This is a genomic window from Rhizobium azibense (assembly GCF_004342325.1).
Taxonomy (GTDB): domain Bacteria; phylum Pseudomonadota; class Alphaproteobacteria; order Rhizobiales; family Rhizobiaceae; genus Rhizobium; species Rhizobium etli_B.
The window spans coordinates 1-56,929 of the sequence record NZ_SMBJ01000003.1; the positions used below are offsets into that span (position 1 = coordinate 1).

At 61.3% G+C, this 56,929-nt stretch carries 53 protein-coding genes (1 of these 53 cut by a window edge); 22 read left to right on the top strand and 31 right to left on the bottom strand.

Annotated features, from left to right (window positions below; genetic code table 11):
• On the bottom strand, window positions 1-131 hold a 131-nt coding region (locus EV130_RS07570), incomplete at its 3' end, for an FAD-dependent oxidoreductase (RefSeq protein WP_132552709.1).
• A 252-nt stretch (window positions 132-383) separates the two neighbouring features.
• On the opposite strand from EV130_RS07570, the gene EV130_RS07575 reads away from it, so the two are divergent.
• The 7 genes from EV130_RS07575 (at window position 384) to EV130_RS32490 (ending at window position 8,753) form a co-directional block, all read left to right on the top strand.
• The gene (locus EV130_RS07575; protein ID WP_074060648.1) at window positions 384-1,172 is read left to right on the top strand and encodes an SDR family oxidoreductase; all 789 of its coding nucleotides are present in this window, start codon (window positions 384-386) and stop codon (window positions 1,170-1,172) included.
• Window positions 1,173-1,334: 162 nt separating this feature from the next.
• Window positions 1,335-2,597, top strand: a complete 1,263-nt coding sequence (locus EV130_RS07580) for an efflux RND transporter periplasmic adaptor subunit (protein WP_132552710.1) — start codon at window positions 1,335-1,337, stop codon at window positions 2,595-2,597.
• A complete protein-coding gene (locus EV130_RS07585; RefSeq protein WP_132659867.1) occupies window positions 2,594-5,707 on the top strand; it encodes an efflux RND transporter permease subunit in 3,114 nt (1,037 codons plus the stop codon). Before EV130_RS07580 ends, EV130_RS07585 begins: the two co-directional genes overlap by 4 nt.
• Before the next feature lie 301 nt (window positions 5,708-6,008).
• Window positions 6,009-7,301 (top strand): Hsp70 family protein, encoded by a 1,293-nt coding sequence (locus tag EV130_RS07590; protein ID WP_132659869.1) that lies wholly within the window; start codon window positions 6,009-6,011, stop codon window positions 7,299-7,301.
• Between the two features lie 57 nt (window positions 7,302-7,358).
• Entirely contained in the window at window positions 7,359-8,234 is an 876-nt protein-coding gene (locus EV130_RS07595) for a uracil-DNA glycosylase (RefSeq protein ID WP_132552713.1), read from the top strand.
• 134 nt (window positions 8,235-8,368) lie between these two features.
• Window positions 8,369-8,560 carry a hypothetical protein gene (locus EV130_RS07600; RefSeq protein ID WP_074060644.1) on the top strand — a complete coding sequence of 64 codons (192 nt, stop codon included), beginning with the start codon at window positions 8,369-8,371 and terminating at the stop codon, window positions 8,558-8,560.
• Between the two features lie 43 nt (window positions 8,561-8,603).
• Entirely contained in the window at window positions 8,604-8,753 is a 150-nt protein-coding gene (locus EV130_RS32490; RefSeq protein WP_165918507.1) for a hypothetical protein, read from the top strand.
• Here EV130_RS32490 and EV130_RS07605 read toward each other — a convergent pair.
• Both EV130_RS07605 and EV130_RS07610 read right to left on the bottom strand, forming a co-directional pair.
• Window positions 8,750-9,640: a hypothetical protein gene (locus tag EV130_RS07605; RefSeq protein ID WP_132659871.1), complete on the bottom strand. Its 891-nt coding sequence runs from the start codon at window positions 9,638-9,640 to the stop codon at window positions 8,750-8,752. The genes EV130_RS32490 and EV130_RS07605 overlap by 4 nt on opposite strands.
• Before the next feature lie 212 nt (window positions 9,641-9,852).
• Complete coding sequence (locus EV130_RS07610; RefSeq protein WP_074060643.1) at window positions 9,853-10,791, bottom strand: DMT family transporter; 939 nt, start codon at window positions 10,789-10,791, stop codon at window positions 9,853-9,855.
• Between the two features lie 306 nt (window positions 10,792-11,097).
• Here EV130_RS07610 and EV130_RS07615 point away from each other — a divergent pair, with 306 nt between their 5' ends.
• The 3 genes from EV130_RS07615 to EV130_RS07625 all read left to right on the top strand — a co-directional run bounded on the left by EV130_RS07615 (window position 11,098) and on the right by EV130_RS07625 (window position 17,528).
• On the top strand, window positions 11,098-12,201 hold the full coding sequence (locus tag EV130_RS07615; protein WP_132659873.1) for a methyl-accepting chemotaxis protein: 1,104 nt from the start codon (window positions 11,098-11,100) through the stop codon (window positions 12,199-12,201).
• Window positions 12,202-12,377: 176 nt separating this feature from the next.
• Window positions 12,378-15,026, top strand: coding sequence for an aminopeptidase N (gene pepN / locus EV130_RS07620; protein WP_132659875.1), 2,649 nt, complete (start codon window positions 12,378-12,380; stop codon window positions 15,024-15,026).
• A gap of 183 nt (window positions 15,027-15,209) precedes the next feature.
• Window positions 15,210-17,528 carry a PAS domain-containing sensor histidine kinase gene (locus EV130_RS07625; RefSeq protein ID WP_132552796.1) on the top strand — a complete coding sequence of 773 codons (2,319 nt, stop codon included), beginning with the start codon at window positions 15,210-15,212 and terminating at the stop codon, window positions 17,526-17,528.
• On the opposite strand, the gene EV130_RS07630 is transcribed toward EV130_RS07625, so the two are convergent.
• The 4 genes from EV130_RS07630 to EV130_RS07645 all read right to left on the bottom strand — a co-directional run bounded on the left by EV130_RS07630 (window position 17,525) and on the right by EV130_RS07645 (window position 24,350).
• Entirely contained in the window at window positions 17,525-20,479 is a 2,955-nt protein-coding gene (locus tag EV130_RS07630) for a bifunctional [glutamine synthetase] adenylyltransferase/[glutamine synthetase]-adenylyl-L-tyrosine phosphorylase (protein WP_132660200.1), read from the bottom strand. The genes EV130_RS07625 and EV130_RS07630 overlap by 4 nt on opposite strands.
• Before the next feature lie 83 nt (window positions 20,480-20,562).
• Window positions 20,563-21,969, bottom strand: coding sequence for a sensor histidine kinase (locus EV130_RS07635; RefSeq protein WP_132552717.1), 1,407 nt, complete (start codon window positions 21,967-21,969; stop codon window positions 20,563-20,565).
• Complete coding sequence (locus EV130_RS07640) at window positions 21,966-22,643, bottom strand: response regulator transcription factor (protein WP_196776326.1); 678 nt, start codon at window positions 22,641-22,643, stop codon at window positions 21,966-21,968. The genes EV130_RS07635 and EV130_RS07640 overlap by 4 nt, the downstream gene beginning before the upstream one ends.
• Before the next feature lie 150 nt (window positions 22,644-22,793).
• Window positions 22,794-24,350: a Do family serine endopeptidase gene (locus EV130_RS07645; protein ID WP_132659877.1), complete on the bottom strand. Its 1,557-nt coding sequence runs from the start codon at window positions 24,348-24,350 to the stop codon at window positions 22,794-22,796.
• 259 nt (window positions 24,351-24,609) lie between these two features.
• Between EV130_RS07645 and EV130_RS07650 the strand changes: the two genes are divergently transcribed.
• Together EV130_RS07650 and EV130_RS07655 are read left to right on the top strand one after the other, a co-directional pair.
• Window positions 24,610-25,200 (top strand): ankyrin repeat domain-containing protein, encoded by a 591-nt coding sequence (locus tag EV130_RS07650; RefSeq protein ID WP_132659879.1) that lies wholly within the window; start codon window positions 24,610-24,612, stop codon window positions 25,198-25,200.
• Between the two features lie 41 nt (window positions 25,201-25,241).
• Window positions 25,242-25,763: a YHS domain-containing (seleno)protein gene (locus EV130_RS07655; RefSeq protein ID WP_132659881.1), complete on the top strand. Its 522-nt coding sequence runs from the start codon at window positions 25,242-25,244 to the stop codon at window positions 25,761-25,763.
• 1 nt (window position 25,764) lies between these two features.
• Here the strand turns inward: EV130_RS07655 and EV130_RS07660 are convergent, their stop codons facing one another.
• The 9 genes from EV130_RS07660 to EV130_RS07700 all read right to left on the bottom strand — a co-directional run bounded on the left by EV130_RS07660 (window position 25,765) and on the right by EV130_RS07700 (window position 35,116).
• Entirely contained in the window at window positions 25,765-27,981 is a 2,217-nt protein-coding gene (locus EV130_RS07660; RefSeq protein ID WP_132659883.1) for an adenylate/guanylate cyclase domain-containing protein, read from the bottom strand.
• 93 nt (window positions 27,982-28,074) lie between these two features.
• Window positions 28,075-28,530 (bottom strand): cytochrome c-type biogenesis protein, encoded by a 456-nt coding sequence (locus tag EV130_RS07665; protein WP_074060632.1) that lies wholly within the window; start codon window positions 28,528-28,530, stop codon window positions 28,075-28,077.
• A complete protein-coding gene (locus tag EV130_RS07670; protein WP_132659885.1) occupies window positions 28,527-30,515 on the bottom strand; it encodes a heme lyase CcmF/NrfE family subunit in 1,989 nt (662 codons plus the stop codon). The genes EV130_RS07665 and EV130_RS07670 overlap by 4 nt, the downstream gene beginning before the upstream one ends.
• Window positions 30,512-30,964, bottom strand: coding sequence for a cytochrome c maturation protein CcmE (gene ccmE / locus EV130_RS07675; protein ID WP_074060630.1), 453 nt, complete (start codon window positions 30,962-30,964; stop codon window positions 30,512-30,514). Before ccmE ends, EV130_RS07670 begins: the two co-directional genes overlap by 4 nt.
• On the bottom strand, window positions 30,961-32,091 hold the full coding sequence (gene ccmI / locus EV130_RS07680) for a c-type cytochrome biogenesis protein CcmI (protein ID WP_132659887.1): 1,131 nt from the start codon (window positions 32,089-32,091) through the stop codon (window positions 30,961-30,963). The genes ccmE and ccmI overlap by 4 nt, the downstream gene beginning before the upstream one ends.
• A 115-nt stretch (window positions 32,092-32,206) precedes the next feature.
• On the bottom strand, window positions 32,207-32,632 hold the full coding sequence (locus EV130_RS07685) for a hypothetical protein (RefSeq protein WP_132552722.1): 426 nt from the start codon (window positions 32,630-32,632) through the stop codon (window positions 32,207-32,209).
• 118 nt (window positions 32,633-32,750) lie between these two features.
• The gene (locus EV130_RS07690) at window positions 32,751-34,154 is read right to left on the bottom strand and encodes a sensor histidine kinase (RefSeq protein WP_074060627.1); all 1,404 of its coding nucleotides are present in this window, start codon (window positions 34,152-34,154) and stop codon (window positions 32,751-32,753) included.
• Entirely contained in the window at window positions 34,144-34,815 is a 672-nt protein-coding gene (locus EV130_RS07695; RefSeq protein ID WP_074060626.1) for a response regulator transcription factor, read from the bottom strand. Before EV130_RS07695 ends, EV130_RS07690 begins: the two co-directional genes overlap by 11 nt.
• Before the next feature lie 52 nt (window positions 34,816-34,867).
• On the bottom strand, window positions 34,868-35,116 hold the full coding sequence (locus EV130_RS07700) for a hypothetical protein (RefSeq protein ID WP_022714559.1): 249 nt from the start codon (window positions 35,114-35,116) through the stop codon (window positions 34,868-34,870).
• 585 nt (window positions 35,117-35,701) lie between these two features.
• Here EV130_RS07700 and EV130_RS07705 point away from each other — a divergent pair.
• A complete protein-coding gene (locus tag EV130_RS07705; RefSeq protein ID WP_207900867.1) occupies window positions 35,702-36,916 on the top strand; it encodes an MFS transporter in 1,215 nt (404 codons plus the stop codon).
• Window positions 36,917-37,129: 213 nt separating this feature from the next.
• Here the strand turns inward: EV130_RS07705 and EV130_RS07710 are convergent, their stop codons facing one another.
• The 4 genes from EV130_RS07710 to EV130_RS07720 form a co-directional block, all read right to left on the bottom strand.
• Entirely contained in the window at window positions 37,130-37,438 is a 309-nt protein-coding gene (locus tag EV130_RS07710) for a Dabb family protein (RefSeq protein WP_132552724.1), read from the bottom strand.
• Window positions 37,439-37,510: 72 nt separating this feature from the next.
• Window positions 37,511-38,152 (bottom strand): hypothetical protein, encoded by a 642-nt coding sequence (locus tag EV130_RS07715; protein ID WP_132552725.1) that lies wholly within the window; start codon window positions 38,150-38,152, stop codon window positions 37,511-37,513.
• 81 nt (window positions 38,153-38,233) lie between these two features.
• Window positions 38,234-38,728 carry a hypothetical protein gene (locus EV130_RS32495; RefSeq protein ID WP_165918506.1) on the bottom strand — a complete coding sequence of 165 codons (495 nt, stop codon included), beginning with the start codon at window positions 38,726-38,728 and terminating at the stop codon, window positions 38,234-38,236.
• A 49-nt stretch (window positions 38,729-38,777) separates the two neighbouring features.
• On the bottom strand, window positions 38,778-39,254 hold the full coding sequence (locus EV130_RS07720) for a YcgN family cysteine cluster protein (RefSeq protein WP_074060623.1): 477 nt from the start codon (window positions 39,252-39,254) through the stop codon (window positions 38,778-38,780).
• A 183-nt stretch (window positions 39,255-39,437) separates the two neighbouring features.
• Between EV130_RS07720 and EV130_RS07725 the strand changes: the two genes are divergently transcribed.
• The gene (locus EV130_RS07725) at window positions 39,438-41,576 is read left to right on the top strand and encodes a transglycosylase domain-containing protein (protein ID WP_132552726.1); all 2,139 of its coding nucleotides are present in this window, start codon (window positions 39,438-39,440) and stop codon (window positions 41,574-41,576) included.
• A 98-nt stretch (window positions 41,577-41,674) separates the two neighbouring features.
• Here the strand turns inward: EV130_RS07725 and EV130_RS32500 are convergent, their stop codons facing one another.
• The gene (locus tag EV130_RS32500) at window positions 41,675-41,815 is read right to left on the bottom strand and encodes a hypothetical protein (protein ID WP_155774413.1); all 141 of its coding nucleotides are present in this window, start codon (window positions 41,813-41,815) and stop codon (window positions 41,675-41,677) included.
• Window positions 41,816-41,818: 3 nt separating this feature from the next.
• Here EV130_RS32500 and EV130_RS07730 point away from each other — a divergent pair, with 3 nt between their 5' ends.
• On the top strand, window positions 41,819-42,406 hold the full coding sequence (locus EV130_RS07730) for a DUF1214 domain-containing protein (protein WP_074060621.1): 588 nt from the start codon (window positions 41,819-41,821) through the stop codon (window positions 42,404-42,406).
• Window positions 42,399-42,950, top strand: a complete 552-nt coding sequence (locus EV130_RS07735) for a DUF1254 domain-containing protein (RefSeq protein ID WP_132659891.1) — start codon at window positions 42,399-42,401, stop codon at window positions 42,948-42,950. The genes EV130_RS07730 and EV130_RS07735 overlap by 8 nt, the downstream gene beginning before the upstream one ends.
• Before the next feature lie 9 nt (window positions 42,951-42,959).
• Here the strand turns inward: EV130_RS07735 and EV130_RS07740 are convergent, their stop codons facing one another.
• The gene (locus EV130_RS07740; protein WP_074060619.1) at window positions 42,960-43,139 is read right to left on the bottom strand and encodes a hypothetical protein; all 180 of its coding nucleotides are present in this window, start codon (window positions 43,137-43,139) and stop codon (window positions 42,960-42,962) included.
• A 521-nt stretch (window positions 43,140-43,660) separates the two neighbouring features.
• Here EV130_RS07740 and EV130_RS07745 point away from each other — a divergent pair.
• Both EV130_RS07745 and EV130_RS07750 read left to right on the top strand, forming a co-directional pair.
• The gene (locus tag EV130_RS07745; RefSeq protein WP_074063092.1) at window positions 43,661-43,867 is read left to right on the top strand and encodes a hypothetical protein; all 207 of its coding nucleotides are present in this window, start codon (window positions 43,661-43,663) and stop codon (window positions 43,865-43,867) included.
• 230 nt (window positions 43,868-44,097) lie between these two features.
• Complete coding sequence (locus tag EV130_RS07750; protein ID WP_132659893.1) at window positions 44,098-45,138, top strand: DUF2336 domain-containing protein; 1,041 nt, start codon at window positions 44,098-44,100, stop codon at window positions 45,136-45,138.
• A gap of 4 nt (window positions 45,139-45,142) precedes the next feature.
• Here EV130_RS07750 and EV130_RS07755 read toward each other — a convergent pair whose 3' ends face one another.
• The 3 genes from EV130_RS07755 to EV130_RS07765 all read right to left on the bottom strand — a co-directional run bounded on the left by EV130_RS07755 (window position 45,143) and on the right by EV130_RS07765 (window position 47,665).
• Window positions 45,143-45,499, bottom strand: a complete 357-nt coding sequence (locus tag EV130_RS07755) for a DUF1491 family protein (protein WP_074060617.1) — start codon at window positions 45,497-45,499, stop codon at window positions 45,143-45,145.
• Between the two features lie 37 nt (window positions 45,500-45,536).
• Complete coding sequence (locus EV130_RS07760; protein WP_132552729.1) at window positions 45,537-46,973, bottom strand: methyl-accepting chemotaxis protein; 1,437 nt, start codon at window positions 46,971-46,973, stop codon at window positions 45,537-45,539.
• A gap of 74 nt (window positions 46,974-47,047) precedes the next feature.
• On the bottom strand, window positions 47,048-47,665 hold the full coding sequence (locus tag EV130_RS07765) for a TetR/AcrR family transcriptional regulator (protein ID WP_132659895.1): 618 nt from the start codon (window positions 47,663-47,665) through the stop codon (window positions 47,048-47,050).
• A 320-nt stretch (window positions 47,666-47,985) separates the two neighbouring features.
• On the opposite strand from EV130_RS07765, the gene EV130_RS07770 reads away from it, so the two are divergent.
• Window positions 47,986-48,564 (top strand): TetR/AcrR family transcriptional regulator, encoded by a 579-nt coding sequence (locus EV130_RS07770; protein ID WP_165918509.1) that lies wholly within the window; start codon window positions 47,986-47,988, stop codon window positions 48,562-48,564.
• Between the two features lie 85 nt (window positions 48,565-48,649).
• Here the strand turns inward: EV130_RS07770 and EV130_RS07775 are convergent, their stop codons facing one another.
• Complete coding sequence (locus tag EV130_RS07775; RefSeq protein WP_132659899.1) at window positions 48,650-49,747, bottom strand: porin; 1,098 nt, start codon at window positions 49,745-49,747, stop codon at window positions 48,650-48,652.
• Between EV130_RS07775 and EV130_RS07780 the strand changes: the two genes are divergently transcribed.
• A complete protein-coding gene (locus tag EV130_RS07780; protein ID WP_132552731.1) occupies window positions 49,740-50,021 on the top strand; it encodes a hypothetical protein in 282 nt (93 codons plus the stop codon). The two genes, EV130_RS07775 and EV130_RS07780, sit on opposite strands and share 8 nt — an antisense overlap.
• A 59-nt stretch (window positions 50,022-50,080) precedes the next feature.
• Here EV130_RS07780 and EV130_RS07785 read toward each other — a convergent pair whose 3' ends face one another.
• Both EV130_RS07785 and EV130_RS07790 read right to left on the bottom strand, forming a co-directional pair.
• Entirely contained in the window at window positions 50,081-50,848 is a 768-nt protein-coding gene (locus EV130_RS07785; protein WP_132659901.1) for a hypothetical protein, read from the bottom strand.
• A 395-nt stretch (window positions 50,849-51,243) separates the two neighbouring features.
• On the bottom strand, window positions 51,244-51,882 hold the full coding sequence (locus EV130_RS07790) for a class I SAM-dependent methyltransferase (protein WP_132659903.1): 639 nt from the start codon (window positions 51,880-51,882) through the stop codon (window positions 51,244-51,246).
• Between the two features lie 163 nt (window positions 51,883-52,045).
• Here EV130_RS07790 and EV130_RS07795 point away from each other — a divergent pair, with 163 nt between their 5' ends.
• Both EV130_RS07795 and EV130_RS07800 read left to right on the top strand, forming a co-directional pair.
• Window positions 52,046-53,386, top strand: a complete 1,341-nt coding sequence (locus EV130_RS07795) for a calcium-binding protein (RefSeq protein ID WP_132659905.1) — start codon at window positions 52,046-52,048, stop codon at window positions 53,384-53,386.
• A 212-nt stretch (window positions 53,387-53,598) separates the two neighbouring features.
• Window positions 53,599-54,564 carry a phytanoyl-CoA dioxygenase family protein gene (locus tag EV130_RS07800; protein ID WP_074060609.1) on the top strand — a complete coding sequence of 322 codons (966 nt, stop codon included), beginning with the start codon at window positions 53,599-53,601 and terminating at the stop codon, window positions 54,562-54,564.
• Window positions 54,565-54,647: 83 nt separating this feature from the next.
• Here EV130_RS07800 and EV130_RS33245 read toward each other — a convergent pair whose 3' ends face one another.
• From EV130_RS33245 to EV130_RS07815, 3 genes are all read right to left on the bottom strand, one after another.
• Window positions 54,648-54,884 carry a hypothetical protein gene (locus tag EV130_RS33245; RefSeq protein WP_074060608.1) on the bottom strand — a complete coding sequence of 79 codons (237 nt, stop codon included), beginning with the start codon at window positions 54,882-54,884 and terminating at the stop codon, window positions 54,648-54,650.
• A 178-nt stretch (window positions 54,885-55,062) separates the two neighbouring features.
• The gene (locus EV130_RS07810) at window positions 55,063-55,992 is read right to left on the bottom strand and encodes a peptidoglycan-binding protein (protein ID WP_074060607.1); all 930 of its coding nucleotides are present in this window, start codon (window positions 55,990-55,992) and stop codon (window positions 55,063-55,065) included.
• Window positions 55,964-56,929 carry the 3' portion of a sensor histidine kinase gene (locus tag EV130_RS07815; RefSeq protein WP_074060606.1) on the bottom strand. Its footprint extends 576 nt past the window's final position, so only the last 966 of its 1,542 coding nucleotides appear in the window; its start codon lies off the right edge, out of view; its stop codon occupies window positions 55,964-55,966. The genes EV130_RS07810 and EV130_RS07815 overlap by 29 nt, the downstream gene beginning before the upstream one ends.

Consider the following 56,929-nt stretch of genomic DNA (forward strand, 5'->3'; position numbering starts at 1 on the left):
ACGACGACCGAAAGCTCCGGATTGACCTGCTTCAGACGGATGGCCGCCGAAAGACCGGCCGGACCCGCGCCGACGATCACAACGTCGAATTCCATCGACTCACGTTCCGGCAGCTCAGTCGTCTCGGTCATTCATCCGTCTCCACTTGCCGCCCGCGCGGCCATTATCCCCGTGTCGGGACATTGTCTTGTCAAAACCGGAAAGCATTGTCGAGCCGGGAAGCGACAGCCGATCCTCCAATTCGCACAATGATTATCTCCTCCACCGCAAGAGTATATAACGCTTACGTTAACGTCAATTGTTCCTCGATAATGAAAGCAATGCACCCTTCCCTTTTCCGTCGGCTGGGCCTTATACAGAAGCCGAAGCAGCTGGAGGACATCATGGATCTCGGAATCAACGGCAAACGCGCACTCGTTCTGGCTTCGTCGCGCGGGCTTGGCCATGGCATTGCGGTCGCACTCGCCCGTGAAGGCGCAAACGTGCTTCTTTGCGGCCGAAGCGGTGAGCAGCTGGAGGCGAACTGCAAGGCGATCAACGCCGAGGGCAACGGCAAGGCCGACTGGATCTGGGCTGATCTGTCTGACGAGAAATTCGTCGAGACGGTGACTGCCGCCGTCAAGGAAAAGTTCGGTGGCCTGGATATCCTGGTGAACAATACCGGCGGCCCGCCGCCCGGAACGACCGAGGACATGACGCCTGAGAAGCTGGAGACCTATTTCCTCTCGATGGTGCTGCGCGTCATTTCACTGACCAATGCGCTGCTACCTTGCATGAAGGCGCAAGGTTGGGGCCGCATCCTCACCATCGCATCGTCGGGCGTCATAGAGCCCATTGCCAATTTGGCGCTTTCCAACACGCTGCGCCCTGCCCTTGCCGGCTGGTCGAAAACGCTCGCCTCGGAAGTCGCAAGCCACGGCGTGACGGCCAATTTGCTCCTGCCGGGCAGTATCCTCACCGGGCGCCTCGACGAGCTTGATGGCGCGGCCGCCAAGCGCACCGGCAAAAGTATGCAAGACGTCCGCAGCGACAAGGAAGCACGCATTCCCGTTGGACGCTACGGCAAGGTGGAGGAATTCGCAGCAACCGCCGCTTTCCTCTGCAGCCAGCCGGCAAGCTACATCACCGGCTCGCTGTTGCGTTGCGACGGCGGTGCAGCGCGTTCGGTTTAACCGAAATCGCGAGATCGGCGCAACGCCGATCATTACAAAAATTTAAGCAGTTATAACCACTTAGTGATTGTGGTCGGTGAATTATGTCTTTTTTGCGCCGCAATGCGGGCGGCTCAATCGGGACCGGAAAACTTCGCGCAACACGTCAAGACCGGTCTCACAATGAAGAAATTTTGGATTACCTTCAGCATTATTGCCGTGACTGCCGTCAGCATTTGGCAATTCCGAAGAATTCCCCTCCTCGACCCGCTCGCATATGCCTTTCAGCTGGTCGGGGCGCCGGCGCAACAAGGCGGCAAGGCGCAAGCGGACCAGCCAGGCGGGGGGCAGCATAACCGGCGGGGAGGCAGCGGCCCGACGCTCGTGAAAACGGTCGCCGCCATAAAGACGGTGCTGCCGCGAGACGTCACGGCCTCGGGTTGGGCCGAAGCCGAAAACACCACCACGATCGCCGCACAGGAACAGGGTCTTGTCACCGCGATCGTCGCGACCGACGGCGCAACGGTCAAGCAAGGCGAACTGATCGCCAGGCTCGACGACCGGCCGGCCCAAGCGGCGGTCGACAAGGACAAAGCGACGATCACGCGGGACGCAGCGACGCTCTGGGAAGCCGAAACCGCTCTCACACGCGCAGCCGATCTCCTGGCGCAAAAGGCCGGCACGCAGCAGAGCTACGACCAGGCCAAGGCCGCTCGCGACACGGCTGCCGCCACCGTCGAGGCCGACAGGGCCGCGCTCGCCTCCGATCAGATTCTGCTCGAACACACGCAGATCCGCGCGCCGTTCGACGGCCGCCTTGGCGACATCGCGATCAGCCCGGGGGCTTTCGTCGGCGCCGGAACGGCGATCGTGACGATTGCCCAATATGATCCGATCTATGTGAAATTCCATCTGCAGGAACGCGATCTGCGCCAGTTGAAGCAGTCCCTTGCCACGGGACCCGTCGAGGTGACGACCACACCGGATTCGACGAAGGGCAGCGTGCGCCACGGCGCGATCAGCTTCTACGACAATACCGTCGACACTGCTTCCGGCACGATCCTCGCAAAGGCGCGCTTCGCAAACGCAACCGGGGCGCTCTGGCCCGGGCAATCCGTCAATCTCGCCGTTCACTTCAACAATAAAGAACAGCAGGTCGTCGTACCGACCGTCGCCGTCAGTCCCGGCGCCGACGGGTTCTTTTCCTATGTCGTGAAGGATGGAAAGGCGCAGATGACGCCCGTCACCGTCGCTCGCGCAAGCGGCGGTTTCACGGCCGTTTCCGCCGGGCTCTCGCAAGGCGATCACGTGGTCATCGAGGGACAGGCGCAGCTTTTAGACCAGCAGCATGTCGAGGAGCAATTCGATGAAAAGGCGCTGAACGTCGTCTCCGCCGACCAGCCAGCTCACCAGACAAAGACCCTGGCGGCGGAGGCAGAACAATGATCGCGAGTTTCTGCATCCGCCGGCCGGTTGCGACAACCCTTCTCGCCATCGGCGTAATCCTTGCAGGTCTTGCAGGTTACCGCCTCGTGCCGGTCGCGGCCTTGCCGCAGGTCGATTTCCCGACCATCAACGTCTCGGCCGCACTCACCGGCGCCTCGCCTCAGACCATGGCGACTTCGGTCGCAACGCCGCTGATCAAGCAGTTCCAGACCATCCCCGGCATCAGCGAAATCAGCGCGACCAATTCACTCGGCAATACCAGCATCATTTTGCAGTTCGACCTCAACCGCAACATCGATGCGGCCGCCGCAGACGTGCAGGCCGCCATCTCGCATGCGACACGGCAGTTGCCGGACAACATGACCACGCCGCCGAGCTATCGTAAGACGAACCCGGCCGACGCACCGGTGATGCTGCTTGCGGTGCAGAGCGACACGATGCCGCGCAGCAAGCTTGATGCCATTGCCGAAGACATCATCTCGCCGTCGCTGTCCACCCTGCCCGGCGTGGCCGAAGTGACCGTGTTCGGCGCACAGACATATGCCGTCCGCGTCGAGGTCGATCCCGACAAGCTGCTTGCCCGCAACATCGGCATCGATAAGGTCAACCAGGCAATCAGTGCGGCCAATAGCCAGGTGCCGGTCGGCACGCTGCAGAACGACGCGCAAGCCATGACGATCAACGCCGACACGCAGCGCACCAACGCCGCCGAATTCCGCTCGCTGGTGATCGCAAATCCGAACGGGGCGCCGATTCATCTCGGCGACATCGCCAAGGTGGAAGACAGTGTCGAGAATCTGAATACCGGCAGCTGGTACGACGGCAATCGCTCCATCATCCTCGCCGTCCAGCGCCAGCCGGATGCGAACACGGTCGAGGTCGTCGATGCGATCAACGCCAGACTGCCCACGCTGCATGCCGAGATCCCTTCGTCGGTCACCACCAAGGTCATGAACGATTCCGCCAAGCCGATCCGCGACGCGATTTCCGATGTCAAGTTCACCTTGCTCTTGACGATCGGCCTCGTTGTGCTCGTGATCTACCTCTTCACCGGCCACCTGACCGCAACGATCATACCGGGCCTTGCCGTTCCGCTCTCGCTGATCTCGACCTTCGGCATGATGTACGTGCTCGGCTACAGCGTCGACAACATCTCGCTTCTCGGACTGACGCTTGCGGTCGGTCTGGTGGTGGACGATGCAATCGTGATGCTGGAGAATATTCTCAGGCATGTCGAAGAGGGGATGCCGGTTTTCGATGCGGCGATCAGGGGCGCCGGCGAAGTCAGCTACACGATCATCTCGATGTCGGTGTCGCTGATTGCCGTCTTCATCCCGATCCTGTTGATGGGTGGGGTCGTCGGTCGCATCTTCAACGAATTCGGCATGGTCGTCGCAATGGCGATCGTCGCATCCGCCATCGTTTCGCTGACGGTAACGCCAATGCTCGGTTCGCGGCTTTCCAGCGGCAAGGGCACCCCGCCCCTCTTCGTCCGCTGGTTCGATGCGGGCTTTGAACGCACGCTCAGAGGTTACGATCGGGCGGTCGGCTGGTGCCTCGGCCACCGGCCCGCGATCCTTTGCCTGTTCCTCGCTTCGGTCGGCTTGAACGCCTACCTGTTCATGACGTTGCCCTCGAGCTTCTTCCCGACCGAGGACATCGGCCGGCTGAACATCTCCACAAGGGCACGCCAGGACATCTCCTATCCGGCGATGGTCGCCTTGCAGAACCAGGCCGCAGCGATCGTGAAACAGAACCCGGCGGTCAATCACGTCATGTCGATCGTCGGCGGCAACGCCCGCAGCCCGCTCAACAATGGCACGATGTATGTCGAGCTGAAGGACAAGGAGCAGCGTCCGCCGCTTGACCAGACCCTGCGCGAATTACGGGCCAACATCGCCAAGGTGCCCGGCCTGCAAGCCTTCATCACGCCGCAGCAGAGCCTGCGCTTCGGCGGCCGTCAGACCGCAAGCCAGTATCAGCTGGTCGTTCAGGCACTCAGCGCCGACCAGACCAATCTCTGGGCCAACAATATACAGCAGGCCATGCGCGGCGATCGGCGCTTCACCGACGTGACAACCGATGCGCAGAACAACGCGCTGCAGGCCAATATCGTCGTCGATTCCGAAAAGGCAGCCGCCTTCGGCATCGACAACGACCAGCTGCGCACGACGCTGCAGGAGTCCTTCAGCGGTTATACGGCTGCCCAAATCCAATCCACCGGCGACAGCTACGACGTCATCGTCGAAGAAGATACCAGCAAGCCCTGGGACGATCAGAAGCTTCAGGATATCCGGGTCGCCTCAACCAACGGCACGCTGGTCCCGTTGTCGAATTTCGCAAGGGTCGAACGAAACACCGGGCCGGTGACGATCAACCAGACGGGTCAGCTCGTCTCGACGACCGTTTCGTTCAACCTGCCTGCCGGTGAGGCATTGGGTGATGCAACAGCCGCCATCGATCAGATCAAGAAGGACATCAACGTGCCGGCGGACGTCTTCACGTCATATGGCGGTACGGCGCAGATCTTCGAGCAGTCGCAAGGCAACACGCCGCTTTTGATCCTCGCCGCGGTGGCGACAATCTATGTGGTCCTTGGCGTTCTCTACGAGAGCTTCATCCACCCGCTCACCATTTTATCCGGCCTGCCGGCCGCCGCTCTGGGCGCATTGCTGGCTCTGAAGGTAATGGGCTTCGACCTCTCGATCATCGCGCTCATCGGCCTCCTGATGCTGATCGGCATCGTGAAGAAGAACGCGATCATGATGATCGACGTGGCACTGGAGAACCTACGCTCCACATCGATGTCGCCTACGCAGGCCATTCACGAGGCCTGCGTGCGGCGCTTCCGGCCAATCATGATGACGACCTTCTGTGCGCTTCTCGGCGCCCTTCCGATCGCGCTCGGCACCGGTGCCAGCTCCGAGCTGCGTCAGCCTTTGGGGATAGCCGTCGTCGGCGGCCTCATTGTGTCCCAGGCTCTGACGCTCTTCATCACGCCCGTCATCTTCGTCGAGATGGGCCGGCTGAACAGCTGGCTCCAAAGGCTGTTGCGGCGAAAGGAAGCGGTGCGGGACGAAGTGGAACCGACGGCGATCGCGGCGGAGTAATCTAGCCAACTCCGACATTGAAACATTGCCCTCACTTTCTCTTCGCGCTTGCAGGGAGAGACGACGCGTTCACTCGACGTCGGAAGATGGACAAGCGGCACACCCTTTTTTCGCGTTACCGGGCGGCGGCGGCAGCCAGACAAGGAGCCTTTACTGGTGACACGGGGGCCCCCCTCACATTCCTCTTGAATGTGTCGCCCCTCTATGGCATCACGCGCCTCCTAAATTCCGGGCGCGCGTGCGTCCTTCATGCGGAGCAAGGCTCCGGTCTCAATCACAATCGGCATGAAGAGGTGCGGGCATGGCTCAGGCGCTGGGTTTCGACTTCGGCACGACGAATACGGTTCTGGCCACGGCCCATGGCGGGAAGACCCGTTCCATGGCGTTCACCAGCGCCGAAGGGGCATCCGACAGCATGCGCACTGCGCTTTCCTTCATGAAGGATCCGCAGCTTGGCACATCGGCCCTGAAGGTCGAGGCCGGGCATGCGGCGATCCGCCAGTTCATCGACAATCCCGGCGATTGCCGCTTCCTCCAGTCGATCAAGACCTTTGCTGCAAGCACGCTCTTCCAGGGCACGCTGATCTTTGCCAAACGCCACAGCTTCGAAGACCTGATGGAGGTCTTCATTCGGCGGCTGCGCGCCTATGCGGGCGAAAACTGGTCGACGGATGTGGCGCGTATCGTCACGGGGCGGCCGGTGCACTTCGCCGGCGCCAATCCCGATCCGGCGCTCGCAACGGAACGCTACAACAAAGCGCTCTTGCGCTTCGGCTTTCCGGAAATCCACTACGTCTACGAACCGGTTGCCGCCGCCTTCTACTTCGCGCAAAACCTGACGTCGGACGCCACCGTGCTCGTTGCCGATTTCGGCGGCGGCACGACGGACTATTCGCTGATCCGCTTCGAAACGGTTGCCGGCAATCTCATGGCAACGCCGGTCGGCCATTCAGGCGTCGGCGTCGCGGGCGATCATTTCGACTACCGGATGATCGATAACATCGTCGCGCCGCAGATCGGCAAGGGGAGTCATTTCAAGAGCTTCGACAAGGTTCTTGAGGTGCCGTCGAACTACTATTCGAGCTTCGGCCGCTGGAACCAGCTTTCGATCTTCAAGACCTCGCGCGAATTCGAGGATCTGAAGAAATTGGTCCGCACGGCACTCGAACCGGAGAAGCTCGAGACGTTCATCGATCTCGTCGATCACGACGAGGGATATCCCCTCTATCAGGCGATCTCAGCCACCAAGATGGCACTGTCTTCGGCAGACGAAGCACCATTCGATTTCGGCCCGCTCGGCGGCGGCGGCCATCGCATCGTTCGCCGGAAGGACTTCGAAAGCTGGATCGCCGAGGATCTGGCCCGTATCGAATGCACGCTGGACGAAGTGCTGGAAAAGACAAAAACCAAGCCCGGCGAAATCGACAAGGTCTTCCTGACCGGCGGCACATCCTTCGTACCTGCCGTCCGCCGCATCTTCACCGAACGCTTTGACGTTGGCAGGATCGAGACCGGGGGCGAGCTTCTCTCCATTGCCCACGGACTTGCCCTGATCGGCGAACGCGACGACATCGGCCAATGGACTGTGCAATAGTCCCAGAGCGCGGCGCCCGCCCTATCTTTGCTGCTGCCACTTCGCTAAGGTCGCCCTATGGTCTGCGTCGACGAACTCTCCCCGGCCGAGCTTGCCGCGCTTCTGCACTTCCATGCAGAAGCCGGCGTCGAATGGCTGCTGGAGGAAGATGCAGTTGACCGCTTCGCCGAGTTCGAGGCGATGAAGGCGGCGCGGCGAAGCGCCGCCGCTCCAGCGCAAAGCCCGATCCGGTCCGAGCGGCCAGCGGCGAGGCAACGTCAAGGCGAAGCGCCGGCTGAGCGCGCAGCCCCTCGGCCGCAGCCTGCCATTCCTGATGGCGAAGCCGTGCAGCACGCCCGCTTTGCGGCCGAGAGTGCGCGATCGCTCGCCGAGCTCAAGACCGCGATCGAAGCCTTCAACGGCTGCAATCTCAAGCACAGTGCGCGTTCGACGATCTTTGCGACGGGCAACGCCGCAAGCGGCATTATGGTGATCGGCTCGGCACCTGGCGCCGACGACGACCGCGAAGGTACGCCTTTTGCCGGGCGCGGTGGAGAGCTTCTCAACAGGATGCTGTCGGCCATCGGGCTCGATCGCGACAGCATTCTTCTGACGCAGGTCATTCCCTGGCGCCCGCCGGGCAACCGTGTCGCCTCTGTCGCCGAGATGGAAATCTGCCGTCCCTTCATCGAACGCCAGATCGCGCTTGCCGAACCGAAGGTCATCCTGCTGTTCGGCAATTTCGCCGCCCGCTTCTTCTTCGGAGAGAACGACACCATCCACGGCCTGCGTGGGCAGTGGAAGGAGATCGGTGCCGGGCCGCTGACGATACCGGCAATCGCGACGCTTCACCCGCAGGATCTCCTGACCGCGCCGATCAACAAGCGACTGGCTTGGAGTGATCTCCTGGCGTTTCAGGCACGGCTTAAGTCGCTCGGCCTGATTAGAAAATAGCCAATCATTAAGTTTTCATGAAACAACCCATGCATTTACCGCATGGCTGTATCCTATTATGACGCATTGCAGAATCGATGCTGCACTGCAATATATGATCTTGTCTTGGGAGGAATCTGACAGGAACCAAGGCAATGAACGCAAGTTTTCGTCCTATTCATAGCGGGTTTGAAACCCTCCGCCTTGCAAGCGATCCGGCTCGCATCACGCAGGGCTACAGCCGCTTCGGCTTTGCGACCAACGAGCAAATGATCGCCCGCGGGACCGGTATCGGCGGCCGCACCACCCGGCCCTCGGCAATCTTCGTGGATTTCCAGGAATACTGATGAGCGCGCGGCCCTGCTTCGGGCGCGCGATCGGAGTTTTGTGATGTCTGCAGTTCTCGTTTCGCTTCTGCGCAATATCGACACGATCGAGCATATCCGCGCTGCCGTCTGCGCCGCCAAGGAATATCAGCGCGAACTTTCGACCGCCAGGCAGGATTCGCCGGTCGAAGAAATCTCGGCGATCGCGCTTTAGGCTTGCGCCAGCACTTTGACCGGCACGCCCTCCAGTTTTGCCCGGGCAATGTGAAATGCGTGCTCGACATAGGCAAACTTGATCGCCTGCCAGCCGCAATATTGCCAGACGAAATTGCGCGACACCCATAACCGCGTCTTCCTGGGCTCGTCATACCAGCCAAGGCAGCCTTGTTGCACCGCCTTGGCAAAGAGGCGCTGAAGGTGCGTTCGCGACATCATGAAATCGCCTGCCAGATTGCGCGTTTCGACGCGGCCGACGTCGAACCTTTCCGTGTCGGCACCGTCAAGGTCAATTCGAGCCATGAGATGGTCGACGACCAGACCGCCCGCTTCCGTCCAAAGAAAGAGCGCAATTGGCTCCGGCGGCTCCCGCCAGGCCGCATCTTCGAGGCAGGCGCGGGCAACCAGCGGCTGGGCAATCCGAAGGAGTTGCGGATGCGCCTGCAGGCAGGCGGCGCGGTCGCCGTCGTCTAACATGTCGAGCGCGACGAGATTGGCGAGAAGCCAGCCGTACATTGCCTGGTTGCTGACTTCGGCCGGTTCGAAATGGCGCGGGCGGCGGCGCTCTTCTCCGGGCGCATGGGTGATGAAGCGATAGGTGAGGAGCTCTTCGATGATGTTCAAAACCGTGTTGCGGCTCGCGACCTTGTGTTTCGTTATCAGCGTCGTCAGCGAAACTGCGGAGAAACCCGAAGAGGGGTCGCCAGGATCGTAGTGCATGGCGAGCGCATAGGCCGTCTGGGTGAGGAGCCAGCGCTGGTGCGATGTGAGCAGACGGGCAAGGCGCGGACCGGCTTGGAACATGCCGCGCAAAGTCCCGGCCAGGTGACGGATGCTGAGCAGAAAATCAGGGTGCCGCGCCAGCTCTTCTGCCGTAAATTTCATGGGCGTCCCGCTCGCAAGCCAGCGTTCAAAGCAGCCAAGCAGGGGGACCAGCGTCCGGCATCAGCGGCCAATCAGACATGCAAGGCTTTGAATAAATGAAGTTTCGTCATATTCAGAAACCACATTTGAAAGCCGATTGGTATCCTTAAATTTCGCCAGTGCATTCCGGCCGGGGTTGGACAATCGTCAGGCGGATTTCCACCTGGATCCGATCAGGGCTGCGGCGTGCCGGCCTTGCGGGCTTTGCGGCGCTCCAACCCGAGTTGATGCTCGCGGTAGATGATGAATATGCCGGCGGCGATGACGATCGCCGTTCCCACCATCATATGGACACCAGGAACATCGCCAAACAAGAAATAGGCGACAATGCCGCCAAGCAGGATCGACGTGTATTCGAACGGCGCCACTGTCGATACATCAGCGTGACGATAGCTCTCCGTCAGAAGGATTTGTCCCACGCCGCCGCAAAAGCCCGCGCAGACCAGCAGGAGCATCGTTTTGAGGTCGAGCGAGGCCCAGCCGAACGGCAGCGTCGCGAGAGAAAAGAGCGATGCGATCATCGAGAAATAGAGAACGATCGTCGCTGTCCTCTCCTCCTCGACGAGCTTGCGGACCTGGATCATCGCCATGCCGGCAAGCACGGCGGCAATCAGGACACATAACGCTCCGACCCCCTGCTCTGCCGCCATGCCGCCCTGCCTGAAAAGCGTAAGCTTGGGCCATGAGACGATGGCAACGCCTATGATACCGAAGAAAACCGCGCTCCAACGGTATATTCTGACCGTCTCCCCGAGAAAGACTGCCGCGAAAATGACCGCGACCAAGGGTGTCGCATAGCCAAGGGCAATCGCCTCCGGCAACGGCAGGTGCAGCAGGCCGTAAAAGCCGAAGCCCATGGAAAGGATGCCAATCGTGCCCCGCTTCAGATGGCCAATCGGATTTGCCGTGTGGAAGGCTACCCGCAACTGTCGGCGATAGGCAAGATAACCCATTATCGGGAAGAGCGCGAAGAAAGAGCGATAGAAGGTCACCTGCCCCGGCGCGACATCGGCACCGGCAAGCTTGATGAAGGTCTGCATACCGAGAAAGACCACCACCGATGAGACCTTCATCAGGATTCCTCTCATCGGATTTTCGAAAGCCGACTGCATGTCAGAAACTCGCGCGTCAGTAGCTTGGAGCGGGGAAACACGTCAGACTCGACGCGCCCTAACTGTGGCAGGCCCTGCGCACGAAGAACAGGCCAAAAGTCAGAAAAAAGCACCAGCGGATCCAACACCCCCGGATTTTCGGCGCAAAACTGCATAAAAAATCGGCACAAGAGAGACCTGCCCAAAAATGTTTGATTGGACATTTCAAGTCTTAATCTTTTGAGAACCATAAACTCGCATTGATTTCACCAAGACGCAGCGATCATTTTCATAACTGCCACTTCAACAGTTGCCAGGATCACCTCCATGATGCCGCTGAAGACAAGCGATCAGACACAGCAGACCGCAACACCGCGATCCATGCGCATCGTGACCGAGGGCATCGGTACCGATCTCGAGCACTTCAGTGCAGCCAACACGCATGTGGTCAAGCAGATCAAGCTGCTGGCGATCAACGCACTGATCGAGGCCGCCCGCGCAGGCGAGGCCGGCAAGGGCTTTGCCGTCGTTGCCAACGAAGTACAGCGCCTGGCGCAGGTCGCAAGCGATATCGCTGGAAAATTCGAGAACAACGTCCTTGGCCGCATCGGGCTGTCGCGCTCGATGGCCGAATCGCTGGTGAAGGAGATGGAAGGCGTCAGGTTGACCGACCTTGCGCAAACACTCGTCCAGCTTATCGTGCGCAACCTGTTCGAACGGACGGCTGACGTGAGATGGTGGGCAACCGATACCGCATTGTGGCAGGCCCTGCAGGAGCCGGGCAAGGACAAGGCGAGCTTTGCGGCCGAGCGGCTCGGCGTGATAAAGCGGTTCTACACGGTCTATCTTGACCTCGTGCTGACCGATCTTTCGGGGCGTATCGTCGCCTCGGCAAATCCCGAGTTCCAGCGCAAGGCCGCCAATCGTTCGCTTGCCGGCGACGCCTGGTTCCAAGCGGCGGCGCATTGCAGGTGCGGCGACGACTACATCGTCGGCGAGGTGGGCCCCAGCCCGCTGCACGACGGCCGGACTGCGCTCGTCTATGCCACCGGCGTCCGCGAAGGCGGCAAAGTCGACGGGCCTATCGTCGGGACGCTCGGCGTCTATTTCGATTGGCAGAACCAGGGGCAGGCGATCGTCGACAAGGAGGCCAACCTGCCGCCGCAGGTCGCGGACAAGACGACCGTCATGCTGCTCGACGGCGCAAGCAGGATCATCGCCGCAAGCAAACCGGAGCTCCTGTTTACCCACTTCGCACTGCAAAATCACACAGGCCGATCCCGCGGCAGCTACTATGACAACAACGGATCGATCGTCGCCTTTGCGAAGACCCTGGGATACGAGGATTATGACGGTCTCGGGTGGCACGGCGTCGTCGTCCAGCAGACGGAAGACGATGCTGCCATAAAGGCCGCGCTCAATCTCAAATAGTGCACGCTCGGCCGCTTGTATCCAGGAGCCTCGGCCAATTGCGGCCATCAAAACTTGTACTGCCTCCATTTCGCTTTAAGTTTGGTTCAGACTTTGATGTGATGATGCTGCAAAACCTACGGCAGAGCATTCGCGTCTGTCCCAGCCCATATCGATGAAGGTCTTCAGGGAACACCATGCGTACAGACACGGGCCAGGTCATCAATCTGGCAGACTACCGCCCCACCGATTTCGTCCTGGAACGCGTGGACCTGACCTTCGAGCTCGATCCCACAGAAACAAAAGTCGAAGCGCGATTGATCTTCCATCGCCGCGAAGGTGCCGATCCGAAGGCGCCGCTTGTTCTGGACGGCGACGAGCTTTCCCTTTCCGGCCTGCTCTTCGACCAGATGGAAATGCCGGCAAAACAGTATACGGCGACAGCCGATAGCCTGACCGTCTACAACCTTCCCGCAGCCGATCCCTTCGAACTGACGATCACGACGATCATCAATCCGCAAGCCAATACCCAGCTTATGGGCCTCTACCGCACGGGCGGCATCTACTGCACCCAATGCGAGGCCGAAGGCTTCCGCCGCATCACCTATTTCCCGGACCGTCCGGATGTTCTGGCGCCCTTTACTGTCAACATCATCGCCGATAAGGCCGCCAACCCGCTTCTGCTTTCCAACGGCAACTTCCTCGGCGGCGCCGGCTATGGCGACGGCAAGCATTTTGCCGCCTGGTTCGATCCGCATCCGAAGCCGAGCTATCTCTTCGCGCTCGTCGCCGGCGATCTCGGCGTCGTCGAAGACACGTTCACGACAATGTCCGGCCGCGAGGTCGCGCTGAAGATCTACGTCGAGCACGGCAAGGAGCCGCGTGCAGCCTATGCCATGGATGCCCTGAAGCGCTCCATGAAGTGGGACGAGGAGGTCTTCGCACGCGAATACGATCTCGACATCTTCATGATCGTCGCCGTTTCCGATTTCAACATGGGGGCAATGGAGAACAAGGGCCTCAATATCTTCAACGACAAATACGTTCTCGCCGATCCGGAAACCGCAACCGATGCCGACTATGCCAATATCGAAGCGATCATCGCGCATGAATATTTCCACAACTGGACCGGCAACCGCATTACCTGCCGCGACTGGTTCCAGCTCTGCCTCAAGGAAGGCCTGACCGTCTATCGCGACCATGAGTTCTCCTCCGATCAGCGCTCGCGTCCGGTCAAGCGCATTGCCGAGGTCCGGCATCTGAAGTCGGAGCAGTTTCCGGAAGACGCCGGCCCTCTTGCCCACCCGGTTCGTCCGACGAAGTATCGTGAAATCAATAACTTCTATACGACAACGGTCTACGAGAAGGGCAGCGAGGTCACCCGCATGATCGCTACCCTGCTCGGCAGGGAGACCTTCAAGAAGGGCATGGACATCTATTTCGATCGCCATGACGGCCAGGCGGTCACGATCGAGGATTTCGTCAAGTGCTTCGAGGATGCAAGCGGCCGCGACCTTGCGCAGTTCTCCCTTTGGTACCACCAGGCCGGCACGCCGCTCGTCACCGCCTCCGGCAGCTACGATGCGACCGCCAGGACCTTCAGCCTGTCGCTGGAGCAGATGGTTCCTGCGACGCCGGGCCAAACCGACAAGAAGCCGATGCATATCCCGCTCAGCCTCGCCCTCTTCGGCGAGAACGGCGGCAAGATCGAACCGGCCATTGTCGAGGGAGCCGAATATACCGGCGAGGTGCTGCATCTCACCGGCAGAACGCAAACCGCTGTCTTCCACGGCATCGGCTCGCGGCCGGTCGTCTCGATCAACCGCAGCTTTTCGGCGCCGATCAACCTGCACCTCGACCAAAGCCCCGCCGACCTTGCGCTGCTCGCCCGTCACGAGACGGACCATTTCGCTCGATGGCAGGCGCTGACCGATCTGGCATTGCCGAACCTGCTGAGGGCTGCGCGCGATGCGCGTGAAGGCAAGGCGATTGACTGCGAGCAGACCTCCGTCGATGCACTGCTGCATGCAGCCGCCGACGAGGGCCTTGAACCCGCCTTCCGCGCCCAGGCACTCGCCCTGCCGAGTGAATCCGATATCTCCCGCGAACTCGGCAGCAACAACGACCCGGACGCGATCCATGCCGGTCGCCAGGCCGTCATGAAGCAGATTGCAGATCGTGGCGTGGCAATCTTTACCGGTCTCTTCGAGAAAATGACAACGCCGGGAGACTTCAGCCCTGACGCAAAAAATGCCGGGCGCCGGGCGCTACGCAATACTGCGTTGACCTATCTTTCCTATGCAGAGAACAGCCCGGCACGCGCCAAGGCCGCGTTCGACGCCGCCAACAACATGACCGAAAAGCTGCACGCGCTGACGGTCCTTGCCCACCGCTTCCCTGAAAGCGGTGAAGCGATCACCGCTCTTTCAACATTCCGGGACCACTTCGCGCAGAACGCCCTCGTCATTGACAAGTGGTTCTCAGTGCAGGCGACCATCCCTGGCGCCAGCGCGCTCGACCGGGTCCGCAAGCTGATGAAGAATCCGCTCTTCAATCGCACCAATCCGAACCGGGTTCGTGCCCTCGTCGGCACGTTTGCCTTCACCAATCCCACCGGCTTCGGCCGGGCTGATGGCGAAGGCTATCGCTTCCTGGCGCGCGAGATTCTCGATATCGACCAGCGCAATCCGCAGCTTGCCGCCCGCATTCTGACATCCATGCGTTCATGGCGGTCGCTTGAGCCGGTACGCGCCGGTTTGGCCCGCGCCGCCCTGATGCAGATCGAACAGGCACCCGCCCTTTCGACGGACGTGCGCGACATCGTCGAACGCACGCTCAAGGGGTGATTTGCTTGCCCAAGGCATCACGCGATCCAGCCAGCCCTCGAAACGGGTCGACAAAAAAACCAGCACGTGTAGATAGTTAACAGATTTTTACCTTTCCCTCTGGACACGGCGAATCAGGAATGATTCAGTGAGTGAGGTTCGAGCGAGCGGCGCTGCGAATCGCACGAGGGATCAAGGCTAGTGATGATGAACGTGCGGCGGGCAACTGCGGCCGGAGGGCGGCTGCGTGTTGATTTTGAGGGGCTTCGTGCCTGGCACGGCAATGCCTCCAATCGTAGCGCGGCGATTTCCAAGCCGATAGCGAGCCGCCTTCCGCAAACCGAAGTCGTTTTAAAGCGCGCCATCCCGGCACTGATCGTGGCCTTCCTGGCCGTCGTCGCAGCCTCGCATCTTTTCGGTATGATGTCGGAATATGCCCGCATGGGCGCAGCCGCCCGGCATGCAACCGCACTTTCGGCGGCGACCGCCGCAGCCGTATTTGCCGATTCCAGCGATCTCTTCGACAACGGCAAAGCCGCCGAAGCCCAAGCAAAACTTGCAAGATTCCTGCCGCAGGACCGTCTCGGCAGCGGCTCCTTCATTCTGCTGGTGCAGACGAGTGGCAAAGTCTTCGCCGCATCTACTGCAGGCCTTGCCTATGTTGGATCGAATGCTGGCGATTTCTTTCCCGAGGTTTCCGCCATCCGCCGTTTCGGGGATCGGGCCGGCGTCATCGAAACGACGATCAGCGGCAATCCGCATTACGCCGAAATCACCCTTGTCGGAAGCACCGGCGGCTATATCATCGCTGCAACCTCGCTTGACGAGATCGGCAGGCTCTGGCGCGAGGAGCTGACGCTCAACGTGACGCTGTTTGCCGGCATTTCCTCGATCCTGCTGGTGATCCTTTATGCCTACTACATGCAGGTCAAGCGTGCCCGGGACGCCGACGAGATCTTCGTCGAATCGAACCAGCGCGTCGAGACGGCACTTTCGCGCGGCCGCTGCGGGCTTTGGGATTTCGATTTCGACAGCCGCGAATTCTTCTGGTCGCGTTCGATGTATGGCATGCTCGGCCTGCCGGCTTCCGACAAGACGATTTCCTTCGGCGACGCGGCACGGCTAATGCATCCGGAAGACGGCGGGCTGCACGAGATCGCACGCTCGTTTGCCAAGGGCAGTTCTGGCCAGGTCGACCAGATCTTCCGCATGCGCCATGCCGGCGGCCACTATGTGTGGATGCGCGCCCGCGCCCAGATGATCCGCAGCAATTCGGGCCGCGTGCACATGATCGGCATCGCGATGGACGTGACCGAACAGCATCGCCTCGCGCAGCGCTACGCCGAGGCCGACCAGCGCCTTGCGGACGCGATCGAATGCACCTCGGAAGCCTTCGTTCTCTGGGACAAGAACGACCGCCTGGTGATGTGCAATGCCCACTTTCAGCAGGCCTACGGGCTTCCCGACAGCGTCCTCGTTCCAGGCACCGAGCGCAGCGTCGTTAACGCCGCAGCCGCCCGGCCAGTCATCGAGCGACGCATGGCGGATGCCGATGGCGCCGGCCATTCGCGCACGACGGAGGTCCAGCTTGCCGACGAGCGCTGGCTGCAGACCAATGAACGCCGCACCCGCGACGGCGGCATGGTTTCGGTCGGTACCGACATCACGCTTCTGAAGCGCAACCAGGAGCGCCTGCGCGAGTCCGAGCGGCGTCTCATCGCGACCATCGGCGACCTCAAGGCATCGCGTCAGACGCTGGAAAGTCAAAAAGCTGCTCTTTCGGTGGCAAACGCCAACTACCAGGCCGAGAAGGAACGCGCGGAAGCGGCGAACAAGGCGAAGTCGGAATTCCTTGCCAACATGTCGCATGAGCTGCGCACGCCGCTCAACGCCATCCTGGGCTTCTCCGAAATTCTGCAGAACCAGATGTTCGGTCCGCTCGGTTCACTGAAATACGACGAATATGCCCGCGACATCCATGACAGCGGCAAGCACCTGCTCAACGTCATCAACGATATCCTGGATATGTCGAAGATCGAGGCAGGACACATGAAACTGCACCGCGAGAAGATCGATCTTGCACCGCTGATCGAGGAGAGCCTGCGCTTCACCGCCATTCCCGCAGCCCAGAAGAACATCGTCATCGAGCAGCGCGTCTGTGATGGCATGACGCTGACGGCAGACCGCCGCGCCATGAAGCAGATCCTCCTCAACCTTCTCTCCAATGCGGTGAAGTTCACCAACGACGGCGGCCGTATCGCGTTGCGCACCCGACGTGACGCAGCAGGCGTCATCGTCACGATCGCCGATACCGGGATCGGCATCCCGCAGCGAGCGCTCACGAAGATCGGCCAGCCTTTCGAGCAGGTTCAGAGTCAATATGCCAAGAGCAAGGGCGGTTCAGGTCTTGGCCTTGCCATTTCCCGCTCGCTGACGGCGCTTCACGACGGCAAGATGCGCATCCGTTCACGTGAGGCGGTCGGCACCGTCGTCTCGTTCCGAATTCCGGATAAAGCGCGCTAGGAATTCACCGTCGTCTGGAATATCTTCCGGACAGCCTTCGAAAGCCGTCTGACCTCACCTTCAAGCGTCTTGACGTCCGGGCAATCCCCTGCCCTGCACACCAGCTCGGTCAGACCCGACGGCGCCTCGGCGGGATCGAAGGGCCCGTCGATGCAAAGCCGAATCAGCTGCGACAGTTCGGTATAGAGCGTGAACGCCTCCAGGCAGAGGTCGAGGTCTGCCGCCGGCATGAGCTTGCCGCCGAGCGTCTTCAGCGCCTCGCCGGTATTCATCCCGCCGATCGTCGCAGGGACGTTTCTGGCCGGCGCGATCAGCGCCAGATATTGCGCGATGAATTCGATATCGATCACGCCGCCCGGAACAAGTTTCAGATCCCAGATCCCGTCCGGCGCTTTCTCCTTGTCGATCAGTTCACGCATCTCCGCGACGTCGCGGCTCACCTTTGCCGCATCGCGCTTCTTTGAGAGCACATCCAAGATGATCCGTTCCGCCTCGCTCATCAGGCTCTGATCACCACAGATCAAACGAGCGCGGCTGAGCGCCATATGCTCCCATGTCCAAGCCTCGTCGCGTTGGTATTTCTCGAAAGACCTGATGCGCGTGGCGACCGGGCCCTTGTTGCCCGACGGGCGAAGCCGCATGTCGACTTCGTAGAGAACGCCCTCGGCGGTCGGCGCCGAGAACGCCGCGATCAGCCGCTGCGTCAAGCGGGTAAAGTAACGCACGGCATCCAATGGCTTCACGCCGTCGGATTCTGAAGCGGCATCATCATAGTCGTAGAGTAGGATGAGATCGATGTCTGAGCCCGCCGTCAATTCGAAGCTGCCAAGCTTGCCCATGCCGGCAATGACGACCTTGCCGCCGGGAAAATCGCCGTGCACCGCCCGCATCTCCTGCCTGACCGCATCGAGGGCTGCTTCGATCGCAAGGTCGGCGAGATGGGTGAAGGCGCGGGCTGCCATCAGCCCGTTGATCGCGCCGGTCAACAGCCGGATGCCGATCAGGAAGCGCTGCTCGGCCGCAAAGATGCGCAGCCGGTCCAGCACTTCCTCGTAATGGCCCGCCTGCGCCAGCGATGCCCTTAAACGTTCGCCCAGATACTCACGCGTCGGCAGCTCCGCCATCAGTCCCGGATCGAGCATGCCGTCGAAGACATGAGGCTTGGCGGCGATCACCTCGGCAAGCTTCGGCGCCGAGGACATGATGTTGACGATCAGCGAAAGGAGCGCCGGATTGCTGCCGAGCAAGGAGAAAAGCTGAATGCCGGCAGGCAGGCCGGAAATGAAGCTGTCGAAGCGCAGCAGCGCCTCGTCGGCCCGCTTGCTTTCGCCGAAGACGCGAAGCAGTTCCGGCGCGAGCTCCGTCAGCCTCTCGCGCGCTTCGACCGATTGCGTCGCACGATAGCGGCCGTAATGCCAGGTGCGGATAATGCGGGAAATATCGGACGTACGCTTGAAGCCGAGCTTCTTCAGCGTCTCAAGCGTATCCGGATCGTCGGCCTGACCCGTGAACACCAGATTTCCGGTATCGGTCGACAGTTTGGTCTCCTGCTCGAAGAGCCGCGCATAGCGCCGCTCCACGGTCCGCAGCACCTCCACCAACCGCTCAGCAAAACTTTGCGTATCGGTAAATCCCATCATGAAGGCGATGCGCTTCAGATCGGCCTCTGTCTCCGGCAGCAAATGCGTCTGCTCGTCGCGCACCATCTGGATGCGGTGTTCCACATCACGGAGAAACCAGTAGGCCTCCGTCAGTTCGTCGCGCGTTTCCGCATCGATCCATTTCGCCTTGGTGAGTTCGGCAAGCGTCTCTTCCGTGCCACGGCTGCGCAGCGCCGGCATGCGACCGCCGGCGATCAGTTGTTGTGTCTGCACGAAGAACTCGATCTCGCGAATGCCGCCGCGGCCGAGCTTGACATTGTGCCCCTTGACCGCAATTGCCCCGTGACCCCTGTGGGCGTGGATCTGCCGCTTGATCGAATGTATGTCGGCGATCGCCGCATAATCCAGGTATTTGCGGAAGACAAAGGGCGCAAGCCCGCTCGCGAACCCCTCTCCCGCCTTCATATCCCCGGCAACGGGCCGCGCCTTGATGAAGGCTGCCCTCTCCCAGTTCTGGCCGCGCCCCTCATAATAAATCATCGCCGCATCGACCGGGATCGCAAGCGGCGTCGAACCGGGGTCTGGGCGCAGGCGCAGGTCGGTGCGAAAGACATATCCGTCGGCCGTCCGCTCCTGAAGGATTCGCACCAGCCGGCGCATCAGCCGCGGAAAGACGTCGATCGCATCATCCGGATCAGGCACGATGCCGGCATGCTCGTCGAAGAAAACCACAAGATCGATATCGGACGAATAGTTCAGTTCCGATGCGCCGAGCTTTCCCATCCCCAGCACGACCAGACCGGAACCCTCGCTCGGATTGTGGGCGTCCTTCAATTGCAGTTTGCCGGCATCATCGGCAGACAAAAGCAGATGGTCGATCGCGGCTTTGACCGAGGCTTCGGCCAGGGCACTCAGCCAGGCCGTCGTCTGCCTGCCGTCGAAGAGCCCGGCGAGATCGGCGAGAGCGACCAGAAACGCCACTTTCCGCTTGATGATCCGCAACCGGCTCATGACGGCAGATTCTGCGGGCGAAATCCCCTCTTCGGGCTTCCAGCAGTCGCGCGCCTTTGCAATCAGCTCTTCGATCTGCGGCTCGATAGGCGATGAAATCGCAGCAGCGACAACCGCATTGTCGATATTGGCAATCTCTCGAAGATAGGGCGAAAGCGTCAGTACCGCTGCGATGAAGTCCGATAGCGGACCACCCGCCTTCAGCATCGCGGCGACCGACGGTTCGTGTCTGCCGATATCCTGAAGGTCGGCGAGCGCCAGCTTGAGCTCGGAATGGTTCAACGGGCGCAACAGACCGCCAGCCACATCCTTCAGGCTATGTGTCGATTTCGTCAGCATTTCACCTCCCGGTGCGGCCGCGTCCGCAATCAGCGCTGCCATACGACCCCCTAACCTAGGGTCACAACGCGGGGCGGCCAACCCTAAGCAGGCTTGAAGGGGAAAATCACGCTGACGGTAAGGCCACGACCGTCTCGTCTTCCTGGATCTGTGTCGGAAAGCTCCAGCGTGCCGCCATGCAGTTCCATCACTGCCTCGACCAGCGAAAGGCCAAGGCCTGTGCCGGGCTTCGACCGACTCTCGTCAAGCCGCACGAAGCGCTTGACGACATCCTCGCGCTTGTCGGCGGGGATGCCTGGGCCGTGGTCGGCCACCGAAAGGCAAATGCCGTCGGGCCGGCGCAGCAGCTTCAGGCTGATTTCACCGCCCTTGGCATCCCCGGAATATTTGATCGCGTTGTCGATCAGATTGAAGATCGCCTGGCCGATCAGTTCGCGGTTGCCCTGGATGGATATGCCGGGTTCGATGCTGGATGTCAGCACCAGTCCGGCCTCTTCGGCAACCGGCTCGTAAAGTTCTGCGCTGTCGGCAACGATCGTCGAAAGCTCGATTGGCGACATCTCCGCTGCGACAGAACCCGCTTCCACGCGCGAGATCATAAGTAGCGCATCGAAAGTTCGGATCAATTGATCGGATTCCGAGATGATGCCGTCCAGGGCCAGGCGGCGCTGATCCTCATTGACCGTGTCAATCGCATCCGCGGCCTTGTTGCGAAGGCGAGTCAACGGCGTCTTGAGGTCGTGAGCAATATTGTCGGAAACCTGCCGCAGACCTTCATTCAGCTTTTCGATGCGCTCCAGCATCGTGTTCAGAGAAACCGACAGGCGGTCGAACTCGTCGCCCGAACCGCCGACCGGCAGGCGCTGCGAGAGATCGCCCGCCATGATCTTCTTGCTTGCGGCGGACATGCGATCGATCCGCCTCAGCGCGTTGCGTCCGATACCGAACCAGATGATGATGGCGCCGAGGCCCATGATCGCAAGCGCGATCATCAGCGCCTGGCGCACCAGCACGCGGAAGCGCTCTGGCTCGCCGAGATCGCGGCCCACGAGAATGCGCAGGCCGTTGTCGAGCACGAAGATATTGGCGATTGCCATGTGGCGGCGATCGACCCCGCTGTCGGCGTAGCGTTGATAGAAGAAGGGAACGGAGGTCCAGCCGGTTTCCTCAAAGACGCCCGGCTGCACCGAGGCGACGTTGCCGGCAAGGATATCGCCCGACGGGCCGGCAATGACATAGAGATTGGCGCCTGGCTGGCGCGTGCGCCGCTCCATGGCGCGCAGCAGCGCGTTCATGCCCCCAAGATCATACGCACGCCTGACGACATCGACTTCCTGCTGGACGGCCTCGCGGATCTGTCCGCTGAGCAGTCGCTGCGACATCGCCGTCACGTAGAAGACGAGCGTTGCGGCACAGATTGCGAAAAGCAGGATATAAAGGGCCGAAAGGCGGACTGCGGTGGACTTGAAGAGAACCCAGAAACGGCTCATCCCTCGTCCTTGATCATGTATCCAGCACCGCGGATCGTCTTCAGCAGCGGCCGGCTGAAGTCCTTCTCGATCTTCGAACGCAGGCGCGAGACATGCACGTCGATAACGTTCGTCTGCGGATCGAAGTGGTAATCCCAGACATGCTCGAGCAGCATCGTGCGCGTGACGACCTGACCGGCATTCTTCATCAGATATTCGAGAAGGCGGAATTCTCGCGGCTGCAGCGGGATTTCCTTGCCGCCGCGCCGGACTTCATGGGAAAGTCGGTCGAGTTCAAGGTCCCCCACGCGGTAGACCACGTCCTGCTCCGGCGTCCCCTTGCGGCGGCCGAGCACTTCGACACGGGCGAGAAGCTCGCTGAACGCATAGGGCTTCGGCAGATAGTCGTCGCCGCCGGCGCGAAGTCCGGTCACGCGGTCATCGACCTGGCCCAGGGCGGAAAGAATGAGAAGCGGCGTATGAATGCCCTTGCGCCGCAACTCGCTGATGACGGATAACCCGTCGCGGCGCGGCAGCATGCGGTCGATGACGATCACGTCGTAGCTGTTTTCGGACCCCATGAAGAGCCCGCTTTCGCCGTCGCTTGCGTGATCGGCGACGATGCCCGCCTCGCGAAAGGCCTTGGTGAGGTAGGCCGCGGCTTCAAGATCGTCTTCGATGATGAGAATCTTCATGCGGCCGACATTACCTGCCGGTTGCGTTTGGGCAAAGCTCAAAGCGTCATCCTGTTGCAGTGGGGTCATCGCCGTTGTCCTTGAAAAGGATGGAGAAAGGGAGCCGCGCGCAGGTCGGATCGCGGCTCCCTTTTAGGCCAAGGGGGAGGATCAGCCTTGGCCGTTGATCGGCAGCGCAACGAAGCGGCTGCCTTCCTGGGACTGGATCTGGAAGAGAGCCCGGGTTCGGCCGTCCTTCTTCGCCTGGTTCAGAACCCTGACGACATCATCGGCGCTCGAGACCTGCTGGTTGTTCACCGACGTGATCTTTTCGCCTTGCTTGATGCCCTTGTCGGCAGCATCCGAATCCGCGTCGATGCCGGTGATCGTCAGACCCTTGCCGTCATCGGAGGGACCGACTGTCAGGCCAAGGTCGGCGAGCGCCTTTTCGGATGCCGGCGCCTCGGGCTGCGGTGCCGGATTGTCGTCGTTGGAAGCGTCCTTCTGGTCAACCGGCAAGGTGCCGAGCTCAACGGTAAGTGACTGAGCCTTGCCGTCGCGCCAGACCGACACTTCGACCTTGCTGCCAGGCTGCATGGCGCCGATTCGGCGGCTGAGATCGCGGGCATCCTTGACCGTTTCGCCGTTGACGGCAGTGACGACGTCGCCTGCCTTCATGCCCGCCTTCTGGCCCGGCGTTCCATCCTGAGCCGAGACGACCAGCGCGCCGTTGGCTTCCGACAGCCCGAGGGAATCGGCGATGTCCTTGGTAACCGGCTGGATCTGCACGCCGAGATAGCCGCGCGAAACCGTACCGTCCTTCATCAGGTCGGCAACGACGTCCCTGGCAGTCGAAGCCGGGATCGCAAAGGCGATGCCGACGCTGCCGCCCGACGGTGAGAAGATGGCGGTGTTGATGCCAACCACCTGGCCACTGAGGTTGAAGGTCGGACCACCCGAATTGCCGCGGTTCACGGCTGCGTCCACCTGAAGGTAGTCGTCATAAGGACCGGAACCGATATCGCGGCCACGGGCCGAGATGATGCCTGCCGTTACCGTGCCGCCGAGACCGAACGGATTGCCGACCGCCACGACCCAGTCACCGACGCGCACGTTGTCGTCGTCGGCCCAGTTGACATAGGTGAACTTGCGGCCCTTGCCGTCAACCTTGAGCACTGCGAGGTCCGTGCGCGGATCCCTGCCGATCAGCTTGGCGTCAAACTCGGTACCGTCGGTCATGACGGCAACGAAGGCCGAGCCGTCGGAAACGACGTGATTGTTGGTGACGACATAGCCGTCCTCGGAAATGAAGAAGCCGGAGCCCTGTGCGACTGGGCGCAGGCGACCCTTGCCATCGGGCGGGCCAAACCTTCTGTTCGGGCCGCCCTGCGGACCGTTCGGGCCTTGTTCGCCGAACTGCCTGAAGAAGCGCTTCAGCGGATGGTCGTCCGGAAGATCGTCGAAACCGCGGCCGTTGAAATCGAACGCGAAGCCATCGGTGCTGTCGGAGGCCGGATTGATCCGCGATTCGACGCGAACGGAAACGACGGCAGGGGAAACGGCGTCGACGACATTCGCAAAGCTCGGGACCGACGGAGCTTGAACATTGACGGCTTCGGCGTAGGAACGCGTGATCTCAAGCGGCACACCGGTTGCAAACACGGCGGCAGCGAGACCTGCGACTGTGGACGCCTTCAGCATCGTTTTGAGGGAGGGAGTCTTGAACATCTTAGGCACCTTCTCTTCTTCTTGTCTTCGTCCCGGCCAATGCCGGATAGGTCTATGGATGGACATATAGGATGCCGCACCTTACTGCGAACTGTCCGCTCAATGAAAAATTCGTAATGTAGGAACAAAGGCCGTAAGATCCCGGTGTCCGGGGCGCCTCGACGGGTTGCGCGCCGTACTCCTTGCTCCCTCAGATATATTCATGATACCTTAAATATTCTCCGCTTCTACGAGGTCGCCTTCGGGCAAGGGTCATGCGATGAGGGTCGTCGGCACATCTGCGTTGGGCATCCTGCTTGGAATATCGCTCGCTTGGGCTGGTCCTCTGCACGAAGCGGCAAGGGACGGCAATCTTGAACATGCCGGCAAGCTTGTCGGTCAGGGCGCGAACATCGCCGAGCCGGATGCGGCAGGAGAGCCGCCGCTACTGATCGCGGCACTTGCCGGCAACAAGGATATCGTCGCGCTTCTGCTCGAAAAAGGCGCCGATATCCAGATCAGAAACAAAGGCGGACTGACGGCGTTGCACGCGGCCGCCTATGGCGGACATCTTGATGTCGTCGAACTGCTCGTATCGAAGGGTGCGTCGATCAATGATGAAAAGAACTTCTACCAAATGTCGCCGCTTCATGCGGCGGCCGAAGAAGGGCATGCCGATGTCGTCGCCTTTCTCGTCTCGCACAAGGCAGACATAGAGGCGAAGGAACGCAACGGCTACACGCCGTTGACGCAGGCCGGATGGCGATCCCATTGGGATGCCGCAGACTTGCTTTTGAAAGCGGGCGCTGTTTGCCAGCAGGCCGACCTGGTCGGCGACTGGCTATACGGCGAGTGCACGAAGCGGAAATAACGCTTGCTGCATCTCATTGCCCGAACTGGGAGAATGGACACATGTCATATCGCAAGCAGACAGGCGGCACCGTCGCCTATATTATCGCTGGCGCCGCGATGCTCTTGGCATTTGCGCAGCCGGCATTTGCGCAAGAGCCGGTGAACACCGGCTATTTCGGGGACGTGGCGATCAAGGGCTACGATCCGGTGGCCTATTTTACCGAGAACAGGGCCGTGGAAGGATCTCCGGCCCATTCGTATCGGTGGCTGGGTGCCGAATGGCATTTCACCAGTTCGGAAAACCGCGACCGCTTCATTGCCGAACCCGGCAGATATGCGCCTCAGTACGGCGGCTATTGCGCTGACGGCGTTTCCTTCGGAACCGTCACGACCAATATCGATCCGAAGGCATGGCGGATCATCGATGGCAAGCTCTATCTGAGTTACGATCCCGGTGCCGCGGAAGGCTTCGAGAAAAAGCCGACCAAGGTGGTCGATTCCCAAAAGCACTGGTCGCAGGTACAAAGCACCCTGATTTCCGACAAAGCGCGCAAGGACTGGCAGCATATGTCGGCCAAGTGATTCACGGGTTCAGCGAGAAGAACTTCAGCGCCTGCGGGGTTACGTGAACATACTGGGCGCCGCCTTGGGCGGCGTCCTTGTTTCTGTAGACCTGCCCGCACACGATTCGATCGAGAAAATAGCCGCCGAAGCGCTCGCAGAGCCGGTTTCCCTGCACCTCCACCGTGCCGGTGATGTTGGTATTGGCGCTGCGGTAGGCGGTATTGCCCGCCTTGTCGAAATACTGGACGAACACCGTCCCGTTCTTGTGTTTTCCGTTCCATGTCTTGTCGCCGATCAGGTTGCGCAGGGCTTCTGCATCCAGCTGATCGGCTTGCGAACCGGCAAAACCGAACGGCCATTCCGGAATCCCGGCCGAGCGCAATCCCGCCAGATGATGCTCCAGGTCGTCTTCGCGCCAATAGTCGTAGAGATAGTTGTAGTAGGTAAGGTTGGCGTCCGGAAACAGTTCCAGAAGCTTGGCCTTTTCCTGGCCGCCGCGAGCTAGGTCCCCTTCATGGGCATAGGCTGCCGTCAGGTACTCGCGTGCAGGCTCCGCGTTGGGCAGCGCATCCCGCGCCGCCTCGATGAGCGGAATTGCGCGCCTGTTTTCCCGCGCGGTGTAAAAGACGATTCCGGCCAGCAGCTGGAAGCTCGGCGGGGGAGCGGGATCGAGCCGCAAAGCCTTTTCCAGCTCAGCTACCGCTTCTTCGTGACTTCCCGTATGGACGAGGATCAAAGCCAGGTTGCCGAAGGCTTCCGCACTGTTGGGCTGCGCCTCCACCGCCCGCTTTGCCGAGTCGCGCGCCTCCGCGGCCCGACCGTCAACCAGCTGCAGCAGGGCAAGAACGGTGTGGGCGCGCGCGTTGTCGGGGTCGAGCTTGAGCGCTTGTCCGGCCGCATCATAGGCGATCTTGCGCGCCACCGCCGCCGACCATAAGAAGTTGTAGTCATTGCGCCAGACGTCGACGGCAACGCGCGCAATGCCGGCATGCGCATCGGCAAAGTCCGGATCGAGATCGATCGCCTTCTGATAATAGGATAGCGTGCGGCGATAGGTTTCCACGTCGCTATAGGCAAGGCCCTCCTGCTCGGCCCGCATGTAGTAATCATAGGCTTCAAGATTGTCGCTCGGTATCCGCTCCAGCTGCGTGCGCTCGCCATCGCTCAGTTCTACCGCGAGCGCGGAGATGATCTTGCCGGTGACGTCGTCCTGAATTGCGAACAGATCGGCATATTGGCGGTCGTAGCGCTCGGCCCAAACCGAAAGCCCGCTCAGCGCGTCTATCAACTTGACGTTGATGCGCAGACGCGGCCCCGCGCGCTGCAACGTGCCTTCGAGCACGTAGTGGACGCCGAGCTCCGCTGCAACATCCTGGATCTTGCCTGCACCGACTTGAACGGCAAATACCGAATGCCTGGCGATGACGAAGAGCCCCGAGACCTTGGACAGCTCCGTGATCAGGTCGTCGGTCAGTCCCTGCGCCAGATGATCCTGCTCGGTATCACCGCTGACATTGATGAACGGCAACACCGCCACGGAAGGTTTGTCCGGCAGGGGATAGGCGAAGCGCTCGACCGCCGTTGGCGTCGGGCCAAGGTCCCAAGGTTGCCACCAGAAGGCTGTGGGAGCGGCCGAAAGCAGGACGGCAATGGCAGCCGCAAAGCCGGAAGGCATCCTCAACAGACGCCTGAAGCTCGTCTGGAATATCCGCGCTTTGTTCGGATCCAGCACGATGCGGTAGGCGCGGATAGGCTCGGCGATGCTTTTGACTTTCTGCCTTCCAAGCGAGGTAAAGCCCACGTCGAGCTTGGTTTTTACCTGATCGAAAGTCGTGCCGGAGATGGCGATCCCGCCCGGCTCGGCGAGCGCCTGTATGCGGTCGGCGATATTGACGCCATCGCCGTGAATGTCGTCGCCCTCGACAATGATGTCTCCAAGGTTGACGCCGATGCGGAAATCGAGCCGCATCGTTCCATCGCTTGCTGCTTCTTGCAGAGCCTTTTCGCGCTGGACGTCGATTGCGCAATGCAAGGCATCGACAACGCTGTGAAATTCAACAAGCAGGCCGTCGCCCATGGTCTTCACCAGCCGGCCGTGATGTTCGGCAATCTTGGGCAGGATGATGTCGTCCATATCCGCCTGGAAACAGCGACGCGTGCCCTCTTCGTCGATCTGGCTCAAACGGCTGTAACCCGCGACGTCAGCGATCAGAATTGCTGCAAGACGGCGCTCCATGTCTTCCCCGCATGCTGCGATGGCTTCCGGGCGCGCATCTTACCGCAGGTTGATCGGCGAAGCCATTATGCTGTCAAAAGGATACGGGCGTAATCACTTGCCGAGCAGTTCGTCGAGCCTTGCCTTTTCCTCCGCCGTCAGCGGGCTACCGGTCGGCCTTCCGGCGCGCCGCCTGGCAAAGACCAGCAGCGAGATGCCGCCTACGACGATCAGGAGCACTGGCGCACCCCAAAGCAGGAGGGTGCGGATGCCAAGCCTTGGCTTCAGCAGCACGAATTCGCCGTAGCGCGAGACGATGTAGTTCAGCACCTGCTCGTCACTGTCACCATCGGTGATGCGCTCGCGCACCAGCAGCCTGAGGTCCTTGGCGAGATCGGCATTGGAATCGTCGATCGACTGGTTCTGGCAGACCATGCAGCGCAGTTCAGCCGACAGCGCCCGGGCGCGCGCCTCAAGCGCCGGATCGGCCAGCACCTCGTCGGGATTGACGGCAAAGGCTGGTGCTGCAGTAAGAAACAGCGCGATGGCAAGCAGGAGCGGCCGGATCATTCAGCCGCCTCCATGGCCGGTTTTGCCGGTTTTGCCTTTCGGCGCGGGGCGCCGACGCGCAGCCGCCGGTCGGAGAGCGACACGAAGCCGGCCACCGCCATCAGCAGCGTCCCGCCCCAGATCAGCAGGATGAACGGCTTCCACCAGATGCGCACGACGATGCCGCCGTCGCTGGTCGGATCACCGAGCGACACGTAGAGCTGGCTTGCCCCGAAGGTCAGGATGCCGGCTTCCGTCGTCGGCATCTGACGGGCGGCATAAAGGCGCTTTGCCGACCAGGTCTCGGCGACCTCGGCGCCGCCCCGCCGCACGGTGAAATGCCCGCGCTCCTCGGTATAATTCGGCCCTTTCGCCGGCTTCAGGCCGTCGAAGGAAAGCGTGTAGCCGCCCGCCTCGGTGGTCTCGCCCGGCTTCATCTCGAGCACATGCTCGGTTGCAAAGGCCGACACCGCAACGATGCCGATGACGCTGACGCCAAGCCCGGCATGCGCAAGTGCGGTGCCGAAGGCCGAGCGCGGCAGGCCCGAAAGCCGCTTCCAGGCGACATGCGCCTTCACCTTGCCGATGCCGGCGCGGTACCAGAGATCGGCGAGCGCGCCTGCGACCAGGAAGAGCCCGGCCGCCAGCCCGAGCACCGACAGCACCGGCCCGCCGTGCTCGATGTAGAAGACGACGAGCGCCGCGGCCAAGGCAATCCCTGCCACGGCATAAAGGCGCTGCAGCACGCCCAGAAGGTCGCCGCGCTTCCAGGCAAGCAGCGGCCCGAACGGCACGGCGACGAGCAACGGTGCCATCAATAGCCCGAAGGTCATGTTGAAGAACGGCGCGCCGACGGAGATCTTGTCGCCGGTAAGCGTCTCCAGAAGCAGCGGATAGAGCGTCCCGGTCAAGACCGTGCCGCAGGCAACCGTCAGGATCAGATTGTTCAGCACCAATGCACCTTCGCGCGAGACCGGCGCAAACAGGCCGCCCGCACTCAAACGCGGTGCGCGAAACGCAAACAGCGACAGCGCCCCGCCGATGAAGAGCATGAGAATGCAAAGAATGAAGACGCCGCGGCTCGGATCGCTGGCAAAGGCATGCACCGAGGTCAAGACGCCGGAGCGCACCAGGAAGGTGCCGAGCAGCGACAGCGAGAAGGTGAGGATCGCCAGCAGCAAGGTCCAGATCTTCAGCGCCTCGCGCTTTTCCATCACCAGCGCCGAATGCAGCAGCGCGGTACCGGCAAGCCACGGCATGAAGGAGGCGTTTTCGACCGGATCCCAGAACCACCAGCCGCCCCAGCCGAGTTCGTAATAGGCCCAGTAGGAGCCCATGGCGATGCCCAGGGTCAGGAAGGTCCAGGCCGCCAGCGTCCAGGGCCTGACCCAACGCGCCCAGGCTGCATCGATCCTGCCTTCCATCAAGGCGGCGACGGCAAAGGAGAAGCATACCGAAAAGCCGACATAACCGAGATAAAGCAGCGGCGGATGGATGGCGAGCCCGATATCCTGCAGCACCGGATTGAGGTCGCGGCCTTCGGCCGGTGCCGGGTCGAGACGGACGAACGGGTTGGAGGTCAACAGGATGAAGAGGATGAAGGCGGAGGAGATCCAGGCCTGAACCGAAAGCACATTGGCCATCAGCCTGTCCGGCAGATTGCGGCCGAAGAGCGCTACCAGGGCGCTGAACAGCGTAAGGATCAGCAGCCACAGCATCATCGAGCCTTCGTGATTGCCCCAGACGCCGGAATACTTGTAGATCAGCGGCACCAGCGAATGCGAGTTCTCCCAGACGTTCCGGACGGTAAAGTCGGAGACCACATGGGCATAGGTCAAAACGCCGAAGGAGAAGCTCACCAGTCCAAAGAGCATGACGGAGCCGAGCGGGGCGACATCCATCATCGCCTGGTCGAGCCTGCGCGCGCCGATTGCCGGAACCAGCGAAACAACGATCGCTGCCGCCAGCGCCAGGACAAGTGCGTAGTGGCCGATCTCGATGATCATTGCGTATCCTCGCCTTCCTGCCACAGACCCTGCGCCTTCAGCCGGTCGGCAACGTCCTTCGGCATGTATTTCTCGTCGTGCTTGGCAAGCACCGTGTCGGCGATGAACTCCCGGCTGCCGGCTGCAAACGTGCCTTCCGTCACAACCCCCTGCCCCTCGCGGAACAGGTCGGGAAGGATGCCGGTATATTTGACCTTCACCGCGTCGCCGCTGCCGTCGGTGACGGCAAATTCCACCGTCGAGCCTGCGCCGCGCACGACGCTGCCCTCGCCGACCAGCCCGCCGAGGCGGATGCGCGTCTGCGGCGCCACCGGTGTTTTGGCAAGGTCGGCCGGCATGTAGAAATAAGCGACCGACTGGCTGAAGGCGAACATGACGAGCAGCACCGCGGCGAGGATGAAGCCCATGCCGCCGCCAATCACCGCCAGGCGCTTCTGCTTGCGCGTCATTGCGTGCCTCCTTCCGCCGCAATGGCGAGTTCGCGGGCCAGCGCCATCAGCTGTCTGCCCTCTTGGCCGTCGGCCGGAAAGGTCGCCAGCGCGCGCTTCAGCGCGCTTGCGGCACGATCCTTGTCGTTCAAGACGGCATAGGAGCGGACAAGCCGCATCCAGCCCTCGAAATTGTTCGGGTCTGCGGCAAGCTTTGCATCGAGGCTCTCCACCATGGCGCGGATCATCTGCTGCTGTTGACTGCTGCTCATATCCTGCGCCGCTGCGACATCTTCCTCTGTCGGATCGCCCTTGCCATCCGCCACCACCGGAGCGCCGCCGTTCTTGGCGATATGCTCGTTGACGAGCGGTAGCCATGGCGCATCGGCAGGCGATCCTTTCGCCAGCGCCTCGAAGGCCGCCTTCGCCTGCCCTGTTTGCCCCGCCTGCTCCAGGCCGAGCGCCACGTAGAACCGCGCGCGCGGATTGTCAGGCTCGAGCGAAAGCGACTGCTCCAGCACCTTGCGGGCCTCCTCGGTCACCACGCCATTGGCACCAGCTATCAGCGTTTCGGCCAGCCCGTCGAGGCGGATCGGGCTCGCCCCGAGCAGCCGGATCGCATTTCGGTAGGCCTTCTCCGCTTCGGCAAGCCGCGCCGCATTGTAATAGATCGGCGCCAGCACGTCCCAGCCCCTGCCGTCTTCCGGATCCTCCGCCAGATGCCGCTCCGCCTTCACGATCAGCATCGCCATGTCGTTGCCGGGATCGGCCAGCCGATCCGCCAACGGCCGCGACGGAAGATCAGGGCGGCCGAGGGTGATGTAAAGACAGAGCCCGAGAACCGGCAGCATCAGGAGAACGAAAGCCTCGCTGAAACGGTGGGGGCGAACGGGCTTGCGTTCCGCCTTCGGCTCGGCAGCCGACACGGCAATCAGCCTGCGGCCGATTTCGGCCCGCGCATAATCCGCCTCGTCGGAGGAAATCAATCCGAAAGCCAAATCGCGATCGAGTTCTCGCAGCTGATCGTGGTAGACCGCCGCCTCGCCGGCACGGTCGTCGTCAGCCGCCTTTGCGCCGCGCAAGAGCGGATAAAGCAGACAGGCGGCAACAGCCGCGGTCATCACGGCCACCAGAATCCAGAACATCATACCGGCTCAAATACTTGAAGCGCGGGACCATTCCAACTGGCAAAGTCGGAATGACGAAGATTTGAGGCGTTTCGCCGCAATTTCAGCAGCACGTCACTGGCAGCACCGGCCGAAATCACCCGAGCGGCGACCAGCTTCCGTCACTGTTGCGGCAGGCCGCGCCACGCGTGACGGTGTCCCTGCCCTGCGCATTCAGCGTATGCGTGTATTGACGGCAGTTTTGCGAACCCACCTGATAGGGGGCGGCGGCCACAACCTTGCCGCTTACATTGCGCCCGCTCCAGACGACCGGCTGGCCGACACCGGCGCCTTCAAGCGCCCGGTATTCGGCTTCCAGAGCCCGCTGCTTGTCGCTGTCGCTCAGCTGCACGCCGCTGCGGCCGGCAATTCCGCCCTGCAGCGCCGTGATGAAAGCCGCCGATGCCGAAGGCTTGCGGGAAAACAGTCCGCCCGAGCCGCCGCTCTTGGAGGTCGTGCACGAAGACAGCGCAACGGCAACGAGAAGCGAAGAAACGATCAAAACACTCGGTCGTAACATCATTCGGTCAAACCAGCATCGGGGTGTGAATCAGTGCCGCCAGATGCGCATCGCCCCATGTCAGCATTAAGGCAAAGCATGCTATGCAATTGCCTATGTCTTTGTGGCATCAAGCAATTGCTCATGCAACATCCTTTGTGACGCCGGGCAGGATTAGCCGCGCCTTCAGGCCTCCCCACTCCCCCCGGGAGAGTTCGAGGCGGCCCTGATACTCGTGGGAAATCTCCGTGACGATCGAAAGCCCGAGGCCAGTTCCCGGCTTGCTCTCGTCCAGTCGCCGCCCGCGCTTCAGCGCCTCGCGGATCTGGTCGGGTTCCAGTCCAGGTCCGTCGTCCTCGACGACGAGCTCCACCCAGTGCCGCCGCGCGCTTGCCTCAGCACCCTTCACGTCCTCGGCTGCTTCGACTGCGCTGAGCCGCACCTTTGTCGTGGCAAAACGCGACGCATTCTCCAAAAGGTTGCCGACAGTCTCTTCCAGATCCTGCTGCTCCATGGCGACCGCGAGGTTCTGGGGCGTCACGTTGAGCTCGAACTCCTTGTCGCCATTGAGCCGCCGCATCACGCGCACCAGCCGCTCGAGTGCAGGTTCGGCATCGGTACGCGCCAGTACCGATTCGCGCTGTGCAGCGATACGTGCCCGGTTGAGGTAGGATTGCACCTGGCCCTGCATCGCTTCTGCCTGGCTGCGCACCAGCTCGCCGTGCGAGCGCTCCAGCACCCTCGCCTCGTTGAGCAGAACCGCAATCGGCGTCTTCAGCGAATGCGCCAGGTTGCCGACCTGCATCCGGGCGCGCTCGACGATGCGCCGGTTGCTGTCGATCAGCGCATTCACCTCGTTGGCAAGCGGCAGGATTTCCCGCGGGAAATCGCCCTTCAGCAGTTCGCTCTCTCCCGCCCGGATGCGTTCCAGCGCCGCGCGCGCCTTGTCGAGCGGCTTCAGGCCGTAGAGAATGGCAAGCGCATTGACGATCAGGCTTCCGACCCCGAAACCGGCAAGCGCCAGATAGAGACTGTGGGAGAAGTTGCTGACATCGCTCTCGACCACCTCGACATTGCCCGACACCCTGAAGCGTGCAGCGCGTCCGTCGGTGTCGAGCACCACTTCGGTTTCCGCCACCTGCACGCGGTTTCCGGTCGCGTCCGTCACCTGGTAGTAGCGCTCGTAGTTCTTGTCGAAGGGCGCTTCCAGCACAGAGGGAACAGGGATCGTCGCCGATCCCAGCGACGGCGAAACCAGCGGCGCCGCCGTATAGGTCCCGAGCGGTTCCACCACCCAGTACCAGCCCGTCCTCGGCTGGGCGAAGCGCAGGTCGCCGAGTTGCGGGCTGCCGCTCAGCGCCCCCTGATCGCCGATGGTCACGGAGTTGATGACGTTATAGAGCTGGGCGCGCAGCAGATCCTGGAAACCGCGCTCGGCGCTGCGGCGATAAAGCGTGGAGATGAGCAGGCCGATCACCACAAGCGCCACGGTCGACCAGACGGTCGTCAGGAGCAGAACGCGGGCGGTGAGCGACTTAATGCGCATTGTTCGGCGCTTGGATGCGGTAGCCGAGACCGCGCACCGTTTCGATCAGATCCACGCCCATCTTCTTACGCAGGCGGCCGACGAACACCTCGATCGTATTTGAATCGCGATCGAAATCCTGGTCGTACATGTGCTCGACCAGCTCCGAGCGCGAGACCACCTCGCCCATATGGTGCATCAGATAGGCAAGCAGCCGGTATTCGTGCGAGGTGAGCTTCAGCGTCACACCGTTGACCATCGCCTTGGACGTCTTGGTGTCGAGCCGCACCGGCCCGCAGATGATCTCGGAGGAGGAATGCCCGGCCGCACGGCGGATCAGGGCGCGAATGCGCGCCAGCACTTCCTCGACATGGAAGGGCTTTGTCACGTAGTCGTCGGCTCCGGCATCGATGCCTGCGACCTTGTCGCTCCAGCGGTCGCGGGCCGTCAGGATCAGAACCGGCACGCCGCGGCCCGCACCGCGCCACTTTTCAAGGACGGTCACGCCATCCATCTCCGGCAGGCCGATGTCGAGGATGATCGCGTCATAAGGCTCGGTGTCGCCGAGGAAATGCCCTTCCTCGCCGTCGAAGGCCTGATCGACGACATAGCCCGCCTCCTTCAGCGTATCGGCGAGCTGACGGTTCAGATTGACATCGTCTTCGACTACCAGAATGCGCATCGGTCCGCTCTCACCTCAAGTGTATCACTGGTGCTTCATAGGCCGATTCCGCCTACATCGGAACCCTGACTGTCACCTTGCGTGGACGCTGGCCATTGCCTTGGACGAGAACCGTGATGATGCAGGTGTTGCCGGACGGCTGCACGGAAAGAAGCTGCCCGCCCGTCTGCTCGACGACCTGCTCGGCCGCGGCGCTGCAATCGCCTGCGACGCGCACGATCAGACCGCGCGGTTCGTCCGGTGAAGGCGCCGATACCGCCAGCCCGGCGGCCAAAACTACGACGCTCAAGGGAGAGGCCATGTGCATGCTTCCAACGTAATTCCAACTTGGTCCGACTATGTACTCACGTGACCTGAATGGCAAATGAATGCCCTGTAGCGCCTGATGTTTAGAACAATTCTGGACTGTATTTTCCAACAAGCTCCACCGCAGAAAAGACGAAAGCGCGCGATACCCTTGAAACACAGAAATCCCGCCCCGAGATTTCCTCAGTGAGCGACCTGCCCGATCGCCAAACCGCCGGTCAACAAGCTGCCTGGCCTGGGCCACCCAAAGGATCGGGCGGCGAACTGATGGCCGTCGACACGAAAGGGACAAAGACATCTCAACCCCCGCGCCCTCGCATCGGCAAGCGCCCCACGCTCACAGCGTCAGATGGGCTTCGCCAACGAGCGTGTCCCAAGCAGCCTCCAGGGACGAGGGCGGGTGACGCGTGCCGTCATGTTTGTCCTTCACGAAACGTCTTGATTGAGAGCCGGAGATGAGCGGCCACCCCTCTTGCCAGTCAGGTGAGGTCGTTTTCCGCAAATGGCTTCCGCGGCTTTCACCGCACATGCGAAACTGCTATGGCCCAGATCCTCAGCCCTCGAATCCGTTCCAGCACGAATGTTCAAGTTTCCCTCGCGCTCAGCGCAGACGATCGCCGTGCTTGCCGTCAGCCAACTCATCGGCTGGGGCACCACCTTCGACATGCTCGGCGTCATGGGCCGCGTCGTGGCGGCCGATCTCGACCTGCCCAACGAAGTGGTATTCGCCGGCCTCACCGTCATGATGGTCGTCAGCGCCTTGGCAGGCCCCGCGACCGGCCGCTGGCTCGCGCACTTTGGTGCTGCCCGCGTGCTCGCCGCATCTTCGGTCACCTTCGCGGCGGGCCTGCTCATGCTTGCCGCCACGCATGGGATCGTCCTTTATGCGGCTTCATGGATCGTCATCGGTCTCGGCGGCGCGCTTGGTCTTTCGGCCCCTGCCTATACCGCCGTCGTCGAGCGAGAGGGCCTGAACGGCAAGCGGATCATCGCCATCCTCATGCTCTTCACCGGCCTGTCGGCAACGCTCTTCTGGCCGGTCCTGGCGCTGATGACGGACGCCTATGGCTGGCGAGCCGCCTCCCTTTTTTCGGCAACACTTCACGTTTTCGTCTGCCTGCCGCTTCATCTTTTCGCGCTGCCGAAGCCCGCCGCAACGCACAGCCAAGGCACTGCCGCGGATACGCCACCGATTGCACTGTCGCCGCGTGAGCGCCGCAAGGCCTTCCTGCTTATCGCCACCTCGACGACGCTCGGCACCTTCATCAGCTTCGGCATTGCCCCGTCGCTGATCGAAATCTTTCGCCAGTCCGGGGCGTCGCCGGCGCTTGCCCTGCAGCTCGGGTCGGCCCGCGGCCTCATCGGCATTTCCGCCCGCGGGCTCGACATGCTGCTTGGCAAACGCGGCAATCCGATCCTCACCTCGTTCATGGGCATCAGCCTCATGCTGGCGAGCTTTCTCATGCTTCTGCTGTGCAGCGCCTCGACGCCGCTGCTTGTCGCCTTCATCGTGATGTATGGCTTCGGCTCCGGCGTGCTTGCCGTTGCCCGTGCGCTGCTGCCGCTCGCCTTCTTCTCGCCGCGCGAATACGGCCTGCAAGCCGCCCGCCTCTCGCTGCCGCAAAACCTCGCCAACGCCATCGCCCCCGTCATATTCACCGCCGCCCTCGACCGCGCCGGTACCGGGTTGACGCTTACCGTCTGCGCAGTGCTTGCCGCCCTCGCCCTGATCTTTGTTTTCATGCTGGCCGGAATGGTCAGGTCGGCAAAGCAGCTCGTTCCGTCACGACCCTGAAGCGCATCTTTGCTCCGTCATTGGTCTTCGCCTGCGGCTACATGCGCGTCAGCCGCGCGCAACGATCCGCCGCCGTGGCCTTCAAGAAGCCTCTCGCCCCCGGCAAGACGGGTGAGGGTGACAGGCCCCAAAAATTCAAGTACGGAGCGAAACTTCAAATGGTCGCAATCAAGCTCAAGCGTCAGGAGCCACAGTCGCGGACCATGGATTGCATCAGCCGAGCGGCTGCCTTACCGCTGTCTCAACATCATAATCGGCGGCGATCCGCATTTCCCGGACCGGCCGCACGATTTCGATCGAGCGCTGGTAATCAGGATGCGCCTTGTATGCCGCAAGCGCCGCCTCGTCGTCGAATTCGCCGTAGACTACCAGGTCGACATCGGTGCCGAGCTGATCGGTCTTCACATTGGTGCCGATCTCCAGCAGCCGCGCATGCGGTATCGCCGTCAGCACCGAAAGCCCGGCGCGCACCGCCTCCAGGTTTTTTGCGCTTGCGGTGAAGAAAACGATATGGCGGATCACCGGGGCACTCCTCATCTTCAACAAAGTCTCTGCCTCAACAAAGCGGCGCGATAGCACGCGCAAGCCACCCCATCAACTGCTCGTGCCCGGGGCCTCTTGCGGGCGCATGGCCGCATGGAAGGTCCGGCCGTATCCGGCGAGCTTCTCGGCCCGGTCCGTGCCGTTGACGATGCGGCGTGCGTTCACCCAGTCGTCCTTTTCGGCGTTCAGGTGGTCTGCAAGCCTGTGCCCCGTGAAACTGCCGACCACCATGCCCTCGACCAGGATCGTCACGGCGGCCGCCATCTCCATCGCCCGGTCCGGCTCGGCGACGAGGTCGATGCCGGTGATTGCACTCATCGCCTCGTAATTGCGCTTGTGGGTGAGCTGAACCAGCCCGCGCCCCAGCCAGCACTTTCCGGTCTCGTCCGGCTTCCAGTACACCGTCTTCACCCAGGAAAGCTTGCCCGCCGCATAGGCGTTATCGAGAAGTTCGATCGCCTTTGCGTCGCTGTCGGCCAACGTCTCGCGCACCGGCTGCATCGTGAAGGCCGTCTCGTGGAAAGCCGTCGCCAGGATGTAGGCCAGCCACCGCCAGTCCGCCTGCGGCATGCGTTCCTCGAAGACGTCCAAAATCGCCGTCATGCCCTCGACCTGACCCGCGCAAAGGGCACCCTTGAACAAGCTTTGCCGCACACTATCGAAGAAGAACGTCCGATCGATGTGGATAACCATGAAATTTGACCCGGTCCTAATCGATTAAAATAAATTCAATCGTTTAAAGCGTTTAAACCCCTGATTTACACCGCATTTGGCCTATGTCATTCGTTTTCTGTCGAAGCTCGCCGAAGGACAGGAGACCGAATGCAAGCGCCCGCCAACAGCCAGCCCACCATTCCCCAGCACCTCGTCGACCAGATGGAAAACGAATGGCGCCAGATCCGCCCGACGCGCGAAATGCCGCGCCCGGCGCCGCAGCCGCCCAAGCAGCGATAACCCGATAAATCCCAAAAGGCGAGACGGCGGATCCTTCAAACCGCCGCACCATTGGCTCGCCGCGCCGTCCAGTATCGGCGCCGTCAGCGACGAACGCATCGAGCCTGTGCGGCGAGCGGCCGCACCGGCAGCCGTCACCAACTCCGCCGTTTCCTCGATCGTCTCCGGCCTCCCGTCTCCCGATTGCCACCCTTTGTCGTGCGCCCGGTCGCCTAAGTGTCGCCCGCCGCGCCGAATTCCACGGTCATCCAGGGTCCGGCGTCGCTGCGCGTCGCCGGCAGCGAGTGCCGCCTTTCCCTTGAAGTCGGCTGCCACTTCCCGCCCTGCGCCTTCGAAAGCGTCGCGCGGCCGCTTGAGCCGGGATCTATCTTTTCGCCCGCTCGCCGTCGCCCACCGTCAGCGGCCAGTCGACGATATAATCTTCCAGGTCGCCGGGATCTACCTCCGTCTCGCTGATCGTCCGCCCGCGAGCGGAAATGCCAGCCAGGTGCACTGTTTCCGGGTCGCCGGAAACCAGCCGATGCCACCAGTAAAGATCGCGCCCCTCGTTCACCAGACGGTAGCCACAGGTCGGTGGCAACCAGGCGATCTCCTGCACGTTCGCCTTCGTCAGCTGCACGCAGTCCGGCACGAAATCCCGCCGCTTCTCGTAGTTCGAACAACGGCAAGTTTGGCCGTCAAGGAGCCTGCAGGCAACGGAGGTAAAATAGACGTCCCCCGAATCCCACTCCTCCAGCTTGTTGAGGCAACAGAGCCCGCAGCCGTCGCAGAGGCTTTCCCATTCCTCTTGGTTCATTTCGTTCAGCGTTTTCCGCTTCCAGAAGGGTCGTTCGTTCGTCATTCGTTTTCTTGCAACAGCGTCCGCAAATCCGCGTGAGCCGCCTTCAATTCTCTTGTTATCGGGCGCCAAATCAATCAATCATTGAGCATGCTTCGTTTATCGAAAAGCGCAATGCCGAAGGATGGCTGTGCTCTGACGCCTGGCTGGCCAGCCGTCAAGCGCGATCAGGCGGGAATATAGAACGTGCAGGATCCGGACAATCCAGAAGAGCGCCCGCGCAGAAGCCGGCACATCCTGCTGAAGATCGATTCATGGATCGATTCCACCCTCTGGAACGCCGGGTTCCGCTCCGCCGAAATCTGGGAAGACGTCACCATTTTTTTCCGCCGTTTCCGCGTGCGCGGCTGGAAGCGCTTTGTCTTCGAACTGAGCGGCGAAGCGCTGACGCTCGGCGCTGCCGGATCCGTTCTGATGCTCCTCCTTGCCCAGCCTGCCTTCGAGGCTACCAAGGAAGATTGGCGCAATCGCGGCGATTTCGCCGTCACCTTCACCGACCGCTACGGCAATGTCATCGGCCACCGCGGTGTCATCCATCAGAATTCAGTGCCCATCGACGAATTGCCGGATTCGCTGATCAAGGCAGTGCTCGCCACCGAGGACCGCCGCTTCTTCGACCATTTCGGCATTGATTTCATCGGCCTGTTCCGCGCGATGAGCGAAAATGCCCGCGCCGGCGAAGTCGTCCAGGGCGGCTCGACCCTGACGCAGCAGCTTGCCAAGAACCTTTTCTTGTCGAACGAGCGCTCGATCGATCGCAAGATCACCGAAGCCTTCCTGGCGCTCTGGCTCGAAGCCAACCTGTCGAAGAAGGAGATCCTGTCCACCTATCTCGACCGCGCCTATATGGGCGGCGGCACCTTCGGTGCGGCGGCAGCCTCGCAGTTCTACTTCGGCAAGAACATCACCGATGTGAACCTCGCAGAATCGGCAATGCTTGCCGGCCTTTTCAAGGCGCCGGCAAAATATGCGCCCCACGTCAATTTGCCCGCGGCGCGCGCCCGCGCCAACGAAGTGCTTACTAATATCGTACAGAGCGGATTGATGACCGAGGGCCAGGTAATTGCCGCCCGTCGCAGTCCGGCCACGATCGTCGACCGCAACGAGCAGGAATCGCCCGATTTCTTCCTCGACTGGGCCTTCGAGGAGGTCCAACGTCTTGCCGCCCGCTTCCACCAGCATTCACTGATCGTGCGCACCACGATCGACATGGGTATCCAGAAGGCGGCGGAAGATGCCGTCGAAACGTCGCTGCGAGAATATGGCGAGTCCTTTAACGCCAAGCAGGGTGCGATGGTGATGCTTGAAAACGGCGGTGCGGTGCGCGCCATGGTCGGAGGGCGGGACTATGGCGAAAGCCAGTTCAACCGCGCGACGCGGGCGCTGCGCCAGCCGGGCTCTTCCTTCAAGGTCTATACCTATGCAGTGGCGATGGAAAGCGGCATGACCCCGCAGACGACCATCGTCGATGCGCCGATCTATTGGGGCAACTGGAGCCCGCACAACTATGCGAACCGCTATGCCGGGCGCGTCACGCTCGAAACAGCGATCGCCCAATCGATCAACACGATCCCGGTGCGGCTCGCCAAGGACAAGCTCGGCATCCAGCCGATCCGCGCAATGGCCAAGGCGATGGGCATCGAATCGCCGGTGCGCGACGACGTGACGATCCCGATTGGAACCTCGGAAGTCACCGTTCTCGATCAGGCGACGGCTTATGCGGTGTTTCCGGCAGGCGGCTATCAGTCACGTCGCCATGGAATCGCGCAGATCCTCGATTACGGCGGCGACGTGCTTTACGATTTCGATCGCGACGAGCCGCCGGCAAAGCGCGTGCTGTCGGAAAAGGCCGATTTTTACATGAACCAGATGCTGACCCGCATCCCCTATTTCGGCACCGCCCGCAAGGCAGCACTCGACAACGGCATCCTGACCGGCGGCAAGACCGGCACGACACAGGCCTATCGCGACGCCTGGTTCGTCGGCTTCACCGGCAACTACACCTGCGCCGTCTGGTTCGGCAATGACGACTACACCTCGACGAACAACATGACCGGCGGCTCGCTTCCCGCCATGACCTTCAAGCGCGCCATGGATTACGCCCACCAGGGCATCGTGATGCGCCCCATTCCCGGCGTCGAAAACCCAGCGCCGCCGGCCAAGGACACCGCCAAGACCGCCGCCGCCAAACCCGAAGACAGCATCCCGCAGCTCATCCGTCCCCGCATGCTCTCGGTGGAATCGACCAGGATCCTCAAGGACCTCGGCGAAAAGCTGAAATCCGCCCCGCCGCTCGAAGCGCAGAAGGTGGCGAGCGCAGGTTAGGTCTTCTGCAAGGCTGTGGGTCGATGCGTGTTTCACCCCACCCACCTCCTGCGCTCGCAACAGTTCGCCTGCACCAAATTGAGCTTCCATCGCCGGGGTCATTCGTTGGCTTCCCCTGGATGCGGATCGGGCAGCAACTCCCTATCCTCCACCGCGTTTTCAGCCGCGGCCGCGCCCGCGCCATTCCACACCGCCGCAATCAATGCTAACCCTTTCACCTGATTTGTTTCCAAGGGCATGCAGTGTTTCGATTCCCGCTTTTTATCGCGATCACGCTGATTGTCGCTTTCGGCGGCGGGATCGTTGTTTCGCTCTATGCGCTGGACGCAACGCAAGGGTTTGGCGCCATCAAGCTCGGCGCCTGGGAGGCCTTTCCCGAATTGCAGACGGCAAATGCCGATCCTTACGCGAAGTCCCACCGCGCCCGCGCCGGCAAGCTGCTTTATGGCAGCGCCGAGGGGCTGGCATTCACGGCAAGCGTCGACGACAGCGGCGAGCGATTGAACGCGGCCTGCAGCTACCGCATCAGCGGCCAGACGCCGCCTGCCCGCCTGTGGACGCTGTTTACCTCCGACAACAGCGGCAATCCCGCCTCCATCCGTCCCGGGCTGCCCGCGGCGCTGAACTCCTGGACAATCCTGCGCCGAGCCGACAGCAGCTTCACGATCGACATCTCCGCCAATGCACGAGCGGGCAACTGGCTGGCACTTCCCGCCGCCGGCACGTTCCGGCTGGTGCTGACGCTGTTCGACACGCCGACTGCCGGCAGTTCGGGGGTGATCGATCTCGCGATGCCGAGGCTTTCGAAAATCGGATGCGGCAATGCTTAGGCTGATTTTCTCAGTCCTGACCGGCCTCTTCGGCGCCGCATTGCTCCATCTCGTCATCATTCTCGCGCTGCCGCACTACACCGGCAAAGACGCCCAGACGCGGGTGCTTGCTGAGGGTGATCCGAACCGTTTCTATCTGCTGTCGGCACACAACGACGATGCGGGGCTGGCAAACAGCGATCCTTTCCTTCGTACCGCCGTCTGCGCCTTCGATCTGGAAGACAATCCCGTCCGCTTCACGGCAAAAGGCAACGTGCCGTTCTGGTCGATCGCCGTCTATGACGGCGCCTCCAACGAAGTCTTCAGCATGAATGACAGGACATCTGTGGGGGGAGCGCTGGATGTACTCGTCGCCACGCCGATCCAGCTTACCGGCTTGCGAAAATCCCTGCCGCCGGAATTGCAGCCGACGATTCTTGTCGAGATGAGCCACTCGCAAGGCTATGCTGTGCTAAGAACGCTTGCCCCACAGGCAAGCTTCGACGAGGCAGCCAGAAGCTTCCTCGCGGGCGCCGGCTGTGAGGCCTATGCACCCGCCGACTGAGGCTTGGCCTCATTCGTTCTCCACGCGGCTCTCCACACGCGATGCGTGCTGCGCCGGGCGCTTCGGCATCTCTGGGAGGCGCTCGTAACGCACTCCCGTAAACAGCAGAATCTGAGCCTTGACAGGCTCCTTTTCCTTGCGGCGTGGCGCCTGTGGCCGCCGGTCCGCCAATGCGACTACTATGGCCATTCTCGTCTCCATGCACTGCCCGAGACGGATGAACGTAAGCGGATTTCACCCTGCCCGCCTGCACGGGCCAGCGCGTCCTGCGGCACCGGATATCCCGGACCGAGGGCATTCGCGCCTTTCTCACGGCACCTATTCGAAATACCGTGAAGCGGAATCTTGACGACCGAAGCACTCAATCGCGCCGTTCCTATCCGAATTGAGACACACGATAGTTAACAGTTTACTAATATTGCACGCTCGCGGCGTCTGCACGACACCGGTTACTAAACGCGGTTAGCAGCCGTTTGGTTTCAATCGAACGGAATCAAAACGACAAATAAAATTTCCCAATCATTTCATATGCTTACTTTCACCACTCGACGAAGCCACGCGAAAGCACGACTGTTGCATATTTGCGCCACGAGAAATATTAATTGCAGCCGCGCCATTTGCGCGTATCGTGTTTTTGCCGGTCGAGGTTTCAGGGCAACGGCCGGGTGGAAGACCAGATATGCTCTTGCCGCAACAACGGAGGGCAGATGATGTCTTTGATGTTGAACTCGTCATATTCTCCGGAAGATATCGATGTGCTGAGATTCGCATTGGACGCTTGGTGCGCGGAAAAGCGGATCGATATCAAAAGCCCCGAAGCGCAATTTGCCGCCTCTACTGCGCTCGATCTTTACCAGGCTGGCCATAGCGATAGCGAAAAGCTCTTGACGGCCATGCGTTCGCACAAGCGCCTTTGAGCTGCAATCCAAGCAATGCCTTGAGCGCCCTGCCTCTGCAAGGGCGCTTGTTCATCGCGCCGGCAGTCCCTTCACATTGCACGTCCTGCGTGTATCATCAGATCGTATTTGATTAAATTCTTCAGCAACCGTTAACCGTGCCGCTGTAGGATTTGTTCATCTTCGCATGGGTTGATGTGCGTTCCGCCAGCGCATGAGGACCCGAGTTCCGCGTTTCCCAGGGTGTTCGTGTGCGTGACCGGTTTCGAGACCTAGAGCGGCCTTTGGCCATCCGGAAAAAGGATGTGGTATTGATGGCGACAGTCAGCAGCTTCGAAGGATTGGCGCACCCAACCCGATCCGAGCTGCGACAGTTCGCCGAACTGTTCATGCCGCTTTTTCAGGCCTCTTCCGAAGAAGCGCGCCGCCAGGCGGTTGCCGCACTTTCCCAGTGCAAGACGATACCGCCGGCCGTTGCCCTCTTCATCGGCAGCCAGCCGATTGCAATCGCCGCGCCGTTCCTGACGGCCTCGCGGGCGATCGACGATGACACCTTGATCATCATCGCCCGATCGCAGGGAACCGCCCACGCCCGGGCGATCGTCAGCCGCGACAGCCTTTCGCCGAAGGTCATCGATGCGCTCGTGGCGCTTCGTCAGGCCGAGCCGCGCCAGACTGCGCCTGCCGCCGTCGCCGACATACCGGCAGAAACGCTTGCCCTCCCGCCGAGCGCTGCCGCAATGGACGCGACCGATTTCAGCGAGCGCCTCGCCAAAGAAGAGGCGATGCGCGAAAGGATCAAGGGGCTGGCACGACATCTCGGACGCAATGACGCCAACCGCCTCGGTCTGCGCACGCTGTCCAAGATCCAAGAGGCGCTGCTCGTGCGCTTTGCCCGCGAACGGCAGGCCGGGTCCTTCGCAACGGCGCTTGCCGATGCGCTTTCGGCCAGCCGCTGGCTTGCCGAGCGCATCATGCTCGATATCTCCGGCCAGCAGCTCGCAACGACACTGACCAGCCTCGGCATGGGCTTTCTCGATGCCGTCTTCGTACTGGAGAGATTGTACCCGCACCTTGCCGAGCCCCAGCATAACGTCACCCGCGCCTGGATGGTGCTGGATGCGCTCGATCCGGAGGAATGCCATCACCGGGTCGAAGCCTGGCGTCGCGCCGACAGCTACACCTACGGTCCGCAAGACCAGGCGCCGGCGGAGCAGGCCGCCGCTCCCGTCCCGCCGGCCGTGCGCCAGGTGCCGCCGGCACGCCACATCCGCATCGTCGGCCGCCGGTAAACTCTTAGAGAGGGTTCTTCCGCTCGTCGACCAGCGGCACGATCTCCGCGACGTCGTCGGCTTCGAGCTCGACAATCCAGAGATCCGGATCGAATTTCCGCTCGCGGTCGAGCAGTTCGCGCACCGTCTCGGCCTCCACCTTGTCAAGCCTGATCTCGAAAAGACGCATGCCGCTCTCCTCCTCGTCGAAGAAGCTCTGCGGGGCAGGCGCGTAGAGCGTTTCGCGCCCGTCGCGGAAAAGCTGGCGGATGAAGACGGCACCCGCTTCCTGCGCCCCCTTCTTCTCGACAGCGGCGAAATTTCCCCTGGCGAAAACGCGGCGCACGAGGGCGGAAACGAAGATGTCGGTGCGCAATCTCATGGGCGCGGTATAGACCGGCGGAGTGCGGGCGGCAACGCTAGACCTTTACCGCCAGCCTCAGTCCGCCCCAATGCCGCCCGCAGACGGTGATCGGCGCGGAAATGTCCTTCATCATCACGAAATTGCCGCCGCCCATGTCGCGGCGATAGGTCTGCACGAGGAAAGGTGCCGTGCTTTTTCCCGCTGCAAGGCCGACGCGGTCGTTGAAGATGCGCCGGTTGCGGCAGTTGGCGGTGTTCCACACCGTGTCGCCGGGCCGTTGGGGTTCGGAGAATCTCCGGTTGTGCGTCGGCAGGTAGCCGTTCTCGTCGACCGCCGCGCAAAAGGCAATGCGCTCGTCGCAGGCTGCGACGGGCTCTTGAATCGGCGGCAGCAGGCGGTCGGTGAGCTCCGTGAATGCCGCCATGAGCTGCACCGGATCGGTTCCCGGGATCGGCCGGTACTGCCGGTTGAACAACGCCTCGAGGCCGATGTGCCCTTCGGCGAGGGCATGTTCGAAAACATCGGAAATCGCGGCGGCCACCCCTTGCGCCTTGGCGATCCAGAGGCTGTCTGCCGTTTGCACACCGGCGCTCGCGGTCAACTGCACCAGTTTCTCGGAAAGGCCGACGACGCTGTCGACGCGCTTTGCGGCATGCTGGAGCTTCACGTTGGAATTCAGCACTTCGGCCGACATCTCGCCGAGCTTGGCGACAAAACCGGCGCATTGCTGGTCGACGGCCTCGGTGGTCCTTGCCATGACCGTCGAGCTGTCGAGGATGCGGGTGATCACATGCTCCATCTTGCCGAATGCGCCGCGCATTGCCTCGGACTTGTCCTTGGCGCCGGCAGCACTTTCGCGCGCACCGCTGCCTGCCGCCGACAGACGGTCGATCCTGATGCGCAGCTCGTCTAGCGTTTCCTGGATCGAGCCAGTGGCCTTGGAGGTCTGCAGCGATAGTGCCCGGATTTCCGAGGCGACGACGGCAAAGCCCTTGCCCGCCTCGCCGGCGCGCGCCGCCTCGATTGCGGCGTTGAGTGCCAGAAGGTTCGTCTGCCGCGCGATCGTGCTGATTTCTGCAGCAACCTTGTCGACATCGGCAAGCGATTTGGAGAAGGTATTGATCTCGGCGCTGATCTCCTCGGAGGACTCCACCATATGGCCTATCTCTTCGACCGAGCCCGACAGACGGCCGGCCGATTCCTTCAGCATGTGCCGGGCCTCCGCTGCCGTCCGGTCCGTCTCGTTGAGCGACACGGCAACTGCCCGGTTCGTCTCGGCGATCGAAAGGGCTGTCCGCGTCACATGGTCGAATGCCGTCGCATGGCGCGCAGACATCGCCGCCATATCCTGGATGGCGCCGGCGATATCGACGAGATCGATGCCGAGCGTGGATGCCTCTTCGGCGAGTTTGGAAAGGACATGCCGCAATGCCACCGCGCTGTGTCCAGCCGGCTCATCGGCAACCTCCTCCACCGTCTTCAGTGCATACATGACCCCGGCTCCCCCAAGCAAATTGGGAAAGCTTCGGGTAATATGGTTAATAAGTTGCAAACACAGGCGACGGCTTAGACTTGGGTTGTAGGGCAATGCCCGATTCGGGTCAAAGTGTCCTGGTTCTTGCGCTCAGCATGCGCCTTTCTGGTGGTTGCCAGAAGCTCGGACCTCAGCTTCTCTGGATCGGTGATCCTGATCTTATAGAGATGGGCGAGCCAGATGCCGTCGGCAGCAAGGCGCGCGATCCTCAAATGCGTATCGCCATCCGTCTCGTTGTGGCGCCGCGCCCTTTCCTCGATCCAGCTTGCCATGAGGTCGCGCAGATACGGATCCGTCAGCGCCGAAATCGTCAGCGGCGCCCACTGGCCGCCCTTGGTGCAGAGATTGTTTTGGAAGACCGAGTCGATGTAGGCGCGCGTGAACGAGCCATAGGGCTCGGGGTCATTGGCCATGCGGGCATCGATATCGTCATCGATCGCTTCAAGAAGTTCACCGAAGACGGCGTCGATCAGGTCCTTCTTGCTCGGAAAATGATGGATGAAGCCGCCCTTGGTCACGCCCGCTGCGTCGGACACGGCCTGAACGGTCACAGAGGCAAGCCCTTCCCGCACGGCAAGTTTTGCCGCTTCATCGATCAGGGTCCGCTTGACCAGCTCCGGCTGTTTCCTGCGCCTGTATGAACTTTCCATCGTCTTGTCTCTTGCCCCCCGGCACGCAATCAGCGCACGCAATCAGAGCGTGCGGCGCGATGGCTGTTGTGTGTGTCGCACAAAATAACATCTGTATTGCTTCGGGCAAATTCTTTTGAGAAGTTCGAGATCGTGCCGCAGCGGTGACAATGCGTGAGCTGGGCGTGAGGGCGGCGCCTCCGAGGTCCGGACGACCTGTACCCGCCAGCCCGGTTCATGTATCAGTCGAGAGCCGGGCGGAAAGAAATCATAAGCGATGAGGGATCGTGCGTTCAAAAACTGGGGAAAATGTAAAGAGGCCGCGCGGGCGTCCTAAAAGCGTGGACACCGATCAGCGACGGGATGAGATAATCGCCGTGGGATGCGATGTCTTTATCGAATACGGATACATCAACACGACGGTTGATTTGCTAGCGGCCCGATGCGGCATTTCCAAAAGAACCTTCTACGAGTTCTTCAATGGAAAAGCTGACCTTCTGGGCGATGTACTGAAATCCCGAAGCCAATCCATTTTCCTCGTCCCGGAAACCGAAGACCTTCCGCTGGTGGAACAGCTCGCCGGCATCTTCTTTATCGGTGAAGACGATTCGGCAGACACGGCCGCCATGAAGCACTACTTCATGCTCGAGGTCGGCTGGGAAGCGGCGGAGCAGGTTGCGCAATTGCGGGACGATTTCAGCCTCGCACGTGCAGACCTCGCCGAATGGCTCAGGCAGATGAAGCAGAAGGGCCGCATAACGGTTGATGACGCAGACGCTGCAGCCACCATGCTGGTCGGCATCGTCTTCGGAAGCCTGAGCATCGGCCGGGCGGAAATGGACCTGGAAGAACGCGCGAAACGGACTCGGGCCTATCTTCGTTCGAGCCTCAGGATTTTCGCCAATGGACTGACTGCCTGAAAGTGAAGAAGAGCCCGGCTGGGATACCGGGCTCTTCCCTCGAAACTGATCAGAGGTCTATTCGGATCAGTTTTATAGCGTTTGACTAGAAGTCGCGCTGAAGGCGGAAGAAGCCTTCGACCCAGTCCTGATCGGCCGCATTGTCGTGATCGTCCGAAACATAGGTTGCAGTGAGCTTTGTGGAAAGATTTTCCACGACCTCGTAATCGAGCGTAACGCCGGCGCGCAACTCGCTGCCGCTGTCCCAGCTGCCATTTGCGTCGGCATCGATGTTGTCGATGTACTGGACAGCCGGTGTGACCGTGAACTTGTCGGTGGCCTTGAGCGCGTACTGGGCAGCCACGGACCATTCGCCGGCATCGTAATAGCCGTTGAAGCCCTGATCGCCGAGACCGGTCGAATAGATACCGGCAACAGAGAGCGTTCCCGGGCCAACGTCAACACCGACCTTTGCAAGTACCGCACCTTCCTGGGCGTCGGTATCGTAAGCGCCGATGATCGCATAGGTGAAGCCGCCGAGCTTGCCACCGATGGAACCGTCGATGCCGAGGTTGTTGGCATTGCCGCCCTCTGTCTGGACCAGTTCTTCGAGAGCAATACCGGCATAGAAGTCGCCAGCGTCGTACTGATAGCGGATGGAATTCTGCTTTGTCGAACCATCGAGAGTCGTCATGACATCGGTTTCGCCCGAAAAGTCATCATCCCACCAGTTGGCGAACTTACCAACACGGAAGCCGGCAAGATCGATGTAGGCTTCGTCGATGCCGGTGCTGTCTTGAGAACTGCCGAACGTCGACGATGCCCCAGCCGAACGAGCATCGCTGTCAACTTCGTTCGGGCGGAAATTGGATTCAAGAATGATCGCACTCGTAAGAACGCCATATTCCGTATCGCTCTTTGCGATGACGTTGATGTGCGCACGCGTGCGGGCATCCCAGTCCTCAGAACCGTTGTTCTTCAATGCGTCGCCAGCACCGAAGCCAACGTCGAAACGGATGTACCCGCCGATCTGGAGGCAGGTTTCGGTGCCCGGGATGTAGAAGTAGCCGGTGCCGTAGGCGTCGCAGACCCGGACGTACTCGACCGGTTCCGGTTCGGCAGCGACGATGGCGTCGGCGGCCTGAGCACCGGAAACTACTGCGAGGGCAGCAGCGGAGCCGAGAAGAAGGCTCTTAATGTTCATTTTTGTCTCCGTTCCAGAGGCCAACCGCCAAGGTTGGCTCTTGCTAGCGCGATGGATGCGGTCCCCTGAAATTTCAGTCCGCCAGGAGTTGCCGGGGCAATTTGCTGCGGCAACGCAACCTTTAGAACAGGCGATGCGCCAGCCCGTCAATTATTTAATAAACGCCTTCGTACCAAAATTAATTTCCAACCAATGCACGTTGTATTTTTGCCACAATCGCGCCCGGAACGAACAGGATTTAGACGTCAATATCGCCCTGCCCCGCACAAGCTGACGAGGCCTCTGCACGGGTCGTGAACAGCAGCCAGTCGGGCGCCGTGCAGGCCCATCCGGTCAGGCGGCCTCTTTGCAGCGGCAACCTCTCACGAAGAGGTGGATGCACCCTTTGAGATAGCCAATAAGGCTCGATCTGTCCGGCAAGCCGCCACCTGCGGTCAACCGGGATGCCATTCCTCCAAACATCATCGAGATGAGCATCATTGCCGCATGGTCCGGGTCTTCGATGTCAAGCACGCGCTTTGCATCCTGAAACGACAGCCAGTCGGCCAGCTGCGCTATCGCTCTTTGCCCGTTGCAGTCCTGCGCTTCTCGCTGCAATTTCGACCCGGGGGGATAGAGCGCGCTGATGCATCCCTTGATCTTTCGCTCGACTTCGGCCGGGTCGGCTTGGTCAAGATGGAAGATCACCATCAGGACATCTTCAGGAACCCGCGTTTCATCAAGCGGACGAGGAAGCTGAAGGAGTCTTCGTGGCGGTGCCACGCGAGAAGTGCTCCACTGAAGAGCGAAGCCCGTGATGTAATTTCGTGCTCGTGAGTTCAACGATCGGGTGATCGAGGCGAACCGGGAAATGTCGGAGTAGACAACCTCGAAAGTGAGGTCCTTTGCCCCTCGAAGGAGCCGAAAAGTCTGATCGCCCCCCAGGTGAAACTCAGCCACGCTCGATTTGGATATTGCCGGATAGAGCGAGGAGAAATGGTCGAAAAGAACCTTGTAAAGCCGCGGGTTGTCCGCGCTGCTCAGGGAGGCGATTGATTTATACATGACGCGATCAGAAATGTTTGTTTCGGATAGGGCGCTGCCGGAATCTTGAAACAACATTCGGGCCATCCCGGCAGGCAAAAATCTTTGACCTGGCCGACCATGGGCCGTCGGCCAACAGTATCGAATAAAGATACCATACGGCTGGTATCTTTCAAGCGTAGCCGACCACGGTCTCGAAACGCAACTCTTCGCCAACCAGCGGCCGATGACAATCAGGATTACATTTCGATATTGCCCTAACGAATTTCAAGGCCCCTGCAGGCATTGTCGTTGCAAATTTCCACGGTGCGAACACCGGTACGTCACCGCCAGATCGTTGGTTCCTTTCAGGCTTCGAAGCTCCCCTCACCTGGCTTCACACGGAAGACGGAAGGAGACGCGACAACGCGCCGCAATGCCTCGATCGATGGGACGGCGATGGCAGAGCCGGCCGTGCCGGCGTTTCGGATCGATCAGGCAAATGGTCGCGCGCCAGCGACCTTCTCGAAAGTGCAGAACTGGAATTGCTGCACCGATCCCCATGGCGTCGTGTGTTCATGCCGGCACGTTGCGGCAAGCTTGAAGCCGCTGCCGAGAACCGCCTGCAGACCTTGCGCATCGTAGCGGGCGACCGGCAGGCCGCTGCATCTTTCCGGTCCGTCGGGCGCAAAGGTGCCGATCACGGCTTTGCCGCCATTCTTGAGAGCCTGCCACAACACCCGGACATAGGCCTCTTGGTCGGCCGCCTCCGTCAGGAAGTGAAAGGCGGCGCGATCGTGCCAGAGATCATACTGGCGACCCGGCGTCCAGGCGGTGATGTCCGATATGATCCACTCGACACGCGTTGCATCCATCAGTCGCGACTTAGCCGTCTCGATGGCCGCGGCAGACAGATCGAGGACGCTGATATGGGCCTGGCCCGATGCCACAAGTGCATCAACCAGCCGCGAGGTTCCGCCGCCGATGTCGATCACGGACATTTCCGGCATCAGCCCGGCTTGACGCAGAAGGACCATCGAGAGCTCCGGCGTCTCCTCGTACCAACTGACTTCGCTGTCCGCCTTGGTCGTGTAGACAGTCTGCCAGTGGGCTTGCCGGTCACTTGTGGACATAACCCACTCCTTGTTGAGGAAGAAAGTTTACCAGATTTCCAGCAAGCGTGCCGAAGGAAGCGCCAAACCCATTACCAAGCTTGATCGGCCCGCATCCCAGCCTATCCTTGCCTGTCCGTGAAGGTGTCCGCAGTGCCGTTTCCCTGCAACGAAGGAAGACACGATGCCCACTTTGAGCAATGGCAGTGAGCTTGCCGTATGGGAAGACATCAACAACGAGAGCCCCGATGCGATACTTTTCAGCGTAACGGAAACGGACGGCGACGTCCTCGGACCGGGGGGCGCACATACGGATTATCCGTTTGGCTGGGTCGATCTTGCCTCGGTCGACGTGTTCGACGGCTTCTTTACCGTCACCACCTTTACCAATGACGGCAGGACCGAGATCTTCACGACTGTGGAAACTATCGTCTTCGACAATGAAGGCCGCTATATCCGCACGCTTTCGGACCAGGCAGCCTATCTTTCGACCGAGATTGTCTCCGTCGCTGCCGAAAGCCCCGACGACATAGTGGTTACATGGCAGGGCGCCAACGAATATTTCGGCGGCGAAAACACCCAGTACGGTCCGCATCAGATCATCCTGGAAGGCGGCGCGCTGCAGTCCGACACCTTCGTCAACCATCAGCCCAGCGCCGCCGACATGAGCTTCACGCTTTCGCCGGGCCAATCGCTAGACGACATCGAGTTCAGCGCGACGGATGCCGATTTCGACCTGTTGAGCTTCGTCGTCGTGGACGGACCGGACCACGGCACGCTGCAGCAGGAGACGCGATATGAAGCAGGCTATTACCCGTTCCACCAGGGCCAGTATGCGGGCAGCCTGCACTATCACCAGGACTACCTTAACGGCAACCTCTTCGACTATTCTCCATCGGCCGGCTTCACCGGCACCGACAGTTTCACGGTTTATGCCACAGACGGCCAGGGCAACAGCAATCTGGCGACGATCACCATCATGATCGGGCGGCCGGCCGAAGAGATCGCGCTCACCGATGCGAAAGACGTCGCCAGCTATGAGGCCTACGATCGCCCGGTTCTCGTTGCCGCGATGGGCGGCAATGACCAGATCACCGGCAGCGCGTTCGACGATACCGTTGATGGCGGCGCTGGCAAGGACCGCCTGCGCGGCGGCAGCGGCAACGACACTCTCAACGGCGGAACCGGCCACGACAGGATCTATGGCGGGGCGGGCGGCGACATATTCGTTTTCGACACCGAACCCGGCCCGGCGAACTGCGACAAAATCCTCGACTTCAGCTCCGCTGACGACGTCTTCAGGCTGGACAGCTCCGTTTTCGTCGGAGTTGCGGCGGGCGCGCTCGACACCGATGCCTTCGCCAAGGGCAGAGCCGCGCTGGATGAGGACGACCACATCATCTACGATACATGCTCCGGCCGCCTGTTCTTCGATGCAGACGGGAGCGGCGATGCGGCAGCGGTGGCCTTTGCGGCCGTGAGCCGTGGCACATCACTTGTCGCCGACGACTTCCACTTCTTCTAGGCGAGAATGTTTGCCCACTTACACATGGGTGTAGCTTCCTGTCCGGGACGGCTCGACCAATGTTTGAGATTAACTCAATTGATTCAATTTGTTATAAAAATTTTTAGCGGGCGGCAGTTGCCATGTTGCATTGCATCATGATCCAAAACCTTCTACCATGTGGCGAGGCCGCGGGCAACGCCATGGAAACCATGTTCGAATAAGGATGTCAGATGTTTGATACTCCCAAATCTCGGCCGAAAGACCTCGAAGCCATTGCCCGCACAGGCGGGGCCTTTCGCCGCATGGCAGCGCGCGTACCAACCTATTTGACCGACTTCAAGGAAAATCCCGCCTGGCTGCCGATGTTCCTGCTGGCGCGCACGATGCCTTTCCGCCGCGCCCATTGGCTGACCGCCAGACCAGCTCCGTCTTCGCCAACGGCAGCACCGTCAATGTTTGGCGGGATCAAGGCGGACAAAGCAGCCGCGGAACTGCGAAGAAATGGCATCTTCACCGGCCTCACTTTGCCGCCAGCCGTCCATGAGGAAATCGCCCGTTTTGCACGCGAGACCCCGTGTTTCGGTAATTTCGAGCGCAAGATCGAGTTTCTTGCCGCAGAGCATGCCGAAGCCGAACGCCGCTTCGGGCGCACGATATTGAGCGGCCATCATTTCGAGCGGGTTTTGCAATGCAAGGCAGCGGTCGCCGTGCAGCAAGACCCGTTGCTTCTCGATATCGCCCGGCATTATCTCGGCGGCGAGGCAAAGTTGATCACCACGCGAACATGGTGGAGTTTCCCGACGACGTCTGCCTCGGAAGCCGATCTCAGCCGCGCCTCGTTCAAGTTCCACTTCGATCTCGACGACTGGCGGATGCTGAAATTCTTCTTCTATCTTTCCGACGTCGACGCAGATGCCGGTCCGCATGTCTATGTCCAAGGCAGCCACAACCGTCGCCGGATGAAGCATCAGTTGACGCTGCTTGTCGGGCATCCGGCCGAAGACGTGCTTGGCTTCTACGGCAAGGAGAGCGCGCTCACGCTGATGGGAAAGGCAGGCACCGGCTTTGTCGAGGATCCATTCGGCTTCCATATGGGAACGCTCGCCAAGCATACGCCGCGCCTGATGATGGAAGTCGGATTCGGCGTGTCGAAGCCGTCAAAGCGCCGTTATCACGGCGAGCCGGTGATCAGATAACGGTCCCCGGATGTTCTGTACCCGGCACGCCTGGACCGGCCTCGGCTGATTGGATGCGCTTTCAAGTGCGGCCGCCGCTGCGGTCAGGCCTCCGGACAACCGTCCCGCAATTTACGCCATGTGGTGACGTTCAGCTCCATCTCGCAGCGCGCGAGATAAGACGCCCCGCCCACCCTGATGCAGACAGTCTGGCCAAGCTCGTACTTCGTGCCATCCCGATTGCGGCAGGTGCAGCGAGATTCAGGGTGCGCCGCAGCGACGCTCGCTGCGGCCACGGCCAATGATAGCGTTGCAATCAATCTGGCGTGCTGGCGTTCCATAGACCGAGCATAGCGCAAATGTTCTCGCTTGGCACGAAGCAAGGTGGCTCATTGCCTGAACGGCAGCTTCAGCAACCATCGAACCTTGCCGGGCATGACCTCGGCCCCCAGGCGGCTCAGGGCGCCGGACGGATTTTATCGCTTCAAGTTGCGCTTCCGGCGCGAAAGATGCCTCGCCTTAGATCGCCCCGATTTCCTTCAACTTCTTCAACACCGCCTCGTTGGGCTCACCGGTTTCGGGCAGGTTGTAATGCTTCTGGAAGCGGCGGATGGCGGTTCGGGTCTGTTCGCCGGCGACACCGTCGACGCCGACATTTGCATAGGCCATGTTGGAAAGGCCCTTCTGGATTTTCAGTACCAGATCGACATTGGTGAGCTCGGATGATGGAACCTGCTTCGGGGCGGAAGGCGCGGTCTTGATCTGCTTTTCGGCGCTGCGGATGGCGGCAGCCACCGGATCCTCGGTCGAGGCTTTCGAAGTCACGTCCTCGCGCGGTTTCTCGGCGGGGACGGCCGAAGTGCCGATGGAATCGGTCTTCAGCGCGGCAAGCACGTCCACCGTCGCATCGCCGCTCTGCGGCATGCCGACGGTTTCCTGGAAAAAGAGGATGGCGGCGCTGGTGCGCGGGCCGATGATGCCGTCGGCCGCGCCGTTATAGAGGCCGCGGCGGATGAGCTCCTTCTGGATGTCCATGACGAGCTGGCTAGGCTCTTGGCCGGGTGCTGCGGCCGGCGGCGTCGCGTTGGTGGTCGTTGCAGCGCCATCATCGCCCGGACGTTCGATCTTGAAAGTCGTGACATCGCCTGGATGCGGCTCTTCTACGGCCGGACGGCCGATCGAGAAGGGCGCTAGCACGTCGCGGGTGCGGAAGAAGGGATGCGGATGCGTGCCCGGCTGATACCAGAGCGCATTGGCGGCGACGAAGCTGAAGATGACGATAAAGGCTGTGGTGCCGCCTGCGACCGAGGGATTGCGCGCAATGACGCCGCCCAGCGCGGATGCGCCGGTCATGCCCAAGCCGCCGAGCGCGGCAGCTCCTGTAAGAAGCAGGCTCGGCTGCTGCCGGCCTCTCCTTCCCTTAGGCAATTTTCGCTTGCGCGCGGCCATCGAAAAGCCCCTCTTTTAGTCCGGCGACATTCGTCGTCGCAATTTTCAGGCGCGGCGGGAAATCGAGTGCCCCGGCCTTTTCCGCATGCGCGCCACCGGCGCCGGAACCATCCGCCGCGATCGAAATGGTGATGACCGTGCCTTCGCCGGGAATGCTGGCAATCGCGAAATGTCCGCCATGCAGCGCCACGAGGCCCTTCACCAGCGACAGGCCAAGGCCTGTGCCCTCGTAATGACGTGTATAATCGTTCTGCACCTGCATGAAGGGCTGGCCGAGCGATTCAAGCCTGTCGGCGGGAATGCCGATGCCGGTGTCGGCGACGCTGATCTGCAGGATGCCGTCGCGCACCGCCGCATCGACGGTGATGGCACCGCCGGCATCGGTGAACTTCACGGCATTGCCGACGAGATTGATGAGGATCTGCTGGATGGCGCGCTGGTCGGCGACGACCTCGTCGAGGCCGCGCTGGATGCGGCTCGTCAACGTCACGCCCTTGCCCTTGGCCTGTAGCGCAAGCATCGCCTCGCAGGAACGGACCGAGGCGGCGATATCGAACGGTTCGAGCACAAGCTCATAGCGGCCGGCCTCGATCTTGCTCATGTCGAGCATGGTATTGACGACGGAAAGCAGGTGCGCGCCGGACTCGCGTACCAGCGTCACGTATTCGCGCTGGCGCTCATTGTCGAACTTGCCGAAATATTCGCCGAGCAGGATATCGGAGAAGCCGAGGATGGCGTTCAGCGGCGTGCGCAGCTCGTGGCTGACGGCGGCGAGGAAGCGCGACTTGGCATCGTTGGCGGATTCGGCATCGGCCGCCCGGCTTTGGGCTTCCATGCGCAGCTCCTGTTCGACCGAGACGTCGCGGAGCTGGGCGACGACGGCCACGAGCTCGCCGTCCTCATCGCGCCGCGCCGTCATGTCCATCCTGAGATGGGC

Bases quoted from the DNA above. Each gene is read 5' to 3' on its own strand.
- EV130_RS07575 (WP_074060648.1), top strand. From the start codon at position 384: ATGGATCTCGGAATCAACGGCAAACGCGCACTCGTTCTGGCTTCGTCG.
- EV130_RS07580 (WP_132552710.1), top strand. From the start codon at position 1,335: ATGAAGAAATTTTGGATTACCTTCAGCATTATTGCCGTGACTGCCGTC.
- EV130_RS07585 (WP_132659867.1), top strand. From the start codon at position 2,594: ATGATCGCGAGTTTCTGCATCCGCCGGCCGGTTGCGACAACCCTTCTC.
- EV130_RS07590 (WP_132659869.1), top strand. From the start codon at position 6,009: ATGGCTCAGGCGCTGGGTTTCGACTTCGGCACGACGAATACGGTTCTG.
- EV130_RS07595 (WP_132552713.1), top strand. From the start codon at position 7,359: ATGGTCTGCGTCGACGAACTCTCCCCGGCCGAGCTTGCCGCGCTTCTG.
- EV130_RS07600 (WP_074060644.1), top strand. From the start codon at position 8,369: ATGAACGCAAGTTTTCGTCCTATTCATAGCGGGTTTGAAACCCTCCGC.
- EV130_RS32490 (WP_165918507.1), top strand. From the start codon at position 8,604: ATGTCTGCAGTTCTCGTTTCGCTTCTGCGCAATATCGACACGATCGAG.
- EV130_RS07605 (WP_132659871.1), bottom strand. From the start codon at position 9,640: ATGAAATTTACGGCAGAAGAGCTGGCGCGGCACCCTGATTTTCTGCTC.
- EV130_RS07610 (WP_074060643.1), bottom strand. From the start codon at position 10,791: ATGCAGTCGGCTTTCGAAAATCCGATGAGAGGAATCCTGATGAAGGTC.
- EV130_RS07615 (WP_132659873.1), top strand. From the start codon at position 11,098: ATGATGCCGCTGAAGACAAGCGATCAGACACAGCAGACCGCAACACCG.
- pepN (WP_132659875.1), top strand. From the start codon at position 12,378: ATGCGTACAGACACGGGCCAGGTCATCAATCTGGCAGACTACCGCCCC.
- EV130_RS07625 (WP_132552796.1), top strand. From the start codon at position 15,210: ATGATGAACGTGCGGCGGGCAACTGCGGCCGGAGGGCGGCTGCGTGTT.
- EV130_RS07630 (WP_132660200.1), bottom strand. From the start codon at position 20,479: ATGCTGACGAAATCGACACATAGCCTGAAGGATGTGGCTGGCGGTCTG.
- EV130_RS07635 (WP_132552717.1), bottom strand. From the start codon at position 21,969: ATGAGCCGTTTCTGGGTTCTCTTCAAGTCCACCGCAGTCCGCCTTTCG.
- EV130_RS07640 (WP_196776326.1), bottom strand. From the start codon at position 22,643: ATGAAGATTCTCATCATCGAAGACGATCTTGAAGCCGCGGCCTACCTC.
- EV130_RS07645 (WP_132659877.1), bottom strand. From the start codon at position 24,350: ATGTTCAAGACTCCCTCCCTCAAAACGATGCTGAAGGCGTCCACAGTC.
- EV130_RS07650 (WP_132659879.1), top strand. From the start codon at position 24,610: ATGAGGGTCGTCGGCACATCTGCGTTGGGCATCCTGCTTGGAATATCG.
- EV130_RS07655 (WP_132659881.1), top strand. From the start codon at position 25,242: ATGTCATATCGCAAGCAGACAGGCGGCACCGTCGCCTATATTATCGCT.
- EV130_RS07660 (WP_132659883.1), bottom strand. From the start codon at position 27,981: ATGGAGCGCCGTCTTGCAGCAATTCTGATCGCTGACGTCGCGGGTTAC.
- EV130_RS07665 (WP_074060632.1), bottom strand. From the start codon at position 28,530: ATGATCCGGCCGCTCCTGCTTGCCATCGCGCTGTTTCTTACTGCAGCA.
- EV130_RS07670 (WP_132659885.1), bottom strand. From the start codon at position 30,515: ATGATCATCGAGATCGGCCACTACGCACTTGTCCTGGCGCTGGCGGCA.
- ccmE (WP_074060630.1), bottom strand. From the start codon at position 30,964: ATGACGCGCAAGCAGAAGCGCCTGGCGGTGATTGGCGGCGGCATGGGC.
- ccmI (WP_132659887.1), bottom strand. From the start codon at position 32,091: ATGATGTTCTGGATTCTGGTGGCCGTGATGACCGCGGCTGTTGCCGCC.
- EV130_RS07685 (WP_132552722.1), bottom strand. From the start codon at position 32,632: ATGATGTTACGACCGAGTGTTTTGATCGTTTCTTCGCTTCTCGTTGCC.
- EV130_RS07690 (WP_074060627.1), bottom strand. From the start codon at position 34,154: ATGCGCATTAAGTCGCTCACCGCCCGCGTTCTGCTCCTGACGACCGTC.
- EV130_RS07695 (WP_074060626.1), bottom strand. From the start codon at position 34,815: ATGCGCATTCTGGTAGTCGAAGACGATGTCAATCTGAACCGTCAGCTC.
- EV130_RS07700 (WP_022714559.1), bottom strand. From the start codon at position 35,116: ATGGCCTCTCCCTTGAGCGTCGTAGTTTTGGCCGCCGGGCTGGCGGTA.
- EV130_RS07705 (WP_207900867.1), top strand. From the start codon at position 35,702: ATGTTCAAGTTTCCCTCGCGCTCAGCGCAGACGATCGCCGTGCTTGCC.
- EV130_RS07715 (WP_132552725.1), bottom strand. From the start codon at position 38,152: ATGGTTATCCACATCGATCGGACGTTCTTCTTCGATAGTGTGCGGCAA.
- EV130_RS07720 (WP_074060623.1), bottom strand. From the start codon at position 39,254: ATGACGAACGAACGACCCTTCTGGAAGCGGAAAACGCTGAACGAAATG.
- EV130_RS32500 (WP_155774413.1), bottom strand. From the start codon at position 41,815: ATGCCCTTGGAAACAAATCAGGTGAAAGGGTTAGCATTGATTGCGGCG.
- EV130_RS07735 (WP_132659891.1), top strand. From the start codon at position 42,399: ATGCTTAGGCTGATTTTCTCAGTCCTGACCGGCCTCTTCGGCGCCGCA.
- EV130_RS07740 (WP_074060619.1), bottom strand. From the start codon at position 43,139: ATGGCCATAGTAGTCGCATTGGCGGACCGGCGGCCACAGGCGCCACGC.
- EV130_RS07745 (WP_074063092.1), top strand. From the start codon at position 43,661: ATGTCTTTGATGTTGAACTCGTCATATTCTCCGGAAGATATCGATGTG.
- EV130_RS07755 (WP_074060617.1), bottom strand. From the start codon at position 45,499: ATGAGATTGCGCACCGACATCTTCGTTTCCGCCCTCGTGCGCCGCGTT.
- EV130_RS07760 (WP_132552729.1), bottom strand. From the start codon at position 46,973: ATGTATGCACTGAAGACGGTGGAGGAGGTTGCCGATGAGCCGGCTGGA.
- EV130_RS07765 (WP_132659895.1), bottom strand. From the start codon at position 47,665: ATGGAAAGTTCATACAGGCGCAGGAAACAGCCGGAGCTGGTCAAGCGG.
- EV130_RS07780 (WP_132552731.1), top strand. From the start codon at position 49,740: ATGTTCATTTTTGTCTCCGTTCCAGAGGCCAACCGCCAAGGTTGGCTC.
- EV130_RS07775 (WP_132659899.1), bottom strand. From the start codon at position 49,747: ATGAACATTAAGAGCCTTCTTCTCGGCTCCGCTGCTGCCCTCGCAGTA.
- EV130_RS07785 (WP_132659901.1), bottom strand. From the start codon at position 50,848: ATGTTGTTTCAAGATTCCGGCAGCGCCCTATCCGAAACAAACATTTCT.
- EV130_RS07790 (WP_132659903.1), bottom strand. From the start codon at position 51,882: ATGTCCACAAGTGACCGGCAAGCCCACTGGCAGACTGTCTACACGACC.
- EV130_RS07795 (WP_132659905.1), top strand. From the start codon at position 52,046: ATGCCCACTTTGAGCAATGGCAGTGAGCTTGCCGTATGGGAAGACATC.
- EV130_RS07800 (WP_074060609.1), top strand. From the start codon at position 53,599: ATGTTTGATACTCCCAAATCTCGGCCGAAAGACCTCGAAGCCATTGCC.
- EV130_RS33245 (WP_074060608.1), bottom strand. From the start codon at position 54,884: ATGGAACGCCAGCACGCCAGATTGATTGCAACGCTATCATTGGCCGTG.
- EV130_RS07810 (WP_074060607.1), bottom strand. From the start codon at position 55,992: ATGGCCGCGCGCAAGCGAAAATTGCCTAAGGGAAGGAGAGGCCGGCAG.